This window comes from Pseudomonas sp. GW821-FHT09C09, from assembly GCF_059418105.1.
The window spans coordinates 225,975-283,382 of sequence record NZ_JBWKPF010000003.1 but is presented as its reverse complement, the minus strand read 5'-3'; the positions used below and the strand labels follow the sequence as shown (position 1 = coordinate 283,382).

Annotated in this window: 52 protein-coding genes (2 of these 52 running past the window's edge); 17 read left to right on the top strand and 35 right to left on the bottom strand. The window is 60.9% G+C overall.

All coding sequences use genetic code 11. The features are described 5' to 3' along the window. The 18 genes from icmH to tssA all read right to left on the bottom strand — a co-directional run. Positions 1-209 carry the 5' portion of a type IVB secretion system protein IcmH/DotU gene (gene icmH / locus AC07NR_RS10975; RefSeq protein ID WP_085708839.1) on the bottom strand. Its footprint begins 667 nt before the window's first position, so the window shows 209 of its 876 coding nt (coding positions 1-209); the start codon lies at positions 207-209; the stop codon falls past the left edge of the window. 5 nt (positions 210-214) lie between these two features. Beyond that, entirely contained in the window at positions 215-1,546 is a 1,332-nt protein-coding gene (gene tssK / locus AC07NR_RS10970; RefSeq protein WP_085708838.1) for a type VI secretion system baseplate subunit TssK, read from the bottom strand. 2 nt (positions 1,547-1,548) lie between these two features. After that, complete coding sequence (tssJ, locus tag AC07NR_RS10965; protein WP_423204555.1) at positions 1,549-2,049, bottom strand: type VI secretion system lipoprotein TssJ; 501 nt, start codon at positions 2,047-2,049, stop codon at positions 1,549-1,551. A gap of 5 nt (positions 2,050-2,054) precedes the next feature. Beyond that, positions 2,055-3,248 (bottom strand): type VI secretion system-associated FHA domain protein TagH, encoded by a 1,194-nt coding sequence (tagH, locus tag AC07NR_RS10960; RefSeq protein WP_085708836.1) that lies wholly within the window; start codon positions 3,246-3,248, stop codon positions 2,055-2,057. An 18-nt stretch (positions 3,249-3,266) separates the two neighbouring features. Beyond that, positions 3,267-3,407 carry a hypothetical protein gene (locus AC07NR_RS10955; protein WP_003229566.1) on the bottom strand — a complete coding sequence of 47 codons (141 nt, stop codon included), beginning with the start codon at positions 3,405-3,407 and terminating at the stop codon, positions 3,267-3,269. 93 nt (positions 3,408-3,500) lie between these two features. Beyond that, entirely contained in the window at positions 3,501-5,021 is a 1,521-nt protein-coding gene (locus AC07NR_RS10950) for a sigma-54 interaction domain-containing protein (RefSeq protein WP_495078557.1), read from the bottom strand. A 10-nt stretch (positions 5,022-5,031) separates the two neighbouring features. Next, entirely contained in the window at positions 5,032-7,689 is a 2,658-nt protein-coding gene (gene tssH / locus AC07NR_RS10945) for a type VI secretion system ATPase TssH (RefSeq protein ID WP_495078556.1), read from the bottom strand. A gap of 11 nt (positions 7,690-7,700) precedes the next feature. After that, positions 7,701-8,708, bottom strand: a complete 1,008-nt coding sequence (gene tssG / locus AC07NR_RS10940; protein WP_085708833.1) for a type VI secretion system baseplate subunit TssG — start codon at positions 8,706-8,708, stop codon at positions 7,701-7,703. After that, complete coding sequence (gene tssF / locus AC07NR_RS10935; RefSeq protein ID WP_007954380.1) at positions 8,672-10,459, bottom strand: type VI secretion system baseplate subunit TssF; 1,788 nt, start codon at positions 10,457-10,459, stop codon at positions 8,672-8,674. Before tssF ends, tssG begins: the two co-directional genes overlap by 37 nt. Positions 10,460-10,587: 128 nt before the next feature. Next, a complete protein-coding gene (locus tag AC07NR_RS10930) occupies positions 10,588-11,013 on the bottom strand; it encodes a hypothetical protein (protein WP_248740384.1) in 426 nt (141 codons plus the stop codon). Further along, positions 11,010-11,225 (bottom strand): hypothetical protein, encoded by a 216-nt coding sequence (locus AC07NR_RS10925; RefSeq protein WP_248740383.1) that lies wholly within the window; start codon positions 11,223-11,225, stop codon positions 11,010-11,012. Before AC07NR_RS10925 ends, AC07NR_RS10930 begins: the two co-directional genes overlap by 4 nt. Positions 11,226-11,281: 56 nt before the next feature. Beyond that, a complete protein-coding gene (locus AC07NR_RS10920) occupies positions 11,282-11,695 on the bottom strand; it encodes a hypothetical protein (RefSeq protein WP_248740382.1) in 414 nt (137 codons plus the stop codon). Next, positions 11,692-12,660 (bottom strand): DUF6402 family protein, encoded by a 969-nt coding sequence (locus AC07NR_RS10915; RefSeq protein ID WP_495078555.1) that lies wholly within the window; start codon positions 12,658-12,660, stop codon positions 11,692-11,694. The genes AC07NR_RS10920 and AC07NR_RS10915 overlap by 4 nt, the downstream gene beginning before the upstream one ends. 57 nt (positions 12,661-12,717) lie before the next feature. Beyond that, positions 12,718-13,242 carry a PAAR domain-containing protein gene (locus AC07NR_RS10910; RefSeq protein ID WP_495078554.1) on the bottom strand — a complete coding sequence of 175 codons (525 nt, stop codon included), beginning with the start codon at positions 13,240-13,242 and terminating at the stop codon, positions 12,718-12,720. 11 nt (positions 13,243-13,253) lie between these two features. Next, entirely contained in the window at positions 13,254-13,661 is a 408-nt protein-coding gene (tssE, locus tag AC07NR_RS10905; RefSeq protein WP_102688426.1) for a type VI secretion system baseplate subunit TssE, read from the bottom strand. A gap of 9 nt (positions 13,662-13,670) precedes the next feature. Next, a complete protein-coding gene (gene tssC / locus AC07NR_RS10900) occupies positions 13,671-15,146 on the bottom strand; it encodes a type VI secretion system contractile sheath large subunit (RefSeq protein ID WP_085708829.1) in 1,476 nt (491 codons plus the stop codon). Between the two features lie 28 nt (positions 15,147-15,174). Beyond that, positions 15,175-15,678, bottom strand: a complete 504-nt coding sequence (gene tssB / locus AC07NR_RS10895; RefSeq protein ID WP_003229587.1) for a type VI secretion system contractile sheath small subunit — start codon at positions 15,676-15,678, stop codon at positions 15,175-15,177. 32 nt (positions 15,679-15,710) lie between these two features. After that, positions 15,711-17,273, bottom strand: coding sequence for a type VI secretion system protein TssA (gene tssA, locus AC07NR_RS10890; RefSeq protein WP_248740379.1), 1,563 nt, complete (start codon positions 17,271-17,273; stop codon positions 15,711-15,713). A gap of 717 nt (positions 17,274-17,990) precedes the next feature. Between tssA and tssI the strand changes: the two genes are divergently transcribed. From tssI to AC07NR_RS10875, 3 genes are all read left to right on the top strand, one after another. Further along, entirely contained in the window at positions 17,991-21,332 is a 3,342-nt protein-coding gene (gene tssI / locus AC07NR_RS10885; RefSeq protein WP_495078553.1) for a type VI secretion system tip protein TssI/VgrG, read from the top strand. Then, positions 21,325-22,014, top strand: a complete 690-nt coding sequence (locus AC07NR_RS10880; protein WP_495078552.1) for a DUF2931 family protein — start codon at positions 21,325-21,327, stop codon at positions 22,012-22,014. The genes tssI and AC07NR_RS10880 overlap by 8 nt, the downstream gene beginning before the upstream one ends. Before the next feature lie 230 nt (positions 22,015-22,244). After that, on the top strand, positions 22,245-22,493 hold the full coding sequence (locus AC07NR_RS10875; protein WP_495078551.1) for a hypothetical protein: 249 nt from the start codon (positions 22,245-22,247) through the stop codon (positions 22,491-22,493). A 130-nt stretch (positions 22,494-22,623) separates the two neighbouring features. Here AC07NR_RS10875 and AC07NR_RS10870 read toward each other — a convergent pair whose 3' ends face one another. The 3 genes from AC07NR_RS10870 to AC07NR_RS10860 form a co-directional block, all read right to left on the bottom strand. Then, positions 22,624-22,899: an HU family DNA-binding protein gene (locus AC07NR_RS10870; protein ID WP_003213368.1), complete on the bottom strand. Its 276-nt coding sequence runs from the start codon at positions 22,897-22,899 to the stop codon at positions 22,624-22,626. 192 nt (positions 22,900-23,091) lie between these two features. Continuing rightward, on the bottom strand, positions 23,092-24,240 hold the full coding sequence (locus AC07NR_RS10865) for an NAD(P)/FAD-dependent oxidoreductase (protein WP_495078550.1): 1,149 nt from the start codon (positions 24,238-24,240) through the stop codon (positions 23,092-23,094). Positions 24,241-24,261: 21 nt separating this feature from the next. After that, entirely contained in the window at positions 24,262-24,429 is a 168-nt protein-coding gene (locus tag AC07NR_RS10860) for a rubredoxin (RefSeq protein ID WP_007954349.1), read from the bottom strand. Between the two features lie 199 nt (positions 24,430-24,628). Here AC07NR_RS10860 and AC07NR_RS10855 point away from each other — a divergent pair, with 199 nt between their 5' ends. Next, a complete protein-coding gene (locus tag AC07NR_RS10855) occupies positions 24,629-25,180 on the top strand; it encodes a chorismate--pyruvate lyase family protein (RefSeq protein ID WP_495078549.1) in 552 nt (183 codons plus the stop codon). Beyond that, positions 25,180-26,070, top strand: a complete 891-nt coding sequence (gene ubiA, locus AC07NR_RS10850; protein ID WP_495078548.1) for a 4-hydroxybenzoate octaprenyltransferase — start codon at positions 25,180-25,182, stop codon at positions 26,068-26,070. The genes AC07NR_RS10855 and ubiA overlap by 1 nt, the downstream gene beginning before the upstream one ends. A 63-nt stretch (positions 26,071-26,133) precedes the next feature. Here the strand turns inward: ubiA and AC07NR_RS10845 are convergent, their stop codons facing one another. Next, positions 26,134-26,517: a COG4315 family predicted lipoprotein gene (locus tag AC07NR_RS10845; protein WP_085708820.1), complete on the bottom strand. Its 384-nt coding sequence runs from the start codon at positions 26,515-26,517 to the stop codon at positions 26,134-26,136. A 151-nt stretch (positions 26,518-26,668) separates the two neighbouring features. Here AC07NR_RS10845 and phoB point away from each other — a divergent pair, with 151 nt between their 5' ends. The 3 genes from phoB to AC07NR_RS10830 all read left to right on the top strand — a co-directional run bounded on the left by phoB (position 26,669) and on the right by AC07NR_RS10830 (position 30,171). Continuing rightward, positions 26,669-27,358 carry a phosphate regulon transcriptional regulator PhoB gene (gene phoB, locus AC07NR_RS10840; RefSeq protein ID WP_003229608.1) on the top strand — a complete coding sequence of 230 codons (690 nt, stop codon included), beginning with the start codon at positions 26,669-26,671 and terminating at the stop codon, positions 27,356-27,358. Positions 27,359-27,396: 38 nt separating this feature from the next. After that, positions 27,397-28,719, top strand: a complete 1,323-nt coding sequence (gene phoR, locus AC07NR_RS10835; protein WP_114886403.1) for a phosphate regulon sensor histidine kinase PhoR — start codon at positions 27,397-27,399, stop codon at positions 28,717-28,719. Positions 28,720-28,830: 111 nt separating this feature from the next. Then, positions 28,831-30,171 carry a hemolysin family protein gene (locus AC07NR_RS10830; protein WP_007954342.1) on the top strand — a complete coding sequence of 447 codons (1,341 nt, stop codon included), beginning with the start codon at positions 28,831-28,833 and terminating at the stop codon, positions 30,169-30,171. Between the two features lie 6 nt (positions 30,172-30,177). Here the strand turns inward: AC07NR_RS10830 and AC07NR_RS10825 are convergent, their stop codons facing one another. The 8 genes from AC07NR_RS10825 to AC07NR_RS10790 all read right to left on the bottom strand — a co-directional run bounded on the left by AC07NR_RS10825 (position 30,178) and on the right by AC07NR_RS10790 (position 40,694). Continuing rightward, positions 30,178-31,074: a peptidoglycan DD-metalloendopeptidase family protein gene (locus AC07NR_RS10825; protein WP_085708818.1), complete on the bottom strand. Its 897-nt coding sequence runs from the start codon at positions 31,072-31,074 to the stop codon at positions 30,178-30,180. A gap of 144 nt (positions 31,075-31,218) precedes the next feature. After that, positions 31,219-32,175, bottom strand: coding sequence for a response regulator (locus tag AC07NR_RS10820; protein WP_114886407.1), 957 nt, complete (start codon positions 32,173-32,175; stop codon positions 31,219-31,221). A gap of 177 nt (positions 32,176-32,352) precedes the next feature. Next, complete coding sequence (gene phoU / locus AC07NR_RS10815) at positions 32,353-33,114, bottom strand: phosphate signaling complex protein PhoU (RefSeq protein WP_016985766.1); 762 nt, start codon at positions 33,112-33,114, stop codon at positions 32,353-32,355. Between the two features lie 65 nt (positions 33,115-33,179). Beyond that, positions 33,180-34,013, bottom strand: coding sequence for a phosphate ABC transporter ATP-binding protein PstB (gene pstB / locus AC07NR_RS10810; RefSeq protein ID WP_065258233.1), 834 nt, complete (start codon positions 34,011-34,013; stop codon positions 33,180-33,182). 82 nt (positions 34,014-34,095) lie between these two features. Beyond that, complete coding sequence (pstA, locus tag AC07NR_RS10805; RefSeq protein ID WP_114886409.1) at positions 34,096-35,766, bottom strand: phosphate ABC transporter permease PstA; 1,671 nt, start codon at positions 35,764-35,766, stop codon at positions 34,096-34,098. A gap of 15 nt (positions 35,767-35,781) precedes the next feature. After that, positions 35,782-37,815 (bottom strand): ABC transporter permease subunit, encoded by a 2,034-nt coding sequence (locus tag AC07NR_RS10800; protein ID WP_170931577.1) that lies wholly within the window; start codon positions 37,813-37,815, stop codon positions 35,782-35,784. A 424-nt stretch (positions 37,816-38,239) separates the two neighbouring features. After that, positions 38,240-39,241, bottom strand: coding sequence for a phosphate ABC transporter substrate-binding protein PstS (locus tag AC07NR_RS10795; RefSeq protein ID WP_085708814.1), 1,002 nt, complete (start codon positions 39,239-39,241; stop codon positions 38,240-38,242). A gap of 154 nt (positions 39,242-39,395) precedes the next feature. After that, on the bottom strand, positions 39,396-40,694 hold the full coding sequence (locus tag AC07NR_RS10790) for an MFS transporter (RefSeq protein ID WP_423204564.1): 1,299 nt from the start codon (positions 40,692-40,694) through the stop codon (positions 39,396-39,398). Between the two features lie 379 nt (positions 40,695-41,073). On the opposite strand from AC07NR_RS10790, the gene AC07NR_RS10785 reads away from it, so the two are divergent. Together AC07NR_RS10785 and AC07NR_RS10780 are read left to right on the top strand one after the other, a co-directional pair. Further along, positions 41,074-41,478, top strand: coding sequence for an acyl-CoA thioesterase (locus AC07NR_RS10785; protein ID WP_003229628.1), 405 nt, complete (start codon positions 41,074-41,076; stop codon positions 41,476-41,478). Between the two features lie 59 nt (positions 41,479-41,537). After that, positions 41,538-42,437: a D-hexose-6-phosphate mutarotase gene (locus AC07NR_RS10780; RefSeq protein WP_495078547.1), complete on the top strand. Its 900-nt coding sequence runs from the start codon at positions 41,538-41,540 to the stop codon at positions 42,435-42,437. Positions 42,438-42,485: 48 nt separating this feature from the next. Here AC07NR_RS10780 and AC07NR_RS10775 read toward each other — a convergent pair whose 3' ends face one another. The 5 genes from AC07NR_RS10775 to AC07NR_RS10755 all read right to left on the bottom strand — a co-directional run bounded on the left by AC07NR_RS10775 (position 42,486) and on the right by AC07NR_RS10755 (position 46,175). Next, the gene (locus AC07NR_RS10775; RefSeq protein WP_085708811.1) at positions 42,486-43,022 is read right to left on the bottom strand and encodes a DUF3299 domain-containing protein; all 537 of its coding nucleotides are present in this window, start codon (positions 43,020-43,022) and stop codon (positions 42,486-42,488) included. Positions 43,023-43,112: 90 nt separating this feature from the next. Then, positions 43,113-43,358 carry a GlsB/YeaQ/YmgE family stress response membrane protein gene (locus tag AC07NR_RS10770; protein WP_114886415.1) on the bottom strand — a complete coding sequence of 82 codons (246 nt, stop codon included), beginning with the start codon at positions 43,356-43,358 and terminating at the stop codon, positions 43,113-43,115. Positions 43,359-43,469: 111 nt separating this feature from the next. Then, complete coding sequence (locus tag AC07NR_RS10765; protein WP_085708810.1) at positions 43,470-44,552, bottom strand: 5-(carboxyamino)imidazole ribonucleotide synthase; 1,083 nt, start codon at positions 44,550-44,552, stop codon at positions 43,470-43,472. Between the two features lie 10 nt (positions 44,553-44,562). Then, positions 44,563-45,054: a 5-(carboxyamino)imidazole ribonucleotide mutase gene (gene purE / locus AC07NR_RS10760; protein ID WP_007954291.1), complete on the bottom strand. Its 492-nt coding sequence runs from the start codon at positions 45,052-45,054 to the stop codon at positions 44,563-44,565. 212 nt (positions 45,055-45,266) lie between these two features. Further along, positions 45,267-46,175, bottom strand: a complete 909-nt coding sequence (locus AC07NR_RS10755; protein WP_248740371.1) for a LysR substrate-binding domain-containing protein — start codon at positions 46,173-46,175, stop codon at positions 45,267-45,269. A gap of 180 nt (positions 46,176-46,355) precedes the next feature. Between AC07NR_RS10755 and aspA the strand changes: the two genes are divergently transcribed. The 7 genes from aspA to AC07NR_RS10720 form a co-directional block, all read left to right on the top strand. Beyond that, on the top strand, positions 46,356-47,780 hold the full coding sequence (gene aspA / locus AC07NR_RS10750) for an aspartate ammonia-lyase (protein ID WP_085708808.1): 1,425 nt from the start codon (positions 46,356-46,358) through the stop codon (positions 47,778-47,780). 430 nt (positions 47,781-48,210) lie between these two features. Next, positions 48,211-49,656: an alanine/glycine:cation symporter family protein gene (locus AC07NR_RS10745; protein WP_085708807.1), complete on the top strand. Its 1,446-nt coding sequence runs from the start codon at positions 48,211-48,213 to the stop codon at positions 49,654-49,656. 99 nt (positions 49,657-49,755) lie between these two features. Continuing rightward, complete coding sequence (locus tag AC07NR_RS10740) at positions 49,756-50,760, top strand: asparaginase (RefSeq protein ID WP_495078546.1); 1,005 nt, start codon at positions 49,756-49,758, stop codon at positions 50,758-50,760. An 87-nt stretch (positions 50,761-50,847) separates the two neighbouring features. After that, a complete protein-coding gene (locus AC07NR_RS10735; RefSeq protein WP_495078545.1) occupies positions 50,848-51,846 on the top strand; it encodes an AraC family transcriptional regulator in 999 nt (332 codons plus the stop codon). Between the two features lie 132 nt (positions 51,847-51,978). Next, the gene (locus AC07NR_RS10730; protein WP_495078544.1) at positions 51,979-53,004 is read left to right on the top strand and encodes a histone deacetylase family protein; all 1,026 of its coding nucleotides are present in this window, start codon (positions 51,979-51,981) and stop codon (positions 53,002-53,004) included. Next, complete coding sequence (locus AC07NR_RS10725; protein WP_248740368.1) at positions 53,001-54,101, top strand: polyamine ABC transporter substrate-binding protein; 1,101 nt, start codon at positions 53,001-53,003, stop codon at positions 54,099-54,101. The genes AC07NR_RS10730 and AC07NR_RS10725 overlap by 4 nt, the downstream gene beginning before the upstream one ends. Before the next feature lie 141 nt (positions 54,102-54,242). Further along, a protein-coding gene (locus AC07NR_RS10720; RefSeq protein ID WP_495078543.1) for a dermonecrotic toxin domain-containing protein crosses the window boundary here: on the top strand, positions 54,243-57,408 show its 5' portion. 1,373 nt of this gene lie beyond the right edge of the window; 3,166 of the gene's 4,539 nt are visible here — the first part of the coding sequence; the start codon lies at positions 54,243-54,245; the stop codon falls past the right edge of the window.

Here is a 57,408-nt window from a genome sequence, read left to right as displayed (position 1 = left end):
AGGTCGGACGACGCCGCCACCAGCGAATTGAGACTGATGTTGAAGGCTTCCGCCGGGCGCAGGCGCGCGGCGTAGATCATCCGTTCTTCCAGTTGTTCGAAGCGCGGCGGCGCGGCGAAGTCGGTCAGCGGACTCGCCGCCGGGCCATGGCCCTGACGGTCGAGCAGGACGGTTTTGTCGTCCTGGTTGTGTTCCATGTCCTTGATCATGTCGGTCAGTTCCTGATGGCCCAGAATTTCAGTTCAAGCTCGGCGAATTCGCCGGACACGTGGAACGCGAAGCCGCCGGAGCGCTCGAGTTGCGCCAGGTCTTCGGAACTGAGTTCGAGGATGAAATAGGTTTTGTTGGAGTGGAACGCGATCTGCCGCGGGGCCACCGGCAACGGTTTGACCTTGATCCCCGGCAAGTGCAGGTTGACCAGTTGGCGGATGCGCTCCACCGGGCCGACCTTGAGGTGCGCAGGCAAGCGGTTGCGCAGTTCTTCGGAGTCGCAGTTGGCACTGGCTGCCAGCACGAACGACGCCGAGCCCAGCAGTTTGTGGTCGTGCAGCGGCGACACGATGATCCCGTACTGACGCGCCTGCAGGATCAGTTCGATGGCGTGTTGTTCCAGCACCATCGACAGCACCTGACGGATCGACTCCATCAGTTTGCGGAAACTCGCACCCTGGTCGGCGTGGGAGTAACGGCTGTCCAGACGCGGGCGTTTGCTGTCGCTGGAGAAAGTCGCCAGATCGCCGAGCATGGTCAGCAGCGTGCGGTACAACTCTTCCGGGTGAACCTGCTCCAGGCCCAGGTAGTGGCGCAGCAGCAGTTCGGTGCGGTTGATCAGTTGCAGCATCATGAAGTCGCCGATTTCCGCGCCGCCGACCTTGCCGTTCGAACGAATCCGCTCGGCAATGGTGTCGCCCCGGTGACCGAGCATGCTGATCACTTCTTTCAGGCACGACAGCAGGTAGCTGGAGGCGTGGGCCTGAATGTAGGTCGGCACGAAGTCCGGGTCGAGGCTGATCACGCCGTCCGGCGTGGTATCGAGCACGTCGCAGATCTTCAGCTTCACGTAGGCCTGGTCGCTCTGTTGCTCGCCTAGCAACAGCTTGAAGTCCGGGCGACCGCATTTGACCTGGCTCGCCGAATCGTCGCCGGCGTTGGAGTCGGCCACTTCGGTTTCATAGGCGGTGTAGCGCGCCAGCACGTCGGACTGCTCCGGACGACGGGCCTCGATGTGGTTGCCGGTGACCAGCGGCAGCGCCAGGTAAATCGGCGTATTGCCGGTGTTCGGCGGAATGTCCAGGGCCAGCGGTTCGGTGTTGCCGCCGAGTTCGAACAGGCTGCCGTCCGGCAGGATCCCCGAGGCTTCACTGATTACCAGTTTGCCCATGTTGAGGAACTGCAAGTCGATCTCGAGATTCAGGAAACCCCAGGTGTAACCACCCAGCAACTGGGTGCGGGTCTTCATCTGGTGATCGTAGTAGCGGTCGTTGTGCTGGAAGTGCTGCGGACGCAGCAGCATGCCTTCCTGCCAGATGACTTTATGGGTATTCATGATCAGTCATCCGCCTTGGCGAGCACTTCGTTGGTCTTGCGGATACCGGCCTGATCCAGGGTCAGATCGGCTTCGGTGACTTCCAGTGGCGTGATCGGGAACGTGTGGCGCCATTTGGTTTCCGGCAGGTCGCGATACGCGGCGAGGATGCCGATGTAGCGGCTGCCCTCCTCCACGCTGAGTTTCAGTTCCACGGTTTCACCCGGGCGCAGTTCGAGTTCTTCGCTGGCCACCAGATCCGGGTTGAGGGATTCCTTGGCGCGCTCGTAGAGGCTGAAGAAATCGGCGTTCTCGAAGGTCACCGGGTGCTTGAGTTCGAACAGGCGCACCACGATCGGCGACGGACGACCGTTGAGGTCCGGGTTCAGCTGATCGCTGCCGGTCAGCTTCAGGTTGATCTTGGTCACTTTCGAATACGGCGACAGCGACGAACAACCGGCAAGCAGCACCATCAGGGTGAGCGCGGTCAGCGTCTGGAAAAAAGCGGTCGAGCGGCGAGACATGCGCATCATCCTTGGTGGTCGGTGTGGAGGGTGGAGATCAGGCGGATCTGTTCTTCGTAGGCCTGGGCGAAGTCGCGAGCCAGCAGGCGCTCGCTCCAGTCGTCGTCCTGACGCAGCGCATGGTGGTAGCGGTTGAACGCTCTCCAGCGGCCACCGGAAGTGGCGAGCAACGGCTTGTTGTCGCGCTCGAAACGCAGGGTCAACTGCTCCGGCGAGAAGTGTTCCAGGGTGCCGCGCACCGCCGCACGGCTGGCGGTCAGCAGCGCCACCTGATGCGCCTGCAAGTCGCGGAACGCACGGGAGATCGCCTGCTCTGCCGGCAAGTGCCCCGGCTTGTGCGGCTGCAACAGGATGTCCAGCGCTTCGCTCGGATCGACGGCGAATTTCAGCGGGTTTTTGTTGGTGCCTTGCACGGTGGTCTGGGCCAGACGCAGCTCGTTCTTAAGCTCCGAACGGGTACGCAGGCTCTGTTGCAGGCCGCCGATGCTCTGGCGCAGCAGACGTGCCGCATTGACCGCCAGCGCCTCGCGTTCGTCATGGCTCAGGCCTTTCAGATCGACACCCAGTGCCGCACCGAAGTGATCCCAGAAACCCTGTGGCTGACGCTCGACTTCTTTCGGAGCCGGCGCAGGTTCCGGCTTGGGCTCGACGATCAGCTCCGGCACCATCAGGCTTTCCATGTCGATGCGCGCGTAGTCGGCGCGCTGACGGGAGTCTTCCGGGTCGGTGGTCGGCGCGAGCATTTCCTCGAATTCCGAGTACACGCGCTCTTGCTGCTCCAGCGATTTCAGCGGGTCGAGGTCGAGGAACGCGTCATCCGGAATGATGGTGCCGGCGGCCCGCGGCAGACCTGCTTCACCGTCAAAGGTCGCCGGGTCGCGCACCAGTCGCGCACGAATCTCGAAGTCGCCCAGCACGTAGGTGCTGCCGTGTTCGATGCGCACCGGTTCGCCCTTGTGCAGACGTGCGCCGCTGTCGCCGTCCTGGACACCGTTGCTGCTGGTGTCGGTCAGGAAGAACGTGCCCTCGCGATAACTCACGATGGCGTGGTGGTTGGACAAGTGACGCTTGCGGTCAGGGATGATCCAGTCGCAGTCCTCGCCCCGCCCGATCACGCCGCCGGCCTGTTTGAAGGTCCGCTGGCACAGCTCGGTGGGCACGAACTGCTTGGTGTTCAGCATTTCGAAAACCAATTCCATGTTTGATGCTCCTTGCGGTCACTTGCCGCGATTGACCGCCTGCGGATCACCCAATGGGCGGTAATCGTTATCGTTGAATTTGTAATTGCCGCTACAGCCGCCGAGGCCGCATAGAACGACGAGGGTCAGCAGGACAGCGTGCCAGTGACGAACAGACATCAGAGGGTCTCCAGGTGTAGACAAAGCACAAAGCGCCGACCCTTTCGGGCGGCGCTGATAGAAGCGGACGAGGTGAAACCGACGGACTTTTGCCTACCCATCGAAGTCACCCAGATTGATGTTCAAACGACCGAGCCGATACAGCAGCGTGCGCCGGGGCAGGCCCAGTTCGCGGGCGGCGAGGGTCTGATTGCCGTCGTTCTTGCGCAGGCAATCGAGCAGCAATGTGCGCTCGACTTTCTCCAGGCGTTCGCGCAGGTTCAGGCTGCTGTCGTCCTCGAGCATCGGCTCCATGCGCAGGGAAAAATGCTCGGCCAGCAGCTCGCCGCCTTCGCACAGCAGTACGGCACGCTCGACCAGCGCCTTGAGTTCACGGACGTTGCCGGGGAAGGTGTAACCGGACAGGTGCTCGAGCGCCGAATCGGACCAGCGCACCGGGTCCCGCTGCAAGTAGGCACAGGCCTTCTCGGCGAAATGCTTCGCCAGATCGAGGATGTCGCCTTCGCGTTGACGCAAGGCCGGCAGGACAATCGGGAATTGCGCGAGGCGGTAATACAGGTCCTCGCGGAATTTGCCTTCGCTGACCAGCACCGACAGATCGCGGTGCGTCGCGGCGATGATGCGCACGTCGATCTTGTGGGTATCGTTGGAACCCAGCGGGCGGATCTCGCCTTCCTGCAACACGCGCAGCAGTTTCGATTGCAGCGACAGCGGCATGTCGCCGATTTCATCGAGCAACAGCGTGCCGCCATTGGCTGCGTCGAACAGCCCGGCGCGGTCGCGGTCGGCGCCGGTGAACGCACCTTTGCGATAGCCGAACAGCTCGCTTTCCAGCAGGTTTTCCGGGAACGCCGCGCAGTTCTGCACGATGAACGCCTGGGACCGACGCGGCCCACAATCGTGAATCGCCCGCGCCACGACTTCCTTGCCGGTGCCGGTTTCGCCGCGCAGCAACACGGTGTACGGGCTGTGCAGGACCTTGCTGATCAGCGAATAGGTCTGGCGCATGGCCGCACTTTTACCGATCAGGCCGTAACCGCTGATGCTCGGCACGCTGCGAACCGCCGGCGCAACGGTGTCCACCGGTTGACGCAGGCGTTGCAGCAGATGCAACTGACCGAGCACGAACGAGCCGAGTTGACCGAGGGAATCGGCGAAGCCTTGCAGATCGGTATGACGACGGCTGGCGCACAGCAACAGACCCTCGACGGCCTTCTGCTGATTGACCAGTGGCACACACAACAGCGACTGCCACGGCTTGGCCGACGCCGGCAGGAAACTGGTTTCGTGCAGGCTGCCGCCCAGGTCGTCGAGGCACACCACGCGGTTCTGGCACAGGGCGAATTGCAGCAATTGCTCGCCGTTGTAGTCCGCCGGCAGGCTCGCCGCACCACGCGGTTGCAGCAGGCCGTCGAGGCACTCGGCGTTCATCCCCAGGCACGTGTGGGTGGCATCGAGCAGATACAGCTGCGCCAATTCGCAGCCACTCAACCCGGCCACGCCGCGCACGAAGTCACCCAGCAGCGCAGCACCGTCCGCCGAACGCGACAGGCTGGCGAACTGCGCCAGCAACGCTTCGGCATAGAGCAGTGGCTGCGGCACTTGAGTGAACATCACACTCACCTCAGGCGAACTCGCAGGTCACGCTGGCTTCACCATCGAGCGTCGCATGCACGCGCTTGAGGCTTTCACCGGTGGCCATGGCGTCGAGCAGGCGGTCGGCCACCAGCGGCAGCACGTGCTGGTCGAGCAAGTGGTCGATCAGACGCGCACCGCTTTCGCTCTGGGTGCAGCGCTCGGACAGGTGATCGACGAGGTTCTGGCACCAGCTGAAGTCCAGCTGACGGCGGTTCAGGCGCTCGCCCAGACGACCGAGTTTGATCTCGATCAGTTCGCGCAGCACCGGGCCACCGACCGGGTAGTACGGCACCACTTTCATCCGCGCCAGCAGCGCCGGTTTGAAGTGTTTGCTGAGCACCGGGCGAATGGTTTCTTCCAGCACTTCGGCAGTCGGACGCGCGCCGTCTTCGCAGAGGTCGCTGATCTTGTCGCTGCCCAGGTTCGAGGTCATCAGGATCAGCGTGTTGCGGAAATCGATCTCGCGCCCTTCGCCGTCGTTGGCCACGCCTTTGTCGAAGATTTGGTAGAACAGGTTGAGCACGTCCGGATCAGCCTTTTCGACTTCATCGAGCAGCACCACCGAGTACGGCTTCTGGCGCACCGCTTCGGTGAGCATGCCGCCCTCGCCGTAACCGACGTAGCCTGGCGGTGCACCGATCAGGCGGGAAACGGTGTGCTTCTCCTGGAACTCGGACATGTTGATGGTGGTGATGAAGCGGTCGCCGCCGTACAGCAGGTCGGCGAGTGCCAGGGCGGTTTCGGTCTTGCCGACACCGCTCGGGCCCACCAGCAGGAACACGCCGACCGGTGCGTCAGGCTTGTTCAGGCCCGCAGCGGTGGCGCGCATCGAGCGATCCAGTGCGTGTACGGCTTGTTCCTGACCGCGGATGCGGGTGCGCAGGTCGGTGGCGAAGCTGGCGACCTTGGCGTTGTGCTCGCGGGCCAGTTGCGCCAGCGGCACGCCGGTCCAGGCGCTGATCACTTCGGCCACCAGACGCGGGCAGACTTCGAAGCTGACCAGACGCTCCTTGACCTGAGCGGCGGTCAGGGCGCTGTGGGTTTCGTTGAGTTGCGCTTCCAGCGCTTCAACGCTTTGGCTTTCTTCAACTTCAGCGACCACGGTTTCGATCACCGTGCCTTCGGCGTCTTCTTCAACAGTCACTGTCGGCTCGACCGCCGCCGCTTCACGGGCCTTGGCCAGTTGCTGACGCAGTTCCAGCAGGCGCTCGGCCAGTTGTTTCTGCTCGGTCCACAGGGTTTCCAGTGCGACCATTTCGGTTTCGGCTTCGTCCAGACGCGCTTCCAGTGCCTCCAGCGCTTCGTGGTCGATCAGCAGACCGGCTTCGGCATCGCGGCGCAGGGCCTGAAGCTGACGGCCACCTTCAGCCAGTTCACCACGCAGGCGCTCCAGGCTTTCCGGGGCGGCGGCGAGGCTGATGCGCACGCGGGCGCAGGCGGTGTCGAGCACATCGACGGCCTTGTCCGGCAGTTGGCGACCGGCCAGGTAACGGGCGGACAGCTCGGCTGCCGACACCACTGCGTCATCGCGCAGGTAGATGCCGTGGCTCTTCTCGTAGACCTGAGCCAGGCCGCGCAGGATGGTCACCGCCTCGCTCACGGTCGGTTCGTGCAACTGAACCGGCTGGAAACGACGGGCCAGCGCCGGGTCTTTCTCGAAGTATTTCTTGTACTCGGCCCAGGTGGTGGCGGCGATGGTGCGCAATTCGCCACGGGCCAGCGCCGGTTTCAGCAGGTTGGCCGCATCGGAACCGCCGGCATTGCCACCCGCGCCGATCAGGGTGTGGGCTTCGTCGATGAACAGGATGATCGGCTTCGGCGAGGCTTTGACCTCGTCGATCACGCCTTTCAGACGACGCTCGAATTCACCTTTGACGCTAGCGCCGGCCTGCAACAGGCCCATGTCCAGCGACAGCAGTTCAACACCTTTCAAGACCTGCGGCACTTCACCGGCGGCGATGCGCGAGGCCAGGCCTTCGACGATGGCGGTTTTACCGACACCGGCTTCACCGACCACGATCGGGTTGTTCTTGCGACGACGGGCGAGGATGTCGACCATCTGGCGGATCGCGCCATCGCGGCACAGCACCGGGTCGAGTTTGCCGTCGCGGGCCTGTTGGGTCAGGTTGTGGGTGAAGCGCTCCAGCAGCGATTCGCCCTGGGCGGCCGGTTTGCCATTGGCCGCTGCTTGAGGCTGCTGCGACAAAGCAAATTCTTTCAGGCGATCAATGTTCAGTTTGGCAAGCAACGGCTGGTAGCGGCTGCCGGCGTAACGCATCGGGTTGCGCAGCAGCGCGAGGATCAGCGCCGCGTCTTCGACCGAGGTCTGGCCCAGTTCAAGGTTGGCCACCAGCAGCGCGTCCTGCAGCCATTGCACCAGCTCCGGGGCGAACACCGGGTTGCGCGAAGCGCTGTGCTCGACCCGCGATTGCAGCGCGGCGCTCAGTTCGCCGGCATCAACGTCGGCATCCTGCAGCGCACGGGAGAGCAGACCGTTCGGGCGCTCCAGCAAGCCCAGCATCAGGTCCTCGACCAGAATCTTGCTGCCGCCACGGGCGACGCAGCGCTCGGCCGAACGCTCCAGATCGCGACGGGTTTCGGCGTCCAGCGCCTGGATGAGTTGTTGCAGGTCTACGTTGATCATGGCTCACGTCCTTAATGAATTTTGCTGCCCAGGGTCACCACGCCGTCTGCTTTCTCGCAGCCCAGCCAACTGGTCCAACCCAGGCGACAGTCGTTCTTCTCGCCAATGCGCAGTTCGCGGATTTCTTCCGGGCGCAGCACCAGGCGAATGTCGTAATCGAGCGGGTCACGCAAGGTGAACCGCACCAGCGCGCAGAGCGGCTGGTAACCGAAACCGATGGGCAGGAATTCGTGGAAGCGCTCCCAGTCGAGTTCGGTGATGTGAATGCGGAACTTGCCGCTGCGGTCGCGCACGTGTTCGCCCAGCACCAGGTCTTCACCCAGCACGCTGTTGGCGAAGCCGAGGCGGTTGCGCTGTTCTTCGAGGATTTCCACACGGCGCTCGATGCACTGCTCGATGACCAGGTCTTCGTGCTTGAAGTAGTAACGCAGCACCGCTTCGATCAGTGCCGCCGAGTGCGCCCGCAGGCTGAGCAGGCCGAGGTACGGCAGCAGGCGTTTCCAGTTCAGCTCCTTGGCCCGACGAATCTCGTCGCCACCGAGGCCGATCAGCGCAAACAGCTGCGACGAAAACGGGTCGACCGCGCCGCTCTGGAAGCTCGCGCGATAGCGGTATTTGCGCCAGATCGGCAGCATCAGCCGTTGCAGGCGATGGTGGAACAGATCGAGGAAATTGCGCGTCGGGTTGCCGTCTTCGCTGTCGCCCAGGGCTTGTTCGCCGTAGAACGCCGGCAGCGGCGAACCGGAACCGACCAGGCCGATCAGGTTGAAGCGCAGGCGCGCGCGCATCTGCCCGTGCTCTTCGAAAAACTCCACGCGGTCGACATCGCTGCGCGGAAATCCGAGGCTCGGGTTGGCCTGGAACTCCACCTGGTCGTACAGATCCTCTTCGCTCAGGTACGGGTGCGCCTCGCGCAGCCGGTCGATCACCAGCAGCACGGCCTGAAACAGCGAGTACTCGCGTATTACCTTCGTCAGCCCGCTTAAAGCAGGGGCTGCAGGCCCATACGTGGTGTCCATTGGTACACCTCTCCCTGTGTGCTTTTTACCCGCAGCTCGTGGAATGAATTGAGACTGGCGTAAAGCGCGAAAAACTCGTTGAGAACCGAGGCGAAGACGAACAGGTCGCCCTCACCGATATACCCTTCCGGGTCGATGGTCAGTTCGGTGCGCAGACCGCGCACCGGCAGGCCACGGTGCAACCGGTCGACGTGGTGATGCTTGATCAGTTTCAGACCGCCGAGCAGGCGCTTGCTGACCTTCTCCGCGTGCTGGTCGTAGTAGCGCGGCAGGTCGTAGGTTTCGAGAATCACCTTCAACGCATTGACGTCGGCCAGCGACAGATAGTTGAGCGACATGTTGCTGATCAGCTTCCACAGGAAGTCACGGTTCAGCGGCGGCGCGAAACTCGAAGTGGCCGGGGTGATGTTGCGGAAACTCAGGAACTCCGGGGTCTCTTCGCAGGCCATGCAGATCTGCCCGAGCTTGAGCTTGCGCGGCAGGTTCTGGTTGGTGCAGACCAGTTCGATCGACAGGGTTTCGTGGGCTTCGGTGTGGCGGATGCCGAAGCTCAGGTAGGTGTCGAGACCGTCGTGCAGCAGCGACGAACGCTGGCGGATGCTGTAATGCGGACGGCTGTTGGGCACGTCGAAACTCGGGTCGTGCTCAAAGGATTCGAACGGCACGTACTCCTGATAACCGAGGCCGCCGGGCTTCCAGCCGGTCACGGTTTCCACCGAGAACACACCGCAGTTTTCCAGATCGAATTCCGCCGGCAGCAGCAGGTATTCGTCCTGCTTGCCGTCGAGGCGGATCGGCAGTGCATCGTGCTTGAACAGGTTGACGATCGGCGTGCAGAACAGCTTCACGTTATCCGTCGTCGGACGCATGCGCATGATGCCGCTCTTGCGGATGTCGAAGCGCAATTCCAGGCCGCGCATCTGCTTGAGGGTGTCTTCCGGCAGCGCCTTGAGGATGTCCAGGCCGTGGACATCGACGAACAGGAACTTGTCCTGGAAGGCGAAGTATTCCTGCAGGTAGCGGTAGCCCCGGAAGGTGTTCAGCGGATACGGGATCAACGCCTCTTCTTCGGCAAAGCCCACCGGCTTGACGCGGTCACCCGGAATCTTGAACGCCATCGGCTTGCCGCTCACGCCATCGATCGGCTTGCCGGCACCGTCGAGCGGGATCAGTTCGATGCCGTCGAGGTTGCGCAGCAAGCTCAGGTAGAGCATCTGGCTGATGTAACGCTCGCCGGCAAAGTGCAGGCGCAGCTTGCTCAGCTCCAGCTCGCCGAGGTGGCCGTCGGCACTCATCTCCAGGCGCAGGCTGAGCAACGAGCCGTCGCCCTTCACCGAGTAGTTCAGCGCGGCCAGATCCAGCGCCATGACTTCGGTCGGGTAGCAGGTGCGGAAGCGGCAGCGCACGTCTTCGATCGGCACGCTTTCAATCGGCGTATCACGCTCGACCTTCAGCGCCGGCCCCGAACGCTTGAGCGGATCGAACTGCAGAATGCTGAACGCCGGCAGCGGCCGCATGTAGTTCGGCCACAGCAACTGCATCAGCGAATGACTGAGCTCCGGCAACTCGTCATCGAGCTTCTGGCGCAGCCGCCCGGTCAGAAACGCAAAGCCTTCCAGCAACCGCTCCACATCCGGATCCCGCCCGGCCTGCCCCAGGAACGGCGCCAACGCCGGACTACGCTCGGCGAAACGGCGGCCCAGTTGGCGCAGTGCGGTGAGTTCGCTTTGGTAGTAGTGGTTAAAGGACACGGGTTACCTGCCTGGTAGTGGAACTCATCAAAAAAATATCCTGTAGAGCGCGACCGTCAGGCCTGACACGAGGTAGCCCACAAACAGCCATAGGGCCGTAAGTAGCGCCAGACGGCGACCTGAACTGATCATGCGGCCACCTCTTGCGTAGCACTTACAGTCGATGTCTGGCGCATTAACGCGCGCTTTTCCAGGCGCAGTTCAATGACCTGCGTGGCCAGGATCGCCAGCAACGTGACGCCACCTTGGGCCACGGTGTAGAACAGCGCCCGCAGCGGGTTGGCGGGTACCATCATGAATAGAATCCAGGCGACCATCAGCACGAGCAAAACGAGTTTTGCCCATAGGTTCGGGAAAAGTGCGGCCAGTGCGTTCACCGCAAAAAAAATATAAATGAACATGTAATGAGCGATGCCGATGCCCACACCACGGGTGGTAAAGCCGCCATTGAATGCTTTGTAGGCAACGACCACTGCGTCGTTCAGGAAAACGTATGCAATGCATCCAACAGCATGGAGAGCCAGGTTCATGGCAACGCGGGCGTAGATGTTCATGCTGGCTTCACATTCCCGAACCAAGTGCCTGCACCATGAATTGCGACGACAGATGCCAGGACGAAGTAGGTCAGAAAACGATGCCAGCTCGACTGGCGGGCACGCCGACTCAATGCTGTTAAGCACAGAATCAGGCTCAGGAATGCCAGACAGCCGAACAAATCGCTGTCAGCCACTCCGGCCAGATACCCCTGCATGCCCATCGCACTCATGATTACCGCTCGCTCACGTTTTCAGCTGACATCGCCATACTGTTAAAAACCAACCTTCAATTTTCCAAAACCTTGTAAGGGGTATTGCTAATGAAGAAATCCATCCAGTGTTTTCGTGGATTGGACAATGCCAGCGTGAACTGCTTACTTCTCTTGCTGAACGCAATGAAGATAACGCCCACAGTTTCTTCATCCTCATCCGCACTCATATCCAACGAAACATCTGAAAACAGAGGAGTACGATAAACACGACCAGGGTCATTCAAGTCTGTGAAACGCAAATAAACTGAATCTCTCGGAGTTAAAATCGAACCCGCAGGAACAGACTCTATAAGGTACTGTCCGGACGGACTTTTTTTCGAGACATCAGATGCACGACTCAAAACACCATTTACAACAAAGGCAACAGCAATTGCCAAACTGGCAAAAAGCGCTGCAAAAATTATAAAAGCCTTACGCCATGAATTCATTTTAAAAGGACCTCAATAGGCGCGACTGATACACTTTCGTACAAGATGTCCGAATAAACGCGAAAGTCTCCGCCTTTTTTATTTTGATCCCGATAATCACGAAAATCACTATTTTGAACAAGCATGTAATGCTTGCCTTCCAGTTTTCTATAACGACGTATGGCTTCTTCTTTTTGCTGAGGGGACTGCTGCCCCGTGACCTGCTTGTACGTGGACTCGGCCACCACAGAATTCATTTCGGCAGCCAGCTTGGCGTTTGTTTTAAAACCGACGGCGGGATCAGTAATCAATTTATCAAAGTTCCAGTAGCCTAGAACCTGACTAAAAAGAGCAATGCCATCATTAAAGTCGTAAGCATCTTCAATATAGAAACCAATTTTTGATGGCGTAAATACAATGCTCTTGCCCGTCACGACTACTGAGCCTTCGGCAATGACACGCAAATTGAAGTTAGCGAGTGCTGCTCGAAGCTCGTTTACGTCATCAGCCCCGGTCTGCTCGAACTCGACAACTTTATTGTTGGAGTAACCAAATTTTTCAGCAGCACTGGCCACCCCATTAAAAGCCAGTGGATAACAGCCGGGAGCACTATTGGAAAAAGCCTTGCGCAATCTCTTCTTTATCAGATCGGTCCCAAGGGGACTATTCCAATTTGCCTTGAGTTGTTTGAATGCGGCATTTGCACGCTCAAACCCAAGGACCCAACTCATTTTCACTATGGACTCTTCGATGTATTCTGCCGGTGCAAAAGTTTCATGCCTTTTGACAGCATCATCCATCCCACCACTTTCGTTTGGCCATGGTTTGCCATTGAACCAATGGACCATCAGATCCGCTGCAACAGGCCATTTGAGTTTTCTCATCGTGTTCGGAATATCAGTAATATTGAACTGACGTGCAGTAGCAGTCTGGCCGGACTTGTTACTCGCCGGAGTCATTGTCGTTGCTACTGTCGTTGCAGCCATATTCATATCCCTCTGATATCACTTCACGCAATCCTCGCCAGCTTTAAAGCTCAACAACTAAGCGAGAATAATCCTACTCTGTGGCTGTATGATCAATTCAACTGCTTCTGCGGTAACGGAAAACACTTTTTGAGTTTTCCCGTCGGCACCTGTCACACCGTTTATGATTTTCCCCGAAGCTGTTTTAAGTGTGTATTCCACCCCGGCTAACGGCTTGCCTGTCTCTTCGCAATTGATCACGAAGTGCTCGTTAAATGGCCATTTGAGTTCAACCGGCAACGGCGGCACAAACGGCGCCGGCGAATGCGAATTGCCGATAATCACCGTCCCGGATCCAGCCGTGACTTTATTGCCGTGAGAACCAACCGAACCAACGGTGGCAGCCGGCTTGCCATTGATCAGAACCGTCGTCGCCAGATCGCCGACCAACGCACCACCACACGCGGAGGCATCGCCTTCGCGGGCGGCCGCGAGGCCGTCGAAGAACACGTCGCCGGAACCGGCGGCAATCGGGTTGGTGCCGTGGCCGGGAAGCGGGCAAGCAGTGGGGTCGGATACGCGTGCTGCAGGTTTGCCAGACATCGGGGTTCTCCTTAGGTGACCTTCACTTGACCGCTGCCATCCAGGCGCGCGGCGAAACTGACCTGACGCTTGAAGCCCTCGACTTCCAGCAGGCCTTCGATGCTGAAGGCCAGGCGGAGCTGGTCGTGGTCACGCGGCAGGGAAATGACACGCACGTTGCTCAGGCGCGGTTCGTAGGCTTCGATGAAGCTTTCGATGGCCAGGCGGGCCTGACTCAGGGAGTCGTGCAGGCTCAGGCGCATGTCATTGAGATCGGGCAACCCGTAGTCGGACAGCGTTTGCACGCTGCCGGCCCGGGTGCTGAGCATTTTGGCCAGATGGGCAGCCACCGACGCCATGGCAGAAGCCTCGAGGCTCTTGCCCTTGCGTAGTTCCGCGTCGCCGTTGAGGCGTTCGAAAAGGCTGCCGTATCCGTCCATGAGTCGCTCTTACTCTTTGTCCAGCTTGCCAACCAGCGACAGGGTGAAATCGGCACCCATGTACTTGAAGTGCGGACGCACGTTCAGGCTGACGCGGTACCAGCCCGGCTCGCCTTCAACGTCGCTGACGATCACTTGCGCAGCGCGCAGCGGACGACGGCCACGTACTTCGGCGCTCGGGTTTTCCTGGTCGGCCACGTACTGGCGGATCCACTTGTTCAGTTCCAGCTCGAGGTCGGTACGCTCTTTCCACGAACCGAGTTGCTCGCGCTGCAGCACTTTCAGGTAGTGAGCCAGGCGGTTGACGATCATCATGTACGGCAGTTGGGTGCCGAGCTTGTAGTTCAGCTCTGCAGCCTTGCCTTCTGCGCTGATGCCGAAGAACTTCGGCTTCTGCACGGAGCTTGCGGAGAAGAACGCCGCGTTGTCGGAGCCTTTACGCATGGTCAGGGAGATGAAGCCTTCCTCGGCCAGTTCGTATTCACGACGGTCGGAAACCAGAACCTCGGTAGGAATCTTGGTTTCGATTTCGCCCATGCTTTCGAAGTGGTGCAGTGGCAGGTCTTCAACGGCGCCGCCGCTCTGTGGGCCGATGATGTTCGGGCACCAGCGGAACTTGGCGAAGCTGTCGGTCAGCTTGGTGCCGAACGCGTAAGCGGTGTTGCCCCACAGGTAGTGCTCGTGGCTGTTGGCAACGTTTTCCTTGTACACGAACGATTTGACCGGGTTCTCTTCCGGATCGTACGGGTTACGCAGCAGGAAACGCGGAACGGTCAGACCAACGTAGCGGGAGTCTTCCGAGGTACGGAAGCTCTGCCATTTGGTGAATTGCGGGCCTTCGAAGTGATCTTTCAGATCCTTCAGGTCCGGCAGGCCGGTGAAGCTTTCCAGACCGAAGAATTTCGGGCCGGCAGCGGCGATGAACGGCGCGTGGGACATGCAGGATACGCTGGCCACGTACTGCATCAGTTTCACGTCCGGCGAGCTTGGGGACAGGTAGTAGTTGGCGATGATCGCGCCAACCGGCTGACCACCGAACTGGCCGTATTCAGCGGTGTAGATGTGCTTGTACAGGCCCGACTGCATCACTTCCGGCGAATCTTCGAAGTCGTCCAGCAGGTCGTCCTTGGAGACGTTGAGGATTTCGATCTTGATGTTTTCGCGGAAGTTGGTGCGGTCGACCAGCAGTTGCAGGCCACGCCACGACGATTCCAGCGCCTGGAAGTCCGGGTGGTGCAGGATTTCGTCCATCTGACGGCTGAGCTTGGCATCGATCTCGGCGATCATGCGGTCAACCATGGCTTTCTTGACCGGCTCACCGTTGTTCTGCGGCTTGAGCAGCTCTTCGATGAACGCCGACACACCGCGCTTGGCGATGTCGTAGGCTTCGTCGTCCGGCGTCAGGCGGGTTTCGGCGATGATGCTGTCGAGAATGCTGTATTCGCCGTTTTCGGCGGCGTTCTGTTGTGCTGCGCTAGTGCTCATTGTGTTGGCTTCCTTGGCTGCTGTGGGCTCAGGCGTCCGGGGCTGCGGCGTTCAGGCCCAGCTCACCGAGTACGCGACCGCGGGATTCGTCGTCGGCGAGCACGCCTTCGATGGCTTTACGGAACGCAGGTGCGTTACCCAGCGGGCCTTTGAGGGCCACCAGCGCATCGCGCAGTTCCATCAGTTTTTTCAGCTCAGGCACTTGCTCGACCAGGCTGGCCGGGTTGAAGTCCTTCATGGAGTTGACGCGCAGTTGCACGGCCAGCTCGTCGGCCTCGCCATCTTCCTGCAGACGGTTCGGCACGCTCAGCGTCAGACCCAGCTCTTGCTTGGCCAGCACTTCGTCGAAGGTCATCTTGTCGATGCTGATCGGCTTGCGATCCTCGATCTTGCGATCGTCCTTGCGGTGGGTGTAGTCACCGATTGCCAGCAGCTTCAGCGGCAGTTCAATCTCTTCCTGAGCACCGCCGGTGGCGGGTTTGAAGGTGACGTTGATGCGTTCCTTGGGGGCTACCGAGCCTTCTTTGGCCATGGCTTTTCTCCTTGCGGTTGTGGCCCTGGGGCCTATTCGAGTACCACTTCGAGGTCGAGGTGGCACAGCCTGCGATAAATCTCTTCCTTGCGTTCACGTACGGCATGGTTCTGCGGCAGCAACTCGCAGCAACTGTGCAGCAGGTGCAGCACTTCCAATGCAAGATCGGGCTCCCAGGCGTGCAGGCCTGAGTCCTGTAATGTCTGATCGAGGGTTTCGAGCTGGTTCTTGGCGAGTTCGTATTTCTTGGCCAGGAAGCACAACCGCGCGAGGGCGAACTGCCAGAAGAAGCGTTCGCGGCCGCCATGGGCGGACTGCAATCCTTGCTTGAGGATCTGCACCGCTGGCTTGAGGCCTTCCTTGCGCAGGATCGGCTGGACTTCTTCCAGGGCCTTTTCCCAGGCCGGCTGGGTTTCGGCGTTCTCGGTTTCGGCCTTGCGCGGCGCGCTGGCGCTTTGCAGGTGCGGCATCACGTTGCCGGCGATCCACGCGCGGGTGGACGGATCGGCAAACGGCGCGCCGTCATGGAAACGCAGCTCAATGATGCCGGGCAGGCGCTGAATCAAAAGCGCGAAGTGGATTTCCACTTCGCGCATGGCCAGCTCGGCGTTGAGGTTCTGGAGGCATTCCCAGACCATCCTCTGGCCATCGAACCAGAACGGCGCCTTCGCCAGGCTCGCCTCCAGTTCCACCAGCAGGTCGGCGTATTTGCCCTGATCGAAACGGTCCTGATACTGCTTGAGTTTGTCGACCGGAAGCCCGCGCAGCACGGTGATCTGCTCGGCGTTTCGCTCGGGCACTGCGTCGATGGTCATCCACAGCAAAGTGCGGTTGAGGCGCAGGGCGCGCAGGTCGGTGGCCTTCTGCTTGAGCCACCAGGCGCACAACGGGCGGGCGCTCTCCTGCTGGGCGCGGAGGGCCTTGTGGGCTTCTTTCTCGTTATCGATCGGCGCGCCCGGCGCCAACAGCTGACTGGCGGCCTGTTTGACCTGTGCCACCGCCGCCCCCACGACGCCGGGGGCCGGCTGGTTGTCGGCGGCGCGCTGGATCATGGTTTTCAGGCGGCGGGAGAGCGGCAGCAGCAGCGGCGCATCGTCCCCCAGATGCTCGGTGCAGGCCGCGTCGAGACCGGACAGGTGCTCGGACAACTGCCGGAACATCGGCAGCTGTTCCTTGATCGCGATGTTCTCGGTGATCACCTGCTCCAGACGCGGCACCAGCCAGCCGATGGCGGCGGCCCGGGTACGGGGCTTGAGCGGGTGAACGTCGGCCCAGTTATTTTCCGACAAGTGGTGCAGCAAACCGAGGCCGGCGAGCAGCCCGGGGAAGGATTCACGCTGGTACAGAGACCAGGTCAGCCAGGCGCCGACACGTAGATCCTTGGATTGGGTGCGCAGCAGGTTTTCGCTGTTTTCGCGGATTTTCAGCCAGTCGACCTGCCCGCTTTCGTGCATCGACGAGGCTTTGGCCAGCTCGCTTTCCAACGCCTCGAATTCGCTCGAGAAACGAACGTCTTCGCCCGCAAAATTCTCTTTGGAAACAGAGACTTTAGCGAGTTCGAGGTAATGGGCGGAAAGTTTGCTTGAGTAGGACATCCATGGCCTTTATTTGGATTACGGTCGTGCGCCTATTGGAGTTGCAGCGGCGCGGGGACAGTATCGAAGAGCATTGGGGAGACTCATCCAATTGAGTGTGTGCTCTTTCAAGTGCGCGCATCGTAATCACAATGATGGCCACTAGCAAGCATCCGATTAAACAACAAGACGAACTGTTCATTGGGGTGTGTAGGAGATCGCCCTATATGTCGCAGGGGTTTCCCTGATATCGGTTTATATTTCACATTTTCGGCCTGCTGCCCCGTAAGCATTGATCTAGAGCGCCCAGTGAAAGCCAGCAACAGTGATGGCACGGCCGTTCCATAAATACGGATGAAAGCATGACAAAAACGGAAAAAATTTGAAGTAGGACGCTTCCGAAAATACACGCTCATCTATTAACAAATGACTGGCGACAACTGCAAACAATAAAAGTGCCATCAAATTGATGGCAATTCATATGTTGGATATTGTTGAAATACCTGCACAGACAGGACTATCGCAGGGTTTCCTTATCGCCTTGAATCACTTTCCCACAGGCATTTCCCACAACCCTGGCGCTGTTTTACAACGCGGAATGTTCCGACTTAAACCAGGGACTCTTCTTACATAAATTTGTTTCACGCCTTGTTAGCGTGCCGGGCAATGTTCGCGTGCGCTGACCAGGGAGGGTTTCGACATCACGCCAAATTTCCCTCTCTGCTTAAGGACAAGCGTATGTCTGGAGCTGTCAGTTCTGCGCGCCTTACGCTGCAGATTCCCGTCGTTCGCAACGACTTCAAGGTGTTGGCTTTCGAGGGTTCCGAGGCCGTCAGCACGCTTTATGCCGTCAAGGTAGAACTGGTCTGCGAGGTTCCTGATTTCGACATGGAACCTTTGCTTGGTCAGCCGGCGTTCCTGCGCTTCGGACTGGATGGCGAAGGTATTCACGGGTGCATCGAGGATGTACAGGCAGGTGAGTCGGGAAAGCGCCTGTCGCACTATGGCCTGACACTGGTTCCAGTCCTCCACTATTTGCAGTTCAGTCGCGATCAACAGATTTTCCAGAACCAGACTGTCCCGCAAATCATCACCCAAGTGCTCAAACGTCACGGCATCCTTGCCGATGCATTCAGGTTCCATGTCCAGACCTTGCCACCACGCGCGTACTGCACCCAGTACGGTGAAAGCGATTTCGAGTTCATCCAGCGCCTGTGCGCCGAAGACGGCATCGCATGGCATCACCAGCACTCGGTGGAGAGGCACTTGCTGGTGTTCACCGATGACACGGTGTTCCTGCCGACATTGCACGCAACAACCTACCGGCACGACAGCACGATGGTGGCGGAGCACCCGGTGGTCCACCGGTTTTCCTGGCACGCCCGAACACGTACCAGCCGCGTCACCCGTCGGGACTACGACCTGAAGCGCCCGCACCTGTTGCTTGAAAGCCGATTTGTCGCCGATTTCACACCCGGACTTGAGGACTATCGCTATCCGCTGGCGATGGAGAACGAAAAACGCGGCAAACAACTTGCCCGTCAGGCCCTGGAACGCCATCGCGCCGATTATGAAACGGCCGAGGGTCAGAGCAACCAGCCAACCCTGCGCTGTGGCCACCTGTTCGAACTGACCGAACATCCCCGCAAGCAATGCAACGGGCTGTGGCAATTACTCGAAGTCACGCACACCGGGCGACAACTTCAAGTTCTGGAGGAGCACGCTACAAACGAATCCACTACTGCAGACGGTTTTACCCAGGGATATCGCAACAGCTTCCGCGCCATACCTGCCGAAGTGGTTTTCCGCCCTCAACTGCCTGCGCGCCGGCCACCGTTGGTGAGCCAGACGGCTCGGGTAACCGGGCCAAAAGGTGAAGAGATCTACTGCGATGAGTTCGGTCGCGTGAAGATCGAATTCCACTGGGACCGGGCCGAGCTGAACAGCGAACGCAGCAGTTGCTGGGTACGAGTGTCGTCGACCTGGGCCGGAAACGGTTTTGGCGCAATGGCCCTTCCCCGCATCGGAATGGAAGTCGTGGTGACCTTTCTGGAGGGCGACCCCGATCAACCACTGATTACCGGTTGCGTGATCAACAAACTCACGCCCGCGCCTTACAGATTGCCCGAGCACAAGACCCGCACCGTGCTGCGCAGTCGCAGCTCACCCGACACCGGCGGCTACAACGAACTGACGCTAGAAGACCGTGCCGGCCAGGAACTGGTTTACCTGCGCGCCCAACGCGACATGGAGCGGCAGATCCTCCATGACAGTCGACTGGAAGTCGGACGCGATCGACGGGAAAGCATCCAGGGCAGCAGCCAGACATCTGTCGGCAAGGTCATTGCCGCCGAGGCGGGACAGCACGTGCAGATCAAGGCCGGTGCCAATGTGGTGCTGGATGCGGGCGCCAGCATCACGCTGAAAGCAGGCGGTCATCACATCGTGATCGACGAGGGCGGGATCTTCAGCAGTACCGAGATTGTGACGGGCGGCGAGGTATCCAGGGATGAATCTGCCAAGCGTTTTGTGTCGCAGGCCACGGGTAATCCGGCAGCGAGACAGACGAACGCCTCGCAATCCTCCCCAGAGGAAAGCGAGCTCGAAGAAGAGGAAGAAGAAGTCGAGCTGGAGGATGAAACGCCTGCCGGGATTACGTTGCGGATTGGCGTGTTTTTCGATGGGACGGCGAACAACCTGTTTAACAGCGAACACGTAAAGGGCTGTCATGCACGAGATGTAAATCTGGAAAAAGAAGCTGAGGACATTCAAAAGTTCTGCCAAATGAACGGATATGACGCGAAGGGCAATGCGCCGGATAACAGCTATGGGAATGACACCAGCAATGTGGCGAAATTGTTTGGGTTGTATAGAGATGACCAAGTTCGGCAACTGAGTGAGGACGAAACTATCGGGTACATCCCGATCTACCTTGATGGCATCGGCACCAGCAGGCATGAAGGTGACTCGACCCTTTCGCAAATAACCGGCACAGGTGCACAAGGAATAGTGGCGAAAGTTCAACAAAGCCCGGCTCGTATCCTAGATGGGATTCGCCTTTTCGAGTTGGCGAACCCGACCCGCAAGATTAAGGCAGTTCAATTCGACATCTTCGGCTTCAGCCGCGGCGCCGCAGCGGCGAGGCACTTTGCAAATGAAGTGTTAAAAGGCGAGCAAAGCCCATTGGCCCGTCTCATCCCGGCAGACTCTCCGCTATTTCTTGAGGGTTTCTCCTGGCGCGCCAACAGCGATTCCAGCATCAACTTTATCGGCATCTTCGACACGGTTGCCGCCGTAAGCAGTATGGCTGACGGCGATTTCAGCGCTCATGACGCCAACAACCCCGGCATCAACCTGTATCTGGCGCCCGGCATGGCGAAGAAAATCGTGCATCTGGTTGCCCAGGACGAGCGTCGCCACAACTTTTCGCTCAACAGCGCCGGCAATGCCGACATTGTGTTGCCAGGCGTTCACGCTGACCTGGGAGGCGGATATCTGCCGGGTTTCGTCGAACGGGTACTGCTTGGCAAGCCGCGCTGCAGCCGCGATGTGGATTTTAATACCCCTTCGTCGGCAACCAATGCTTATCGATTGGCTGAACAGGAACTCCGTCGGCTTCAGGACCAATTGCGGCTTTATGGGCTACCCCTTCAAGTGAAAACCTGGGCAGTGGAAACGGTCAGTAACGTCAAGGGCGACAGGCGAAAATCAAAAAATGTGTATGCGGCAGTCTATTGCGAACGCATCGTGCGCAATGATCTGTCCCTGATTTACCTGCGAATCATGCGGGAGTTGGCGACCCGGAACGGTGTCGAGTTCGAAACGATTAACGAAGAAACTCAGAGTTACGCGTTACCAGAAGAGCTCATGGGTATTGCCCAAAAATTGATGGCTTATGCACTGGGCGAAACCCGCAATACCGGCCTTGGCCTGAACGAGCATGCGGTACTCGCTCAACGCTACATCCATCTGTCATCCAACTGGAATGCTGCGAAGGGTTTGAACGAAACCGAATTGAGCATCCTGTTTATCAATCGTCCTGCCGAAAAGTCTGTTCGCGTGGTGCACCCCAATGCGTGAGAACTCATACATGCTCAAAACTGGCGTCACATGGATACTGGTTGCTTTGCTGGGCGGCTGCGCATCCCGTAGCACAAGTTCACTGCCTTATGACGGCTGGATGCTCAGGTTTTTCACACCCGACTACATGGAGGCCTGGATCGAAACTGCCGATGTCGTGGACGTAAACAAACGCGTCTTTCTGAACGCAGCCTGGGGAGTTCCAGCGTTTGTCTATCCTCGACCGCACAGTAAAGGCGTACCCACCACTTTTCGTGGGCAGGCACCAGGATGGCCAGAACATCCGGTAGGCAAAGGTCGACGTGTCACGGGGGCCGCGCTGCCCTATCTGGTTTACGTCCGCTGGCAGTCCATGGCCGAACCACAAACTTACAGAGCCTTCATAAAAATCCCGGATTCAGTGCGCCAGACAATGCTCAAGGGTGAGAGAGCTTTCTGCAGGGCGGACGGCAAGTGGATCACGGATTACCGAAATATGATGGTCATCGGCCTCGCGCCAGGCGGCATCACCAAGGTCTGGCTTGGCGGCCAGTGTCTTTTGTCGACCGAGGTCATGCGGGTCCAGGGCAAGGTCTATCCCAAAGACCCCTACGATGGCAAATCCAACGGAAGGCACAGGGAGCTCTATGAAGAATCCAAGGCCTACATCGAAAAATACGGTATCCCGTACGAAAGCTGGTAAGGCATCCCTCCTCCAGTCACTCGCCGTTTGCAATCGCTGCACAAAGGGATCCGCAAGTAATAAAAGGGAGCGTTAAAAGCATCATGAGCGGTAGACACAATAAACAATCAATATCGGGGATTGGATGCGTACTGGTTGTCATGCTGACGCTCACAACCAGCACCTCTGTTCGAGCTGAAGGCTGCGTTGGTATTGGATGCCTGATGAACGGTGGTCCCCTGGAGTTCTCAATGCTGACGGGTATCGGCTTGCTTTTCACAGTGGCGGGACCGTTCATTTCAACTTCGGAAGCCAGTGCAAACAAATCCTCGAAGCATTACACCCAAGCCCTGATAGACGATGCAGCTACGCATCTGGCGACGGAGGGCGAATACGAAAGCCCCATACTCGAGTCCGAATGGCATAAATACCTGAAATCCTATGGGCACCAGCCAAGCAAGAACGAGTTCGCCAGAATGGTGCTGGCCACCTACGGGTAACCGGCCAAGACAAATGCCATTACGATCTGCCAAGTCCGGTTCGGCTGGTCAACAGCCAACAAAAATGGGCATCCGACCGCAATCGAGATGCCCATTTTTTATTCCGCTCCCCCGCTATGCGGGCGGTGGATTACGGATTGACGCTGTCTTTCAACGACTTGCCCGGCTTGAACGCAACAGTGTTGCTGGCCTTGATTTTGACGGGTTCACCGGTTTGCGGGTTTTTACCGGTGCGGGCACCGCGATGGCGTTGCAGGAAGGTGCCGAAGCCGACGAGCGTGACGCTGTCCTTGCGGTGCAGGGCGCCGGTGATTTCTTCGAGGACGGCATTGAGAACGCGGTTGGCCTGCTCTTTGGTCAGATCCGCTTTTTCAGCGATTGCAGCGGCGAGTTCTGGTTTACGCATTAGTGAAGCCCCTTTGAGTCGGTTTTTTGTTGTTATGTCCGTGCTGCTCTCGTTGGAACAGCGCCCAAGGCGCCGCAGGCTCTACTCTGCGGCAGACGGGAGTGAGAATGGCACGCGGATAAGGGCGGCGCCAGTCTCCCCGCGACCTTTGTGGGGGCAAAAGCGGGGTGATTCCGACAGAACGACCGGTATTTACGCCAGCAAGGCCGGAAGCTGTTTGTTCAGCGCGAGTTTTTCCATCACCGCCGCGCCGGTCAGGGCGTAACCGAGCAATTGCCCTTGCGCGTCGTGACACAGCGCCTTGACATCGGCGCCCTGCGCTTCGACGGTCCAGACGCCTTCGCGGCCCCGTGGCGGCGGCGAAACCACCAGCGGGCAGACCGGGGTTTTCACGGTAATCGGCATCGGTCCGTAGCTCACCACGGTCGGGTTGCCGGCCAGGGTCTGTGCCAGCGCTCGCGCACAACTCATGAGGGGCATGACGTACAGAAGATTCAGCCCGTCGACCTCGGCGCAGTCGCCCAGGGCGTAAATATTGGCGTGAGAGGTTTGCAGATGGCGGTCGACCATCACACCGCGATTGGTCTGAATGCCGGCGGCGGCCGCCAGATCGATTCGCGGGCGCAGACCAATGGCTGACACCACTACATCGCACGGGATGACCTGACCGTCCGAGAGGTGTGCTTCCAGCCCATCGGCGACTTTCTGCAAACGGGTCAGCACCGGGCCGAGGTGAAAACGCGCGCCCAGGCTTTCCAGCCCGGCCTGCACCGCCGCCGCAGCGGACGGGTGCAACAGGGTCGGCATCACCTGCTCGCACGGCGCAACCAGTTGCACTTCGTAGCCGCCGAGGATCAGGTCGTTGGCGAACTCACAGCCGATCAGACCGGCTCCGAGCAGCAACACCCGACGCTTGCCTGCCGCCGCCGCGCGAAAACGTGCGTAGTCTTCGAGATCGTTGATCGGGAACACCAGATCCCCGCCATCGCCCTCGATCGGCACACGCACGGTTTCCGCGCCCCAGGCGAGGATCAGGTCGCGATAATTCACCGCTTCCTCACCGATCCACAGGCGCTTGTGGCCCGGGTCGATGCCGCTGATGCGGGTGTGGGTGCGGACCTCGGCCTTCAACTGCTCGGCCATGGCGCCCGGTTCGGCCATGCTCAGGCCGTCGGCGTCCTTGTTCTTGCCGAAACCGGTGGACAGCATCGGCTTGGAGTAGGAACGACCGTCATCGGCGGTAATCAGCAGCAGCGGGGTTTCGCCATCGAGTTTGCGAAACTCGCGGGCCAGGTTGTAACCCGCAAGCCCAGTGCCAACGATTACGACAGGTGCGCTCATGCCCTACTCCTCAGTGTTTTCTCAGTTGATTTCGATCATTTCGAAGTCCATCTTGCCGACGCCGCAGTCCGGGCACAGCCAGTCTTCCGGCACGTCCTGCCACAGGGTGCCCGGCGCAATGCCGTCATCCGGCCAGCCGTCGGCTTCGTTATAGATCAGGCCGCAGACCACACATTGCCACTTTTTCATTCAGGTACTTCCTCAGGATTCAGGCTTTAGCCGGCGCGGACGGTCGATGGTGCAGCGCTGCCATCCGGCTCAGGGCGTTTTGTACTGATGGTACCGGCCAGATGCAAGCCTGTTCGGCGCAATGGCGGCCCGGATCAATCAAATTCGCGGTGCGCCATGGTAAGCTCGCCGCCTCATTTGCTGCCAATAATGACTCATTGTGCAACTCAAAAACGCCCCGTTGTGGCGCCCGCAAAGCCACCTGACACCCCTCCCCGACACGTCCACGCTCGACTGGCTGTTCGACGAAGGCTCCCTGACCCGCCGCCTGACCCGCCTGTCCGATGACGGTTTCAGCGTCACGCCGCTGTTCGAAGGCTGGCAGACCCTGCGCGACGACGAATGCGCGGCGCTGGACCTGGCCGAAGGCAGCGAAGGCTGGGTGCGCGAGGTGTACTTGCGCGGTCATGGTGAGGCCTGGGTGTTCGCTCGCAGCGTGGCGTCGCGCAGCGCCTTGCAGGGCGACGGCTTGCATATGGATGAACTGGGCAGCCGCTCGCTGGGCGAACTGCTGTTCTGCGACCACGCGTTTCAGCGCCGCGCCATTGAAGTCTGCCATTACCCGGAACATTGGCTGCCCGAGGATTCTCGGGCCAACGGTCTGTGGGGCCGCCGTTCGCGTTTCGACCGTGGTGCCTTGAGCGTACTGGTGGCGGAGATTTTCCTGCCTACGCTGTGGGAAGCCGCCCGCGCCCGTCCGGAGAACTGCTGATGTATCAAAGCCTGCTCAAATCCCTGAATCGCCTGAACCCGCGCGCCTGGGACTTCATCCAGCTGACCCGCATGGACAAGCCGATCGGCATTTACCTGCTGCTGTGGCCGACGCTCTGGGCGCTGTGGATTGCCGGCAAAGGTTCGCCGTCGCTGGCCAACGTCGTGATTTTCGTCCTCGGCGTGGTGCTGACCCGTGCCGGCGGCTGCGTCATCAACGACTGGGCCGACCGCAAGGTCGACGGCCATGTGAAGCGCACCGCCGAACGCCCGCTGGCTGCCGGGCGGATCAGCTCGAAAGAGGCGCTGGTGTTCTTCGCCCTGCTGATGGGCGTGAGTTTCCTGCTGGTGCTGTGCACCAATGCCGCGACGATCTGGCTGTCACTGGGCGGTCTGGCGCTGGCGTTCACCTATCCGTTCATGAAGCGCTACACCTATTACCCGCAAGTGGTGCTGGGGGCGGCGTTTTCCTGGGGCATGCCGATGGCGTTCACCGCCGAAACCGGTGAACTGCCGGCGACGGCCTGGCTGCTGTGGATCGCCAATCTGCTGTGGACCGTGGGCTACGACACTTATTACGCGATGACCGACCGCGACGATGACCTGAAGATCGGCGTGAAATCCACGGCGATCCTGTTCGGCGAAGCGGACCGGGTGATCATCCTGACCTTGCAGGCGCTGTCACTGGGCTGCCTGTTGCTGGCCGGGTCGAAGTTCGAGTTGGGGACGTGGTTCCACCTCGGCCTGCTGGTGGCTGCCGGGTGCTATACGTGGGAGTTCTGGTACACCCGCGACCGGGACCGGATGCGCTGCTTCAAGGCGTTCCTGCACAACCATTGGGCCGGTCTGGCGATTTTCGTCGGGATCGTGCTGGATTACGCGTTGCGCTGACCTCAAAGCATCGCGGCCCGAGGCAATGCCGGCGGGCCGCGATGCTGTTTCACTGCCGATGGCTTACTTGTGCTCGTGAACCACGTGCCATGCGTCCATCTTGCCGTCGCCCATCATGTCACCCGGCTTGGCGTCCATTTTGAAGGTATACAGCGGCTTGCCGTCGTAGGCGTACTGCATCTTGCCGTCGTCGCGCTTGATCACCGTCCACTTGCCTTCCGCCTTCGCACCGGCCGGCGCCATCATCGGAGGCCAGTTGTCGGCGCACTTGTCATTGCACATCGACTTGCCGCCAGCGTCCTTGTCGAACGTATAAACGGTCATGCCTTTGTGATCGACCATCATGCCGTCTTTCATCATTGCCGGTTCAGCGGCCATCGCAAGGCCGGGCAGCGTCACGGCAGCAGCCATCAGCAGAGCTTTAAAGGAAGCAGTCATTTGAGTCATGGAAACCTTCTTTTGTGGTTGTCAGGATTCGGACTTAGAGCTTAGTTCAGGATTTGCACAATCGCCGCTGGACTAAAATACTGTCACACGACTGCAATAATTCCGTTATCTAATGCGGCGCAAGACAGTTAAATGACAAGAGGATTAAGGCATGGTTGGCAGGAGCATTCTGATCGTCGACGACGAAGCGCCCATTCGCGAAATGATCGCCGTTGCGTTGGAAATGGCCGGCTATGACTGCCTCGAGGCAGAGAACTCGCAGCAGGCGCACGCCATTATCGTCGACCGCAAGCCGGACCTGATCCTGCTCGACTGGATGCTGCCCGGCACCTCCGGCATCGAGCTGGCCCGTCGCCTCAAGCGTGACGAGCTGACCGGGGACATCCCGATCATCATGCTCACGGCCAAGGGCGAAGAGGACAACAAGATCCAGGGCCTGGAAGTCGGCGCCGACGACTACATCACCAAACCGTTTTCCCCACGCGAACTGGTGGCACGCCTGAAGGCTGTGCTGCGCCGCGCCGGCCCGACCGATGGCGAAGCGCCGATCGAAGTCGGCGGCCTGCTGCTCGACCCGATCAGCCACCGCGTGACCATCGATGGCCGTCCGGCCGAGATGGGCCCGACCGAATACCGTCTGCTGCAATTCTTCATGACCCACCAGGAACGCGCCTACACCCGTGGCCAGTTGCTGGATCAGGTCTGGGGCGGCAACGTCTATGTTGAAGAGCGCACGGTCGACGTGCACATCCGGCGCCTGCGCAAGGCCCTCGGCGACGCCTACGAAAATCTGGTACAAACCGTGCGCGGCACCGGCTATCGGTTCTCCACCAAGGCCTGAGCCGACCGCCAGACTCGCTGACAAGGACCGTATTTCCCGTGAATCAAAACTGGCATGGCACCCTGATTCGCCACATGCTGTTGCTGGTCACCGGCTGCCTGGTGATCGGCCTGATCACCGGCTACTACGGCTGGAGCCTCGCGGCGGGGCTGGGCCTGTACCTGGCCTGGACGCTCAAGCAACTGCTGCGCCTGCACGAATGGCTGCGCCTGCACCAGCCCGATGAAGCACCGCCCGACGGCTACGGACTTTGGGGTGAGGTGTTCGACAGCATCTACCACCTGCAACGCCGCGACCAACGGGTACGCGGACGCCTGCAGGCAGTGATCGACCGCGTTCAGGAGTCCACCGCCGCGCTGAAAGACGCGGTGATCATGCTCGACAGCGACGGCAACCTGGAATGGTGGAACCGCGCCGCCGAAACCCTGCTCGGCCTCAAGACCCCACAAGACAGCGGCCAGCCCGTGACCAACCTGGTCCGCCATCCGCGCTTCAAGGAATACTTCGAGCAGGAAAACTACGCCGAGCCGCTGGAAATCCCCTCGCCGACCAACGACCGCGTGCGCATCCAGATGTACCTCACGCGCTACGGCAACAACGAACACTTGATGCTGGTGCGCGACGTCACGCGCATCCATCAACTGGAACAGATGCGCAAGGACTTCATCGCCAACGTCTCCCATGAGCTGCGCACCCCGCTGACGGTGATCTGCGGCTACCTGGAAACCCTGCTCGACAACGTCGAGGAAGTGAACCCGCGCTGGAGCCGCGCCCTGCAGCAGATGCAGCAACAGGGCGGACGCATGCAGACCCTGCTCAACGACTTGCTGCTGCTGGCCAAACTGGAAGCCACCGATTACCCGTCGGACAACCAGCCGGTGCACATCGACACCCTGTTGCAGTCGATCAAGAGCGATGCACAGCAGCTGTCGGGGTCGAAGAATCAGAAAATCACCCTGGAAGCCGACGCCAGCATCCTGCTCAAGGGCAGCGAGGCGGAACTGCGCAGTGCGTTTTCCAACCTGGTGTTCAACGCCGTCAAATACACCCCGGCCGAAGGCAATATCCGCATCCGCTGGTGGGGCGACGATCAGGGCGCACACCTGAGCGTGCAGGACTCCGGGATCGGCATCGACAGCAAACACCTGCCGCGCCTGACCGAACGCTTCTACCGTGTCGACTCCAGCCGCAACTCCAACACCGGCGGCACGGGCCTGGGCCTGGCCATCGTCAAACACGTGTTGCTGCGCCACCGCGCGCGGATGGAGATCAGTAGCGTGCCCGGCCACGGCAGCACGTTCACCTGCCATTTCGCCCCGGCGCAGGTCGCCCAGGCACGGCTCATCAGCGCCGCTGAGTAATGCCGGACTAGGCAATCGCCAGGTCAGCCGCTACATTGGCTGACTTGCGCCTGCCTTTCAGGCGCGATTTCTTCTCTCTTACGAATCACACGGAACCCGCAAAACTCCATCATGGACCCTTCCCCTGGCTTGTCCCTCGCAACAATATTCGCCGATTTCGGCATGATTCTTTTCGCTCTGATCCTGGTTCTGCTCAACGGCTTCTTCGTTGCGGCGGAATTCGCCATGGTCAAACTGCGCTCGACCCGGGTCGAAGCCATCGCTGAACAGCACGGCTGGCGCGGGCACATCCTGCGCACCGTGCACAGTCAGCTCGATGCGTATCTCTCGGCGTGCCAGCTCGGTATCACCCTCGCCTCCCTCGGCCTGGGCTGGGTCGGCGAGCCGGCGTTCGCGCACATTCTCGAGCCGCTGCTGAGCGCGGTCGGCGTGCAGTCGGCCGAAGTCGTCAAAGGCATCTCGTTCTTCACCGCGTTCTTCATCATTTCCTATCTGCACATCGTGGTCGGCGAACTCGCACCCAAATCCTGGGCGATCCGCAAACCCGAGCTGCTGTCGCTGTGGACCGCGGTGCCGCTGTACCTGTTCTACTGGGCCATGTACCCGGCGATCTACCTGCTCAACGCCAGCGCCAACACCATCCTGCGCATTGCTGGCCAGGGCGAACCCGGCCCGCATCACGAGCACCATTACAGCCGTGAAGAACTGAAACTGATCCTGCACTCCAGCCGTGGCCAGGACCCGAGCGACCAGGGCATGCGCGTGCTGGCCTCGGCGGTGGAAATGGGCGAACTGGAAGTGGTCGACTGGGCCAACTCCCGGGAAGACCTGATCACCCTCGAGTTCAACGCACCGCTGAAAGAAATCCTGGCGATGTTCCGTCGCCACAAGTTCAGCCGTTATCCGGTGTACGACAGCGAGCGCAAGGAATTCGTCGGCCTGCTGCACATCAAGGACCTGCTGCTGGAACTGGCGGCGCTGGACCACATTCCCGAGTCGTTCAACCTTGCCGAACTGACCCGCCCGCTGGAGCGCGTGTCGCGGCACATGCCGCTGTCGCAGCTGCTTGAGCAGTTCCGCAAGGGCGGCTCGCACTTCGCCGTGGTCGAAGAAGCCGACGGCAACATCATCGGCTACCTGACCATGGAAGACGTGCTGGAAGTGCTGGTCGGCGATATCCAGGACGAACACCGCAAGGCCGAGCGCGGCATCCTCGCCTACCAGCCGGGCAAATTGCTGGTGCGGGGCGATACGCCGCTGTTCAAGGTCGAGCGCCTGCTGGGTATCGACCTGGATCACATCGAAGCCGAAACCCTCGCCGGGCTGATCTACGAAACCCTGAAACGGGTACCGGAAGAGGAAGAAGTGCTGGAAGTCGAAGGGCTGCGGATCATCATCAAGAAGATGAAAGGCCCGAAGATCATTCTGGCCAAGGTGCTGATGCTCGACTGACGGGGATTACCGCTTGCCCAACGCAAAGTTGGGCAACGCCCCCAGCGGCTGGTTGAACTGATACGGAATCGATACCAGCCCCCCTCCGGTATTGCGCTGTACCACGAAGTGCAGGTGCGGGCCGCTGCTGTTGCCGGTGTTGCCGGACAGCGCCAGCGGACTGCCCACCGCCACTCGCTGCCCTTCCCGCACACTCACCGACCCTTGCTTGAGATGCAGGTACACACCCATCGTGCCGTCGTCGTGCAGCACCCGCACGAAATTGCCGGAAGGATCGGTGCCGCGCCCGTTCTGCGAGTTCTCGATCTTCACCACCACCCCGGCCCGCGCCGCGATGATCGGAGTGCCCACCGGCATGGCTATGTCCATCGCGTATTTGTTCTTCGGCCCGTAGTGGCTGTAGTCGCCGTTGGCGCCCTGACTCAGGCGGAAGGGACCCCCACGCCAGGGAAACGGATAGCGATAGCTCTGGGCGGCGCCAGCGGGGTCGCCGAGGGAATACTGGAACTGCGGCGTATACACCAGCGGTTTGCCGCCGGACACCGCCGTCAGTAGCGCCAGCCGCGTGTTGCTGCGCGCCGGCAGCACCCGGCGGATCGTTTCCGTCGGTGCACCACGCACATTGCTCATCCCGGTGAACGCCAGTGCGACCTCCACCGGCGCATACAGGTCGTTGCGCACGAACACCACGTCGGTGCCCTTCTGTTTCTTGATGTCGAGATAGACCTGACGCTCGAGCCTCTCGACCATCCGGTCCTGAAACACGAACACCTGGGAGCCTTTGCTCGGACGGTCGCTGTACGAAACCACTCCGTTGGCATCGGTGGATTTGTAGATCGTCATGGCCACAGTCGAGGTGGAGGCCATGAACAGACCACAGAAAAACAGCAGGCGCAGGGGCATGGGCAAAGCTCTGTCGAGTAAGGCCTGGGAATGAGCCTAGCAGCTGAAGCAGACCAGGCTAGTCGACAGATGTTTCAATTTTGGCACAGCATGAAAAAAGACCGCAGCCTGTGTCAGGCGGCGGTCTTCTTTTGCCCGCGACGCTTATGCGCCCGGAACGAAGTGCTTCTGCGCCGTGCCGCGGGCGATCAGGCGGGAGATGTAGTCGAGCTTCTGCGCGTCCTGGTCGACGAAGCGGAAGGTCAGTTGCAACCAGTCGCTGTCGGGTTTCGGCTCGTGGGCGACCACGGCGTGCAGGTAGCCGTTGAGGCGAGCGATTTCGGCGTTGTCGCCCTGCTCCAGATCGAGCACGGCGCTGTCGAGGATCTGCGGCAGGGTGTCGGTGCGCTTCACTACCAGCAGCGCTTCCTTGATGCTCAGGGCCTTGATCACGCATTGCTGGGTGCCGCTTGGCAGGCGCAACTGGCCCTGGCCACGGCCGCTGGCCGGAGCAGCAGAGGCTGCCGGGGCTTTCACCGGCGGGCTGTTGAGCAGGCCACGCTGTGGCGCAGCAGCAGGTGCCGGGGCGGCAGCGGCAGGCTTGGCAAACGGGTTGGCCGCAGGCGCAGCCGGCGCAGAACCGACCACTGCAGCCTTGCCGCCGGTCAGTGCGCTCAGGGAGTCATTGCCGAACGCCGAGTTCATCTTGGTCGGGGCGCTGTTCATCAGGGCATCGAGCTTGCCGATCTTGTTCAGGGCCTGCTTGACCTTGGTCAGCAACTGCTCGTTGGTGAAGGGCTTGCTGACGTAGCCGGAAACGCCGGCCTGAATCGCCTGCACCACGTTTTCCTTGTCGCCACGGCTGGTGACCATGATGAACGGCATGGTCTTGAGGTTGTCCTGCTCACGGCACCAGGTCAGCAGTTCGAGACCGGACATTTCCGGCATTTCCCAGTCGCACAGCACCAGGTCGAAAGCCTCCTTGGCCAGCATGGCCTGGGCTTTTTTACCGTTGACGGCGTCCTCGGTGCGGATCCCCGGGAAGTAATTACGCAGGCACTTTTTCACCAGGTCACGAATGAACGATGCATCGTCCACGACCAACACACTGATCTTGCTCATCCAACACCCCTATTAAAATCCCGGCAAGCATAACGCTGGCTGATGGCACATTGCCAAAACTCTTCAGTCACGCCGGGACTTTTCGTTCGCGGGTGCTGCTTTTTAATTCGCTTCTGCCTATGAAAAGCAGAAACAAAAACGCCCGGCCAAAGGGCCGGGCGCTTTTCTCAGGCAATCTTACTTATCGTCAGCATTGCCCGGAACATTAGCGGTTTCGCCGCTTGTCCCTTCAACTTCTTCCTTCATGCGCTTGAGGCCCATGTGACGCACGTCGGTGCCGCGCACCAGGTAAATCACCAGCTCCGAGATGTTGCGCGCGTGGTCGCCGATCCGCTCCAGCGAACGCAGTACCCAGATGATGCTCAAGACCCGCGAGATAGAGCGCGGGTCTTCCATCATGTAGGTCGCCAGCTCGCGCAGGGCGGTCTTGTATTCGCGGTCGATGATCTTGTCGTACTGCGCCACCGACAGCGCCAGATCGGCGTCGAAGCGGGCAAACGCGTCCAGCGCATCGCGGACCATGTTGCGCACCTGGTCGCCGATGTGACGCACTTCGACGTAACCGCGCGGCGCTTCACCTTCCTCGCACAGCTGAATTGCACGACGGGCGATCTTGGTCGCTTCGTCGCCGATGCGCTCCAGGTCGATCACCGACTTGGAGATGCTGATGATCAGACGCAGGTCGGACGCCGCCGGCTGACGACGGGCCAGAATGCGCAGGCATTCTTCGTCGATGTTGCGTTCCATCTGGTTGATCTGGTCGTCGATCTCGCGCACCTGCTGGGCCAGGCCCGAGTCGGCCTCGATCAGCGCGGTGACCGCGTCGTTGACTTGCTTCTCGACCAGCCCGCCCATGGCCAGCAGGTGGCTGCGCACTTCTTCCAGTTCGGCGTTGAACTGCGCGGAAATGTGATGGGTAAGGCCTTCTTTACTAATCATGTTGGCGTCCTTGGAGCGTCCGGTAAGGTGCGAGCGTCAATTCAGTGAGCGACAACCAGCGTCTGCTAGCCGTAACGACCGGTGATGTAGTCTTCGGTCTGCTTCTTGGCCGGATTGGTGAACAGGGTATCGGTGTCGCCGAATTCCACCAGTTTGCCCATGTACATGAACGCCGTGTAGTCGGACACCCGCGCCGCCTGCTGCATGTTGTGGGTCACGATGACGATGGTGAACTTGGATTTGAGCTCGTAGATCAGCTCTTCGACTTTCAGGGTCGAGATCGGGTCGAGGGCCGAGCACGGTTCGTCGAGCAGCAGCACTTCCGGCTCCACGGCGATGGTACGGGCGATCACCAGACGCTGCTGCTGACCACCGGACAGGCCGAGGGCCGAGTCATGCAGACGGTCTTTCACTTCGTCCCACAGGGCCGCGCCCTTCAGTGCCCACTCGACGGCTTCGTCGAGGATGCGCTTCTTGTTGATGCCCTGGATGCGCAGGCCGTAGACCACGTTTTCGTAGATGGTCTTCGGGAACGGGTTAGGCTTCTGGAACACCATGCCGACCCGGCGACGCAGCTCGGCCACGTCCTCGCCCTTGCGGTAGATGTTGTTGCCGTACAGGTTGATCGCGCCTTCGACGCGGCAGCCGTCCACCAGGTCGTTCATGCGGTTGAAGGTACGCAGCAGCGTGGACTTGCCGCAGCCGGACGGGCCGATGAAGGCTGTCACGCGCTGTTTCGGAATGTTCATGCTGACGTCGTACAGCGCTTGTTTCTCGCCGTAGAACAGGCTCAGGCCCGGCACTTCGATGGCCACGGTTTCCTGTTCGAGGTTCAGGCTCTGCTTGTCGCGGCCCAGGGCAGACATGTTGATGCCGTGGGTATGTGTTTCGTGCTGCATGGGAGATCCCCTGTGCTAACAAATTCGGTTCGGTTGGCTGCCGGGAATCAGGCCGGCAGCCCTTCAATTCTTGTGACGGCGATCAGCTGTCCAGCGCCTTGTACTTCTCGCGCAGGTGGTTACGAATCCACACTGCCGACAGGTTGAGCACGGCAATCACCAGCACCAGCAGCAACGCGGTGGCGTACACCAGCGGTCGTGCGGCTTCAACGTTCGGGCTCTGGAAGCCGACGTCGTAGATGTGGAAGCCCAGGTGCATGATCTTCTGGTCCAGGTGCAGGTACGGGTAGTTGCCATCCACCGGCAGCGACGGCGCCAGTTTCACCACACCCACCAGCATCAGCGGCGCCACTTCACCGGCGGCACGGGCCACCGCGAGGATCATGCCGGTCATCATCGCCGGGCTGGCCATCGGCAGAACGATCTTCCACAGGGTTTCAGCCTTGGTCGCGCCGAGGGCCAGCGAGCCTTCACGCACGGTACGCGGGATACGCGCCAGACCTTCTTCGGTGGCCACGATCACCACCGGCACCGCCAGCAGCGCCAGGGTCAACGAAGCCCAGAGCAGACCCGGCGTACCGAAGGTCGGTGCCGGCAGCGCTTCCGGGAAGAACAGACGGTCGAGCGAGCCACCCAGCACGTAAACGAAGAAGCCCAGACCGAACACGCCGTAAACAATGGCCGGAACACCCGCCAGGTTGTTCACCGCGATCCGGATCACCCGGGTCAGGGTGTTCTGCTTGGCGTATTCACGCAGGTACACCGCCGCCAGCACGCCGAACGGGGTCACGATCATCGCCATGATCAGGGTCATCATCACGGTGCCGAAGATCGCCGGGAAAATCCCGCCTTCGGTGTTCGCTTCACGCGGGTCGTCGGACAGGAACTCCCAGACCTTGCTGAAGTAGAAGCCGACCTTGGTGAAAGTACCCATGGCGTTCGGCTGGTAGGCGTGAACCACTTTGCCCAGGCCGATTTCGATTTCCTTGCCGTTGGCATCGCGAGCGGTCAGGGCATCGCGGTTGAACTGCGCGTGCAGATCGGCCAGACGGGCTTCGACGTCCTGATAGCGGGCGTTCAGCTCGGCACGTTCGGCGTCCATGTCCGCTTGCGCGGTGGCGTCGAGCTTGCCTTCCAGTTCCAGTTTGCGACCGTGCAGACGGATGCGCTCGAGACCGGCGTTGATCGCGCCGATGTCGGTTTTTTCCAGGGTCTTGAGTTGCGCGGCGAGGCCGTTCACACGGTTGATCCGCGCCTGCAGCTCGGGCCAGGCCGCTTCGCCTTCGGCGATGACCTTGCCGTCCTGTTTGACGTTGACCAGGTAGCCGTAGAAGTTGCCCCACTCACGACGTTCCAGCGCCATCAGCTCCGGCGGGTTCTTCTGATCGGTCAGCCACTCGCCGACGATCCAGGTGAAGTCGTTGCCGTTCAGGTCGCGGTTGCCGACCTTGATCAGCTCGCGGGTCATGAATTCCGGGCCCTGGTCAGGCACCGGCAAGCCGGCGCTCTTCAGGCGTGCGCGGGGCACTTCTTCCTTCTGCACCACTTCGCCGATGACCAGGTGATTGCCCTGGCCCGGGACGTTGTAGCTGGCGTGGATCAGGTCCGCCGGCCAGAAGTGACCCAGACCGCGCACGGCAATCACCGCCAGCAGGCCAATGGTCATGATGACCGCGATGGACACCGCGCCACCGCTGATCCAGACGCCCGGGGCGCCGCTCTTGAACCATCCATTCAGGGAGTTCTGTTTCACAGACTTCTACCTTTCTTAAAGCGACGAGTATTTCTTGCGCAGACGCTGACGAATCAGTTCCGCGAGGGTGTTCATGACGAAGGTGAACAACAGCAGCACCAGCGCCGAGAGGAACAGCACGCGGTAGTGGCTGCCGCCGACTTCCGACTCCGGCATTTCCACCGCGACGTTGGCCGCCAGGGTGCGCAGGCCTTCGAACAGGTTCATTTCCATGACCGGGGTGTTGCCGGTGGCCATCAGCACGATCATGGTCTCGCCGACTGCACGGCCCATGCCGATCATCAGGGCCGAGAAGATGCCCGGGCTGGCGGTCAGGATCACTACGCGAGTCATGGTCTGCCACGGCGTGGCACCGAGGGCCAGCGAGCCCAGGGTCAGGCCGCGCGGCACGCTGAACACGGCGTCTTCGGCGATCGAGTAGATGTTCGGGATCACCGCGAAGCCCATGGCCAGACCGACCACCAGAGCGTTGCGCTGGTCGTAGGTGATGCCCAGGTCGTGGGAGATCCACATGCGCATGTCACCGCCGAAGAACCAGTTCTCCATGAACGGGCTCATGTACAGCGACAGCCAGCCCACGAACAGGATCACCGGGATCAGCAGCGCACTTTCCCAACCGTCCGGGACTTTCAGGCGGATCGATTCAGGCAGGCGGCTGAAGGTGAAACCGGCCACCAGGATGCCGATCGGCAGCAGCATCAGCAGGCTGAAGATGCCCGGCAGATGACCTTCCACATACGGCGCGAGGAACAGGCCGGCGAAGAAGCCGAGGATCACCGTCGGCATCGCTTCCATCAGTTCGATCACCGGTTTGACCTTGCGGCGCATGCCCGGGGCCATGAAGTACGCGGTGTAGATCGCCGCGGCAACCGCCAGTGGCGCCGCCAGCAGCATCGCGTAGAACGCGGCTTTCAGGGTGCCGAAGGTCAGTGGCGACAGGCTCAGTTTCGGTTCGAAATCGGTGTTGGCCGCAGTCGATTGCCAGACGTATTTAGGCTCGTCGTAGTTCTCGTACCAGACCTTGCTCCACAGCGCGCTCCACGACACTTCCGGGTGCGGGTTGTCGAGCAGCAGCGGTTGCAGCTTGCCGCCGGCTTCGACGATCACACGGTTGGCCCGTGGCGACAGACCGAACAGGCCCTGGCCTTCGACCACCTGATCGACCAGCAAGGTGCGGTGCGCGGTGCTGTGGAACACGCCGAGCTTGCCGGAGGCATCCAGGGCAACGAAGCCTTTGCGGCGCTCTTCGGCGGTGATTTCAACGATCGGCGTCTTGCCCATCTGGAAGGTGCGGATCTGCTTCAGACGCAGCTCGCCATCGGTGTCGCGGGCCATGAACCACTGGGCCAGGCCACCGGTGGAATCACCAACGATCAGCGAGATACCGCCTACCAGTTGAGTGGCGGCAGTGACTTGCGCGTCGGCGTTTTCCAGCAGCTTGTAGCGACCGTTGAGGCTTTTGTCGCGCAGGCTGAACACGTCAGCCTGAGCACGTCCGTTGACCACATACAGCCATTGCTGGCGCGGGTCGACGAAGATGTTTTTCACAGGCTCGGTCATCTGCGGCAGATCGATACGCTTCTGCTCGTTGGTGACTTCGCCGGTCATCATGTTTTCTTCGCTGGTCAGCGACAGCACATTGAGTTGCGAACCGGTGGAGCCGACCAGCATCAGGGTCGAGTCGGTGGCGTTGAGGCTGACGTGCTCCAGCGCACCGCCGCTCTCGTTCAGCGCAATCGGCGCCTCGCCGTACGGGAACTCGATCGCCGGGGTGATGGTTTTCTTGCCTTCCGGGTAGCTGACTTTATAGGTGTGACGGAACACCAGCGCCTGACCGTTGGACAGGCCCACGGCCACCAGCGGATGGCCCGGCTGGTCTTCACCGATGGAGGTCACACTGGCGCCTGCCGGCAACGGCAGATCGACGCGCTTCAATTCAGCGCCACTGTCGATATCGAAGAACAGCGCCTGGCCCTTGTCGGAAACGCGCATGGCCACCTGATTCTGCTCTTCGAGCGAAATCATCAGTGGCTTGCCGGCGTCCTGCATCCAGGCCGGGGTGATGGCGTCTTTCGCAGTCAGTTCGGCACCCTTGAACAGGGGCGCGACGACGTAGGCGAGGAAGAAGAAGATCAGGGTGATGGCTGCCAGTACCGCCAGACCGCCGACGAGGACGTACCAACGGGTGAAGCGATCCTTGAGCGCGCGAATGCGGCGCTTGCGTTGCAACTCAGGCGTATTGAAATCAATGCGCTTGGGAGGGTTCGTAGTCATTTTGGAATTGGCCAGATCATTCATGCGCACACCCTAGCGATCCTGTATGACAGAAAGATGACAATGCAGTGACGCACCAAATCCGCCGCCAGCAGGGCACTGGCAGTGGATAAAAGAATTCGGGGAGTGTGGGGGCCGGGCCGCTTGCGGGCCGGGCCCCACACGGGAGTCAGGCGGGGTTCACCCCTGACTCAGTTTGTTACTTTTTTGCGACTTCAGCGCCGCCTTCCTGCAGACCCAGGTCAGCCAGTGCTTTTGCAGCAACCTTGGCCGGCAGTGGGATGTAGCCGTCTTTCACTACCACTTCCTGGCCCTGTTTCGACAGAACCAGTTTCACGAACTCGGCTTCCAGCGGGGCCAGAGGCTTGTTCGGGGCCTTGTTCACGTACACGTACAGGAAGCGGGACAGTGGGTACTTGCCGTTCAGGGCGTTTTCTTCGCTGTCTTCGATGAACTCGGTGCTGCCTTTCTTCGACAGAGCAACGGTTTTCACGCTGGCGGTCTTGTAGCCGATGCCCGAGTAACCGATGCCGTTCAGGGAGGAGCTGATCGACTGCACGACCGAAGCCGAGCCTGGTTGTTCGTTGACGTTAGGCTTGTAGTCGCCTTTGCACAGGGCTTCTTCCTTGAAGTAGCCGTAGGTGCCGGATACCGAGTTACGGCCGAACAGTTGAACCGGCTTGTTGGCCAGGTCGCCGGTCACGCCCAGGTCGCCCCAGGTTTTGACGTCGGCTTTGGCGCCGCACAGACGGGTGGACGAGAAGATCGCGTCAACCTGTTCCATGGTCAGGTGCTGGATCGGGTTGTCCTTGTGTACGAATACAGCCAGGGCGTCCACGGCAACCGGGATAGCGGTTGGCTTGTAGCCGTATTTCTGTTCGAAGGCCGCCAGTTCGGTGTCCTTCATCTTGCGGCTCATCGGGCCCAGGTTGGAGGTGCCTTCGGTCAGCGCAGGTGGCGCGGTGGCGGAGCCAGCGGCCTGAATCTGGATGTTTACGTTCGGGTATTCTTTCTTGTAGTTCTCGGCCCACAAGGTCATGAGGTTGGCCAGGGTATCGGAGCCGACGCTGGACAGGTTGCCCGACACACCAGTGGTCTTGGTGTAGCTCGGGATCGACGGGTCAACAGCGGCGAACGCGTTGGCGGTCGCAACGCCAGCAGCGACAAAAGTCATTGCCGCCATCAAACGCTTCAGTTTCATGCCTTACTCCTAGCAGATAGGGGGTGTTAAGTCGGGGCCAAGTATCAGCAGGCCGTGTGAACACTCTATGGCTGAAATATGACAATTGGATGAAAGGCCAGCATCCCCTGTCGGAAGGCTGGCCTTTCAGTTGTAACCGAACGTGTGGGATGAATTACCGCCCCTTGCTCCACAGCCAGGCGCCGACCAGGATCCCCATCCCGCACAGCACCGCCACGTAATAGGCCGGCCCCATCGCACTTTCTTTCAGCAGCAGGCTGACCACCATCGGGGTCAGGCCGCCGAAGATCGCGTAGGCGACGTTATAAGAGAAGGACAGACCGCTGAAGCGCACCACCGGCGGGAACGCCTTGACCATCACGTACGGCACCGCGCCGATGGTGCCGACCAGGAAACCGGTCAGTGCATACAGCGGGAACAGCCAGCCCGGGTGATCGGCGAGGCTGTGATAGAACGTCCAGGAGCTGGCCAGCAAGCCCAGGCAGCCGAACACGAACACGCGACCGGCGCCGAAGCGATCCGCCAGCGCGCCGGAAATGATGCAACCCAGACTCAGGAAGACGATGGCCAGGCTGTTGGATTGCAGCGCCATCGTCGGCGAGAAGTGATAGACCGTCTGCAGCACGGTCGGGGTCATCAAGATCACCACGACGATGCCGGCGGACAGCAGCCAGGTCAGCAGCATCGAGACCGCGATGGCCCCGCGATGGTCACGCAGCACCGCGCGCAGCGGCACTTCTTCGGCCAGGGCCTTGCGCTGTTGCAGTTCAGCGAACACCGGGGTTTCGTGCAGCCAGCGGCGCAGGTAGACCGAGAACAGGCCGAACACGCCGCCGAGCAGGAACGGAATCCGCCAGGCGTAATCCGAAACTTCCACCGGCGTATAAATGCTGTTGATCGCGGTGGCGACCAGCGAGCCGAGCAGGATGCCCGCCGTCAGGCCGCTGGTCAGGGTCCCGCAGGCATAGCCGACATGCTTTCCGGGTACGTGTTCGGAAACGAAGACCCACGCCCCCGGCACTTCACCGCCAATCGCCGCGCCCTGAATGACGCGCATCAACAGCAGCAGGATCGGCGCCCACATGCCGATCTGCGCGTAGGTCGGCAGCAGGCCCATGATCAGGGTCGGCACGGCCATCATGAAGATGCTCAGGGTGAACATCTTCTTGCGCCCCAGCAGGTCGCCGAAGTGCGCCATCACGATCCCGCCCAGCGGCCGCGCAAGGTAACCGGCAGCGAAGATGCCGAAGGTCTGCATCAGGCGCAGCCACTCGGGCATGTCGGCCGGGAAGAACAATTTGCCGACCACGGTGGCAAAGAACACGAAAATGATGAAATCGTAGAACTCCAGCGCACCGCCCAGGGCCGATAGCGACAGAGTCTTGTAGTCATTGCGGGTCAAGGGTCGTGCGGGTTGGTCCGGCTGCGCGATGCTCGAGGGCGCTGTGGTCATGGCAAGGTCTTCTCTTATAGTCGGATCTGCCGCCACAACAACGCTGGCTGTGGCTCGGGCAGGTTCGGCACCATAGCAAATTGTTCGAAAAAGCACATAGAGGCGCGTATTTGACGGTCGAAATGAGAACCGGATGGTCGTCGCGGAGTCTACCGACCGATATACTCGCAATCCTGCTCCCGCTTGTAGGGGGTTGCTGTGCGAAAACGTCGTTGGTCGCCTTGGCGCGTGGATCCAGCCGGTTTCGCAGAGTTTCCCCTTTAGGCGCCTTATGGAAAACGTGACGAACGTAGTATGTTCGGTGCTGAATCGTTTTTCCTGAAGACGGCTACCACCAGCAATACCCAACGAAGAGTCACGGGTCAGAGGCACCCCCGGCATGATAGAGCTCGAACAAGAAGATCCGATCCCGCAAGGCGACCTGGCCCTGCAAATCACCGCGCTTCCTCGCGAAACCAACGGCTTCGGCGATATTTTCGGCGGCTGGCTGGTGGCGCAGATGGACCTGGCCGGCACTGCAATGGCCAGCCGCGTCGCCGGTGGCCGTGTCGCGACCGTTGCCATTGACCGCATGGCGTTTCTGGTGCCGGTGGCCGTCGGCGCGCAATTGTCCTTCTATACCCAGACCCTGGAAATCGGCCGCAGCTCGATCCAGATGATGGTCGAGGTGTGGAGCGACGACCCGCTGTCCAGCGAGTGGCGTAAAGTGACCGAAGCGGTGTTCGTGTTCGTGGCCATCGATGGCAGCGGTCGCACCCGTTCGGTTCCGCCACGCGCACGTTAAACCTCGCGGCCGTTTGAAGGTCGATAGTCGTCCCAAGTTGCTGATTCGAGAGTTGTCCCATGAACACGCCCAACGTTGAAGCCGTGAAACTGGATGAACTGAACTGCTGGCGCATCCGCCACGGTCAGGCCGAAGTGCTGGTGGCCCAGCAAGGCGCGCACATCCTCAGTTATCAGGTGGACGGCCAGCCGCCGCTGATCTGGCTGAACGACAAGGCCGTGTTCAAGACCGGCAAGAGCATCCGCGCCGGCGTGCCGGTGTGCTGGCCGTGGTTCGGCGTCTTCGCCCGCAACCCGCAGAGCGTGCAGGCCATGCGCGTCAGCGAAGAGCCGGCGGCCGCCCACGGGTTTGTCCGGGCGATGGACTGGGAGCTGGGCGGTATCGAAACCGAGGGCGAAAGCTTGAAGGTGGAATTCACCCTGCCCTACCCTGAAGGCGGGTTTGCGGACTGGCCGCATCAGGTCGACCTGACCCTGACCCTGCGCCTCGACGATCAGCTGCACATCAGCCTGACCAGCCACAACCGCGGTGCCGACACCGTCAGCATCAGCCAGGCGCTGCACAGCTATTTCGCCGTCAGCGATGTGCGCAACGTACGCGTCGAAGGCGTGGACGGTCTGGAATACATCGAGACCCTGGATGACTGGAAGACGCACACCCAGCAAGACGACCTGCGTTTTGCCGGGGAAACCGACCGCATTTACCTCGACGCTCCGCCGCAATTGAGCATCGTCGATCCGGCCTGGGAGCGGCGCATCGTGCTGACCGCTACCGGCTCACGCACGGCAGTCATCTGGAACCCTTGGATCGACCGCGCCGCCGCGTTCAGCGACATGGATAACGATGGCTGGCAGCGGATGTTGTGCATCGAAACGGCGAATGTGATGGATGACATCGTGACCCTCGCGCCGGATGCCAGCCACACCATGGGTGTCAGCGTCGGCAGCAAGCCGCTCTGAAAACAAAAATCGCAGCCCTTGGGCTGCGATTTTTTTTGCTTCTCGGGATTACAGATCCTTTTCCTGCACCACCCGCACCTTGTCCGCTTCCAGCGCATAGGCTGCATCGGCCAGGTCATTGCTGACCTTTTCGATCTTCAGCGTGCCGGTCACCCACAGCGGCGTGTAGATGTCGTCCAGCTTCAAACCCTTGGGGTAGCGCACCAGCACCAGTTGATTCGGTGGCGGTGGCGGCACGTGGATGCAGGCGCCCGGGTACGGCACGAGGAAAAACAGCGTGCTGCGGCCCTTGGCGTCCGACTCCAGCGGCACCGGATAACCACCGATGCGAATGTGTTTGTCGTTCATCGACGCCACGGTCTTGGTCGAATACATAACCGCCGGCAAACCCTTGGCCTGCTTCATCCCGCCTTTCTGGGTGAAGGTGCCGGTGGCTTCCGGAGAGTTGTGGTCGATTTCAGGCATGGCCTCGAGGGCTTTCTGATCCGACTTGGGCATCAGTTCCAGCCAGTCGGTTTCCGGCAGTTCGCCGGCGTGGGCCAGACCGCTGCCCAGCAAAAGGAGAGTCAACAGAAGACGGCGCATGAAGATGCTCGTAGGAAAAAGGAAACAGTAAATCGCCGAGCATTCTAGCCCTCTCCACCGGTTTGGCAGAGAGGGCTTTATCGCTTTGGATCAGTTCTTTTTGATCAGGCCGTAGATCACCAGCAGGATGATCGCGCCCACCAGCGCACCGAAGAAGCCGGCGCCCTGGCCCGCGTGATAAATGCCCAGAGCCTGGCCGCCGTAGGTGGCTGCCAGCGAACCGCCGATGCCCAGCAGGATGGTCATGATCCAGCCCATGCTGTCGTCGCCCGGCTTGAGGAACCGTGCCAGCAGGCCGACGATCAGGCCGATAAAGATGGTTCCGATAATTCCCATGGCATTTCCCTCTGAATTGGTCGATAGGCCAAAGCCTAGTCAGACTTTGGCATCCTGCCATCAGAGAACGGCGGCCCCTAATGGTTCCGCCGCTGCCAGATGAAACTCTCGTTATTCGGCGATCAGCGCCTCGACCTTGAGGATCTGCTGTTCGAGGGTCGCCTTGTCCTTGCAACGCAGGTTGGCGTGACCGACCTTGCGCCCGGCCTTGAAGGCCTTGCCGTAGTGATGCAGATGGCAATCGTCGATGGCGATGACCTTCTCGACCGGCGGAACCACACCGATGAAGTTGAGCATTGCGCTCTCGCCGACCTTGGCCGTCGAACCCAGCGGCAGACCGGCAACGGCCCGCAGGTGGTTCTCGAATTGGCTGCACTCGGCGCCTTCGGTGGTCCAGTGACCGGAGTTGTGCACGCGCGGGGCGATTTCGTTGGCCTTGAGGCCGCCGTCGACTTCAAAGAACTCGAACGCCATCACGCCGACATAGTCCAGCTGCTTGAGGACGCGGCTGGAGTAGTCTTCAGCCAAAGCCTGCAGCGGGTGACCGGAACTGGCGACCGACAGCTTGAGGATGCCGCTGTCGTGGGTGTTGTGCACCAGCGGATAGAACTTCGTCTCGCCATCACGGGCACGCACGGCGATCAGCGACACTTCACCGGTGAACGGCACGAAGCCTTCCAGCAGGCAAGGCACGCTGCCCAGTTCGGCGAAGGTATCGACCACGTCTTCCGGCTTGCGCAGGACTTTCTGGCCCTTGCCGTCGTAACCCAGGGTGCGGGTTTTCAACACGGCAGGCAGGCCGATCGAAGCGACGGCGGCGTCCAGATCGGCTTGCGACTGGATGTCGGCGAACGCCGGGGTCGGAATCCCCAGGTCCTTGAACATGCTCTTCTCGAACCAGCGGTCACGAGCGATGCGCAGGGCTTCGGCGCTCGGGTAGACCGGCACGAACTGCGAAAGGAAGGCCACGGTTTCAGCCGGGACGCTTTCGAACTCGAAGGTCACCAGATCGACTTCATCGGCCAGCTGACGCAGATGATCCTGATCGCCGTAATCGGCCCGCAGGTGTTCGCCCAGCGCAGCGGCGCAAGCGTCCGGCGCAGGGTCGAGGAAAGCGAAGTTCATGCCCAGCGGGGTGCCCGCCAAGGCCAACATGCGACCCAACTGGCCGCCACCGATTACACCGATCTTCATCTCAACAACCTCAGGCAATACGTGGGTCTGGATTGTCCAGGACGCTGTCCGTCTGCTCGGCACGGAAGGTCTTCAGTACCGCGTGGAATTGTGGATGCTTGGCGCCCAGGATGCTCGCCGACAGCAGCGCGGCGTTGATCGCACCGGCCTTGCCGATGGCCAGGGTGGCAACCGGGATGCCGGCCGGCATCTGCACGATCGACAGCAGCGAGTCGACGCCCGAAAGCATGGCCGACTGCACCGGAACGCCCAGCACCGGCAGGTGGGTCTTGGCCGCACACATGCCTGGCAGGTGGGCCGCACCACCGGCACCGGCGATGATCACCTCAATGCCGCGGCCTTCGGCCTCTTCAGCGTACTGGAACAGCAGATCCGGGGTGCGGTGGGCAGACACCACCTTGACCTCGTACGGGATGCCGAGCTTTTCCAGCATATCGGCGGTGTGGCTAAGGGTGGACCAATCGGACTTGGAGCCCATGATCACGCCAACCAGTGCACTCATCGTCGCGCCTCTTCTCTCTGGGCGCCCGCAGGCGCGTCAAAAACAACAAGCCACGCAGATTGCGTGGCTTGTTGTAGGAAAAATGGCCGGACGAACCGGCCGAAGGCCGCGCAGTATACCGCAAAGAAAGCAATAAACAGCCCCCGTTGCGACCATCTGTCAAATGAGCCAAAGCCCCGGTTTTATTGACTCAAAGGTCAGCGCCAGCGCATTCAGGAAGATTGTGCGGCACCGCCTTCAAGCTTGCGCCACAACAACCGCACATTGGCCTTGCGCACCAGCGCGCAGCGGTACAGGCGAATTTCCAGCGGCACATGCCATTGCGGGCCGCCGCAGACCACCAGTTCGCCCCGGGCCAGTTCGGCCCGCACGCTCAATTGAGGCACCCAGGCAATGCCGAGGCCTTCCAGGGCCATGCTTTTAAGGCTGTCGGCCATGGCGGTTTCATAAATCGTGGTGAAGCGCAGCTGTCGCTGGCGCAGCAAGCCGTTCACTGAACGGCCGAGAAATGCCCCGGCGCTGTAGGCAAGCAACGGCACACTGGCCTCGCCTTCCAGATCGAACAACGGCTTGCCATCCGCGTCCGCTGCGCAAACCGGGAGCATTTCGGTCTGGCCCAGGTGCAGTGACGGGAAGATTTCCGGGTCCATCTGCATCGCTGCGTCCGGGTCGTAGAACGCCAGCATCAGATCGCAGCCACCTTCACGCAGCGCGTGCACCGCGTCGCCGACGTTGGTCGCCACCAGCCGCGTGGCGATGTTCAGGCCTTCGTTGCGCAGTTGCGCGATCCAGCGCGGGAAGAAACCCAGCGCCAGCGAGTGCGCCGCCGCGACCTGGATCACTTCACCCTGCCCGCCTTCCAGGTGATGCAGATGGCGCAGCACTTCACCGAGCTGTTCGACCACGGTGCGCGCGGTCACCAGAAACAGTTGCCCCGCTGCCGTCAGTTCGACCGGCGTGCGCGAGCGGTTGACCAGCGTCAGCCCGAGCGCGGCTTCCAGGCTGCGGATCCGCCGACTGAAGGCCGGCTGGGTCACGAAGCGCCGTTCGGCTGCCTGCGAGAAGCTGCGGGTGGCGGCCAGGGCACTGAAGTCCTCGAGCCATTTGCTTTCCAGATTCATCACGTCCTCCCGGACACGCACCAAAACAGGTCACACGTCTGCCGCGCACGCGGCGTCACACGGGCATTATGCCGAATGTGCATAGGGCAGTGTTTAACAGCATTGGCCCAAAAATTCCCACAAGCCTAGCATTCGCAGCGTTCCGGCACAGACCGGGTCCATATCGAGATGATTTCTATCATGTCCTCCGCTGCATCATTCCGCACAGAAAACGACCTGCTTGGCTCCCTGGAAGTCCCTGCTCAAGCGTATTACGGCATCCAGACCCTGCGAGCGGTGAACAACTTCCGCCTCTCGGGCGTTCCGATTTCGCACTACCCGAAGCTGGTTGTCGGTCTGGCGATGGTCAAACAGGCCGCCGCTGACGCCAACCGTGAGCTGGGCCACCTGAGCGAAGCCAAGCACGCTGCCATCAGCGAAGCCTGTGCCCGTCTGATCCGCGGTGATTTCCACGAAGAGTTCGTGGTCGACATGATTCAAGGTGGCGCCGGTACCTCCACCAACATGAACGCCAACGAAGTGATCGCCAACATCGCGCTGGAAGCGATGGGTCACCAGAAAGGCGAGTACCAGTACCTGCACCCGAACGACGACGTGAACATGGCGCAGTCGACCAACGACGCCTACCCGACCGCGATCCGCCTGGGTCTGCTGCTGGGTCACGACGCGCTGCTGGCCAGCCTCGACAGCCTGATTCAGGCATTCGCGGCCAAGGGTGAAGAATTCAACCACGTCCTGAAGATGGGTCGTACCCAGCTGCAAGACGCCGTGCCGATGACCCTGGGTCAAGAGTTCCGCGCATTCGCCACCACCATGGGCGAAGACCTGGCCCGTCTGAAGACGCTGGCCCCGGAAGTCCTGACCGAAGTGAACCTGGGCGGCACCGCGATCGGTACCGGCATCAACGCCGACCCGCGCTATCAGGCCCTGGCCGTACAGCGTCTGGCCCTGATCAGCGGTCAACCGCTGGTTCCAGCCGCCGACCTGATCGAAGCCACCTCCGACATGGGCGCCTTCGTGCTGTTCTCCGGCATGCTCAAGCGCACCGCGGTCAAGCTGTCGAAGATCTGCAACGACCTGCGCCTGCTGTCCAGCGGCCCACGCACCGGCATCAACGAAATCAACCTGCCGGCACGTCAGCCAGGCAGCTCGATCATGCCAGGCAAGGTCAACCCGGTGATCCCGGAAGCCGTGAACCAGGTTGCGTTCCAGGTCATCGGTAACGATCTGGCGCTGACCATGGCAGCCGAAGGCGGCCAACTGCAACTGAACGTGATGGAGCCGCTGATCGCTTTCAAGATCCTCGACTCGATCCGTCTGCTGCAACGCGCCATGGACATGCTGCGCGAGCACTGCATCGTCGGCATCACCGCCAACGAAGCGCGCTGCCGCGAACTGGTCGAACACTCGATCGGTCTGGTCACCGCACTGAACCCGTACATCGGCTACAAAAACGCCACCCGCATCGCCCGTATCGCCCTTGAAAGCGGCCGCGGCGTGCTGGAACTGGTGCGCGAAGAAGGTCTGCTCGACGACGCCATGCTCGCCGACATCCTGCGCCCGGAAAACATGATTGCTCCGCGTCTGGTGCCTCTGAAGGCCTGATCCGACGCGTTACTTGTAGCACCGCTCACCAGGTCGAGGGACTAGACACCTCTCACCTTTTGAGGGCTTGGGGATCATTCCCCAAGCCCTTTTTTTTAACTATTTGAAAGGACAATCGTCTTCTGTGGGAGTCATCCCGCAAAAGCCCCGACGCCGGTAACGTCGGGTGTTTCAAAGCTTCGTTTCGTCGCTTGCACCACAACCGTGCAGACGGGCGCCGCACTGATCGGTATAGTGCCGCCCCTCTTCGCGTGAGCGGTCGTCGGTAACGAGGCCATAACCCATGCGAAACCCGAACTAATAACAAACCCGCGATATGGATCCGGGACGAAACCCTCGCCTCGCCCGTTGTGCCGCGCGCACACCGGTGTAACGCGATGTTTCCGACCATCCAGCATTTGCTTACACAATAAACAGCGAGGAAAAATCCATGCTCGAAGTCATCAACGACTTCCTCTCAGGGAAAGTACTGATCGTGCTCATTGTCGGGCTCGGTAGCTACTTCACGATTCGCTCGCGTTTCGTTCAATTGCGCCACTTCTTCCACATGTTCGCGGTGTTCCGCGACAGCCTCAAAGGCAGCGCCGGTCAACTCAGCTCGTTCCAGGCCCTGATGCTCAGCCTCGCCGGCCGCGTCGGTGCAGGCAACATCGCCGGTGTCGGCATCGCCGTGACCCTGGGTGGTCCGGGTGCGGTGTTCTGGATGTGGGTGACCGCACTGGTCGGCATGTCCAGCAGCTTCTTCGAATGTACTCTGGCCCAGGTCTACAAGCGTGCCGATGGTGATGGTCTGTACCGTGGCGGTCCGGCCTACTACATCCAGCACGGCCTGAAGCTCAAGGGCATGGCGGTGGTGTTCTCGATCCTGCTGCTGGTCACCTACGGCTTCGCCTTCATCGGCCTGCAGTCCTACACCGTGACCCACTCGCTGCAAAACGCCTTTGCCTTTGACCCGCAACACACCGGTATCGTCCTGGCTGTGCTGTTGGCCATCACCTTCATCGGCGGCATCAAGCGCATCGCCTCGGTGTCCGACCTGCTGGTTCCGGTCAAGACCCTGGCCTATATCGCCGTGACCCTGTACGTGATCGGCACCCAGATCGAACACGTACCGGCCATGCTGGTCACCATCTTCAAGAGCGCCTTCGGTCTCGACCCGGCCTTCGGTGGCCTGCTCGGCAGCGCGATTGTCATGGGCGTGAAGCGTGGCGTGTTCGCCAACGAAGCGGGCCTGGGCAGTGCGCCGAACGTCGCCGCCGTGGCGGCCGTGAAGCACCCTGGCGCTCAGGGCGTGGTTCAGGCGTTCAGCGTGTTCCTCGACACCTTCGTGATCTGCACCTGCACCGCGCTGCTGATCCTGCTTTCGGGCTTCTACACCCCGGGCTTCGAAGGTGACGGCATCGTCCTGACCCAGAACTCGCTGGCCGCCGTGGTCGGTGACTGGGGCCGCATGTTCGTCAGCGTCGCGCTGTCGCTGTTCGTCTTCACCTGCATCCTCTACAACTACTACCTGGGCGAAAACAGCCTGCAGTTCCTCACCCGCAACCGCGTTGCGCTGATGACGTTCCGCGGTCTGGTCCTGGCGCTGGTGGTCTGGGGTTCGATGCAGGACCTGTCGACCGTGTTCGCCTTCGCCGACATCACCATGACCTGCCTGGCCTTCGTCAACCTGGTGGCCCTGGCCCTGCTGTTCAAGGTCGGCATGCGTGTGATGCGCGACTACGACGAACAGCGCCGCGCCGGCGTCGACCAGCCAGTGTTCGACTCCAGCAAGTTCGCCGATCTGGACCTGGACCTGAAGGCCTGGCCAACCAGCCCGTCGGCGGCTGCCAAGGCTGACGCTCAGGCGCAAGGCATCCCTGCAGCGCAACGCTGATCGGGAAAAAACCGGGCGCAGGTCTTGCGCCCGGCGTGACACAAGCGGCGGTCAGCGTCATGCTCGACCGCCTGCTGTCTTCGTTCAGGAGAACTCCCCATGAATTCCTCGACTTACCCTGCCGCCCAGCACGTCATGGTGCTGTACACCGGTGGCACCATCGGCATGCAGGCCAGCGCCAACGGTCTGGCCCCGGCCTCCGGTTTCGAAGCGCGGATGCGCGACTACCTGCACGGCCAGCCTGAACTGGTCGTACCGCAGTGGCGCTTTCGCGAGATGTCGCCGCTGATCGACAGCGCCAACATGACACCGGCCTACTGGCAGCAACTGCGCGAAGCCGTCGTCGACGCCGTCGATGTGCAAGGCTGCGACAGCGTACTGATCCTGCACGGCACCGACACCCTGGCCTACAGCGCCGCCGCCATGAGCTTCCAGTTGCTCAGCCTGCATGCCCGTGTGTGCTTCACCGGCTCGATGCTGCCGGCCGGCGTCACCGACAGCGACGCCTGGGAAAACCTCAGCGGCGCGCTGGTCGCCCTCGGCCACGGCCTGGCGCCGGGCGTGCATCTGTATTTCCACGGCGAGCTGCTCGCCCCGACCCGTTGCGCGAAAGTGCGCAGCTTCGGCCGTCACCCGTTCAAACGCCTGGAGCGTCAAGGCGGCGGCGTGAAAGCCACTTCCCTGCCCGCCGCGCTGAACTACAACCAACCGAAGCAACTGGCAAAAGTTGCCGTGCTGCCGCTGTTCCCGGGCATTGGCGCCGAGATCATCGACGGCCTGCTCGACAGCGGCATTCAGGGTCTGGTGCTGGAGTGCTACGGCAGCGGTACCGGGCCGAGCGACAACCCGGAATTCCTCGCCAGCCTCGGCCGGGCGCGGGACAGCGGCGTGGTCGTAGTTGCAGTCACGCAGTGCCATGAAGGTGGTGTGGAACTGGATATCTACGAAGCGGGCAGCCGCTTGCGTGGCGTCGGTGTGTTGTCCGGTGGCGGCATGACTCGCGAGGCAGCGTTCGGCAAATTGAATGCTTTGCTGGGGGCAGGCCTTGAGACGGCTGAAGTGCGGCGTCTGGTTGAACTCGACCTGTGCGGCGAGCTCAGCTGATCGCAACCGGCCGTGGGAGCTTCGCCGCTCCCTCGGCCCGGCATGCAACTTGCTGCCGTTTCCAGCATCCCAAGGCTGGAAGATCCTATGCTCCACTCCCACCTCACCACGCTCAATGCGGTCTCGCTGATCCTCAACACGTTCAAGACCGAAGGTCTGTCCAGCGAAGCACTGCTCGCCGGCAGCGGCATCAGCGCGGCGGATCTGAGCCGGGCCGACACCCGCATCACCACCAATCAGGAGATGCAGGTCTGTGCCAACGCAGTCGCGCTCAAGCACGACATCGGCCTGGAACTGGGCCGGCGCATGCATGTTTCCTGCTACGGCATCCTCGGTTACGCGCTGCTGACCTGTGCCACCTTCGGTGACGCTTTGCGCCTGGCGATCCGTTATCCGGCGCTGCTGGGAACACTTTTCGAGCTGAGCCTGGAAGACGACGGCGAACGTGTCTGGTTCGCCGCCGCCGACTACCGCGAGAGTCCGTCGATGGCGGTGTTCAATGCCGAGTTCTGTCTGGTATCGCTGAAAGTCATCTGCGACGACCTGCTCGGCCATCCACTGCCACTGCTGGCCGCCCGCTTCGAACACGCCGCGCCGGATTACCGCGACAGCTACGCCGAACACTTCAAGGCGCCTCTGCATTTCGGCGCCAAGGACAACGCCTTCGCCTTCGACCGGCGCTGGCTCGACCAGCCGCTACCGCTGGCCGACATCATCACCCATCAAGCCATGGCCGAGCGCTGCCGCAAACAGAACACCGAGTTCACCGGTCGCCAGGCGTGGCTGGGGCGAATCCGTCAGTTGCTCACTGCGCAACTCAATGCCGCACCGGGGCTGGAAGGTCTGGCGCAGCAGATGAACTGCTCGCCGCGGACGCTGCGCCGCCATCTGAAAGACATGGGTTGCAGCTATCAGGAACTGCTCGACGAACTGCGCTTCGAGCGGGCCAAGCAGATGCTTTGCGAAGATCAACTGCCGATCTACCGCATCGCCGAAACCCTCGGCTTCAGCGAGACCGCAAGCTTCCGCCATGCCTTCGTGCGCTGGAGCGGCGTGGCGCCGAGTCAGTTCCGCCCGCACGGTTAAACCGTCGAGGGGCGATATCAGGTCAGCATTTTTGGCCATATCGATCCCCTTTTGGCCTCTCTGGCCGTTCTCCGTTTCGCCCCGCGCCGCAACACTGGAGCCAACCGAATCAGCCCCTGCGGAGAACAACAAATGCTGACGATCTACTCTGACGATCACCACCTGCACCATGGCCGCTGCGAATTGATCGACGGGCAACTCAAGCCTTGCTTCGAGATGCCGTCCCGCGCCGACCACGTGCTGCAACGGGTAAAAAATCAAAACCTCGGACCGGTCGAGGCACCGAAGGATTTCGGCCTCGGGCCGATCGAGCGCATCCACAGCCGCGACTACCTCGACTTCTTTAAAGGCGCCTGGGCGCGCTGGACCGAGTTCAACACCGACGGCGATTTGCTGCCTTACACCTGGCCCGCGCGCACCCTGCGTCAGGTCAAACCCACCAGCCTGCATGGCCAGCTCGGCTATTACAGCTTCGACGGCGGCGCACCGATCACCGCCGGCACCTGGCAAGCGGCGTACAGCGCAGCGCAAGTGGCGTTGACCGCCCAAGCGGAAATCCAGCGCGGCGCCCGTGGTGCCTTCGCCCTGTGCCGTCCGCCGGGACACCACGCCGCCGGCGATTTGATGGGCGGTTATTGCTACCTCAACAACGCCGCCATCGCAGCGCAAGCGTTCCTTGATCAGGGCCACAAGAAGGTCGCGATCCTCGACGTCGACTATCACCACGGCAACGGCACCCAATCGATTTTCTACGAGCGCAGCGATGTGCTGTTCACCTCGATCCACGGCCACCCGGAAGCGGAATTCCCGTTCTTCCTCGGCTACGAGGACGAGCGCGGTGAAGGGGCCGGCGAAGGCTTCAACTTCAACTATCCGCTGCCGGCCGGTTCCGGTTGGGATGTCTGGAGCGCGGCGCTGGATCAGGCCTGCGCGGAGATCGAAAACTACGGCGCCGACATCATTGTCGTGTCGCTGGGCGTCGACACTTTCAAGGACGACCCGATCTCGCAGTTCAAGCTCGACAGCCCGGACTACCTGGCCATGGGCAAACGCATCGCCGCCCTCGGCAAACCGACGCTGTTCGTCATGGAGGGTGGCTACGCGGTGGAAGAAATCGGCATCAACGCGGTGAACGTGCTCGAAGGTTTCGAACAATGAACAGACTCAAGCACTTCATCGCTCCCGCGCTTTGTGCGGCACTGCTGAGCGGCGCCGCACACGCCGAAGAACGCACCCTGCGCGTCTACAACTGGTTCGACTACATCACCCCCAAGGCCCTGGAAGACTTCAAGGCGCAGAACAGCCAGACCAAACTGGTTTACGACATCTTCGACACCAACGAAGCACTGGAAGCCAAGCTGCTGACCGGCAACTCCGGCTACGACGTGGTGGTGCCGTCCAACGTGTTCCTCGCCAAGCAGATCGAGGCCGGAGTGTTCCAGCCGCTGGATCGCAGCCAGTTGCCGAACTGGAATCACCTCGACCCGAAACTGATGAAGCTGATCGAGGCCAACGATCCGGGCAACAAATTCGCCGTGCCGTACATGTACGGCACCATCCTGATCGGCTTCAATCCGGCCAAGGTCAAGGCGGCATTGGGTGACAACGCACCCGTGGACAGCTGGGACCTGATCTTCAAGGAAGAGAACATCAGCAAGCTCAAGCAATGCGGCGTGGCCCTGCTCGACTCGCCGTCGGAGATCCTGCCGCTGGCCCTGCAACACCTTGGCCTGGATCCCAACAGCAAGAACCCGGCGGACTACACCAGGGCCGAAGCGTTGCTGATGAAGATTCGTCCGTACGTGACCTACTTCCATTCGTCCAAGTACATGGCCGATATCGCCAACGGTGACATCTGCGTCGCGGTCGGTTATTCGGGCAGCTTCTCGCAAGCCGCCAACCGCGCCAAGGAGGCGAAGAACGGCGTGGTGGTCGACATGCGCCTGCCGAAGGAAGGGGCGCCGATCTGGTTCGACATGCTCGCGATCCCGAAAGGCGCGAAGAACCCGCAGGACGCCTACACCTTCATCAATTATCTGCTGCAACCCCAGGTGATCGCGCCGGTCAGCGATTTTGTCGGCTATCCAAACCCGAACAAGGACGCCACCGAACATGTCGATCCGGCGATCCGCAATAACCCGAATCTGTACCCGACCGATGCGGCGATGAATACGCTGTACACCCTGCAACCGCTGCCGCGCGACGCGGAGCGGGCGCGCACCCGGGCGTGGACCAAGATCAAGTCCGGCACCTGACGCCAGCCACTGAAAAGACCCGCCTTCGCGGGTCTTTTTTTGCGGTATCCATGTACCGCACCGTGTCCCCGGCAAGCCTTTAACGTGTCCCGATCCCGGCGTTGCAGGAGAGCGCCGCTACCGACAAACAAGGACACGGACATGCCTGAAACTCACCGCCCCGACATCGCCGATCTGCAAACCCGGCTGCTGTCCGGACCGTCACTCAGGGACGCCGCATCGAATGCCTTGCGCCCGGCGCTGAAGGTCCTGTACCCGGATCTCGACATCGACCCGCAACTGGCAATCGTGGTGACCCCCACCTGGAGCATCGAAGACGATTACGTCGTCGCCGGACCCGAACAGTTTGAATCACTCACCGACGTTCTTGTACGCCTGGGCGTCCATGGCACCACGGTGACATGGCTTGATGGCGAACACTTTCTGACGCGCCAACCGGGGAGCGAACCGATCATTCATCTGCCGGTGAAAATCGAAGCAGTCGGCCGCCTGGTCAACGAGCTCGCAACACTACTGTTCGTGGCGTACCAGGAGCAGCAACTCGCCTACTGGAACACCGCCACCGCAACGGATGAGCCACGCTGGTATCAGCTGTCGGATGCCTTGCGGGAGCAGTGGAACGTCGTCGATTCACAAGGATGGGACGCCGAACGACTGGCCATGGCCAGAACCGTGTACCGGTTTCCCGACAAGCGACAGCGGCTGCACAACGACCCATACAAGACACGTGCGTGTCTGATCGATATCGACCGCAATGACAACACGGAAGACCGTCATCTGACTGTATTGCCAATCGCTGTTCTGACGGGCACTTCGGGTCAGCGCACGATCATCAGCACCTGTTCCGTCACCCAGGGATTTCGCCATTTCGATTCATACGATGCCCTTGGCGATGCACTGACTGCGCTGCTGACCCCCTTGACCCGCGCGAGCCACCTGAAGTGGCGACTGTTCGAACCCGATGGCAACTTCTTCGATCATCAGGCCTGCACGCTGCTGGCACTGGATGCGGACGTCATCGGCTCATTCGGCCAGCCACTGCGCGCAAGCGATACCTCAGCCCTCCCCTTCGGCGAAAGCCTGACAGCAAACACACGGGCAGCCTCTGATTTCGAACAACTGCGGCCGCTACTGCCACACTGGCTGGACAACGCCTCCACTGCCGACCAGACCTGTTTCAGCCGGCACCTGCTGGACCTGGCAATCCTGCAAAACCGCACCCACGGAAAGACCTTTCAACGCGAGATTCCCACGCTCCACGCCTACACCGTGGAGCAGTTGACCGCCCAGATTCGCAAGGATCATCCAGCGACACCCGACATCAAGGTCGAGAACATCGAGATCACCATCACCAGCCTGGTCGTGTGGGGTACGTTCGTCGTACCGGGACAGACAGAAACCCTGACGCTGACGCTCATCGAACTGGCACTGCAGAACCTGACCGGTCTGCCGACGGGCATCAAAACCGTTCGCCATGTGGACGGCTCACCCCTTCCGGGCTGGATGACCCCGTCGTATCTCGAGACCCTGGTGACCACGGTGGACATCGGCAATGTCTACCCCGCCATGCTCAAGCGCCGGCTGATCGAAGATCCGGTCGAGGCGCCTGCCCTGCGCCGGCTGTACACCGATCAGTTGCCGATCGAACTGGCGTTGCTGGCGCTGCAATGCAAGATTCGCGGCGAGAGAGGCCTGGATGAACAAGGTTATCGCTATGTCGTCGCGGCACTCGCCACGGCCCCCGCTGACCGGCTGGTGAATGGTCAAAGGATCGTGGTCCGCCCGCTGGCATTCCAGGCCCATCGGACCAACAGCAGCACCGACACCGTGGCCAACATGTTCATCATTGGTCCCGAGGATGCCGACAAGGGTCCGTGCCTGCTCTATCGACCTTTGCTCGACCCGCCGCTGACCCAGTATCCCGGCCAGACCAACTTGCTGTATGCGATCCAGCACTCCCGAACACTCCGGCAGTCGGTGCTGGCCTGGTTGCCTGACGACGTGCGCTTCAATTATTCCCAGTACGTGTTTCCCGGCACGCTGATGTCGGTATGGACCCTCCCGCAATTGCTGGTCGACCCCACCGTCGCGCTGGACATGACCGGGCCGGTCATACTGGCGCACGACAATGCCATCGAAGCGGATGTAGCGACAGCGCTGTTCAATGCCAATGTTCAGGCCATGATCACCCAGGCCGACCGTCAGTCCGTGTCCAACGCCGAAGCCCGCTGGGCAACGCTCAAGCACGGTGGCTGGATGTTGTTCAACGCAGCCTTGCCATTCCTGGGTCGCAGCATTGGCACTGCCGCGTGGATCTGGCAGATCACGGATGACCTGCAAGCCTTGATCGATGCGCAAAACGAAACACCGGGGACCATCGAGTGGTCGGCCCTGACCGATGTGTTGCTCACGCTGGGCATGATCCTCGCCCACCGGGCAGCGTCCAACCGACAGACACAGCATCGAACGGTCATCGCGCCAGAGGAGAAGCCCTTGCCGCTCAAACCCGAAATCACGCGCCTCGGGGACATTGGGGGAGCGGTTTTTCCATCCGCTCATGAAACGTCACTGGTCACCATGGGTGCCCTGAGCCGGTCAAAGCCGTCACTCGGCATGCTCCTCGACACACTGAAGGTCGAGAAGCCGGCGTCACTCGTCGGGCCCGCGAGCGCGGGACCGCACCAACACCTCTACAGCCACGCAGCGAAGTGGTATGCACCGGTGGGCGAGCGCTGGTTCGAGGTGTCCATCAACGACGATGATCTGATGCAGATCATCGACTCGCGCCAACAGGTCATTCGCACGGGGCCGCTGCTGACCCATGACGCAAAGGGGCAGTGGTTCATCGACCTGCGATTGCGTCTGCGGGGAGGTGGACTGGGCAGTCGACGTAAAAAAATGCAGCAGGAAAACCAGCGGCGGCTGAACCAGAAAAAAATCTCGCTGGCCGCTTTCGAAGCCACTCTGGAGGACAAACAGCAAGAATTGATCAGCGTACGCAAGGCGATGCTTGGCGCCACACCGCAGGCTGCCGCGGCTGCACGCCAGCACTTTCTCGACACCCTGGATACCCAGATCAGGGCATACGCCGCCCACACCCATGATCTCAGGGCCCTGAATGCGCTGGAACCCGTTCCGAACTACCGCTCCGCCATGGTCGAACGCCTGTCGCTGCAACTGTTTTTGATGCAGTCCTGGCTTAACGAGCAATCCGTGGACTTTCGCGATGGCTTGCGCAACACGCTGACGCTGCTGGACGAAGAACAGCCCGTGCGCGGCCCTGAGCGCTCGGCCTCCTTTACCCGCA

Excerpts from the sequence above, each read along its gene's own strand:
- tssK (WP_085708838.1), bottom strand. The coding sequence starts at position 1,546 with ATGAATACCCATAAAGTCATCTGGCAGGAAGGCATGCTGCTGCGTCCG.
- tssJ (WP_423204555.1), bottom strand. The coding sequence starts at position 2,049 with ATGTCTCGCCGCTCGACCGCTTTTTTCCAGACGCTGACCGCGCTCACC.
- tagH (WP_085708836.1), bottom strand. The coding sequence starts at position 3,248 with ATGGAATTGGTTTTCGAAATGCTGAACACCAAGCAGTTCGTGCCCACC.
- AC07NR_RS10955 (WP_003229566.1), bottom strand. The coding sequence starts at position 3,407 with ATGTCTGTTCGTCACTGGCACGCTGTCCTGCTGACCCTCGTCGTTCTA.
- AC07NR_RS10950 (WP_495078557.1), bottom strand. The coding sequence starts at position 5,021 with ATGTTCACTCAAGTGCCGCAGCCACTGCTCTATGCCGAAGCGTTGCTG.
- tssH (WP_495078556.1), bottom strand. The coding sequence starts at position 7,689 with ATGATCAACGTAGACCTGCAACAACTCATCCAGGCGCTGGACGCCGAA.
- tssG (WP_085708833.1), bottom strand. The coding sequence starts at position 8,708 with ATGGACACCACGTATGGGCCTGCAGCCCCTGCTTTAAGCGGGCTGACG.
- AC07NR_RS10930 (WP_248740384.1), bottom strand. The coding sequence starts at position 11,013 with ATGAACATCTACGCCCGCGTTGCCATGAACCTGGCTCTCCATGCTGTT.
- AC07NR_RS10925 (WP_248740383.1), bottom strand. The coding sequence starts at position 11,225 with ATGAGTGCGATGGGCATGCAGGGGTATCTGGCCGGAGTGGCTGACAGC.
- AC07NR_RS10920 (WP_248740382.1), bottom strand. The coding sequence starts at position 11,695 with ATGAATTCATGGCGTAAGGCTTTTATAATTTTTGCAGCGCTTTTTGCC.
- AC07NR_RS10915 (WP_495078555.1), bottom strand. The coding sequence starts at position 12,660 with ATGGCTGCAACGACAGTAGCAACGACAATGACTCCGGCGAGTAACAAG.
- AC07NR_RS10910 (WP_495078554.1), bottom strand. The coding sequence starts at position 13,242 with ATGTCTGGCAAACCTGCAGCACGCGTATCCGACCCCACTGCTTGCCCG.
- tssE (WP_102688426.1), bottom strand. The coding sequence starts at position 13,661 with ATGGACGGATACGGCAGCCTTTTCGAACGCCTCAACGGCGACGCGGAA.
- tssC (WP_085708829.1), bottom strand. The coding sequence starts at position 15,146 with ATGAGCACTAGCGCAGCACAACAGAACGCCGCCGAAAACGGCGAATAC.
- tssB (WP_003229587.1), bottom strand. The coding sequence starts at position 15,678 with ATGGCCAAAGAAGGCTCGGTAGCCCCCAAGGAACGCATCAACGTCACC.
- tssA (WP_248740379.1), bottom strand. The coding sequence starts at position 17,273 with ATGTCCTACTCAAGCAAACTTTCCGCCCATTACCTCGAACTCGCTAAA.
- tssI (WP_495078553.1), top strand. The coding sequence starts at position 17,991 with ATGTCTGGAGCTGTCAGTTCTGCGCGCCTTACGCTGCAGATTCCCGTC.
- AC07NR_RS10880 (WP_495078552.1), top strand. The coding sequence starts at position 21,325 with ATGCGTGAGAACTCATACATGCTCAAAACTGGCGTCACATGGATACTG.
- AC07NR_RS10875 (WP_495078551.1), top strand. The coding sequence starts at position 22,245 with ATGCTGACGGGTATCGGCTTGCTTTTCACAGTGGCGGGACCGTTCATT.
- AC07NR_RS10870 (WP_003213368.1), bottom strand. The coding sequence starts at position 22,899 with ATGCGTAAACCAGAACTCGCCGCTGCAATCGCTGAAAAAGCGGATCTG.
- AC07NR_RS10865 (WP_495078550.1), bottom strand. The coding sequence starts at position 24,240 with ATGAGCGCACCTGTCGTAATCGTTGGCACTGGGCTTGCGGGTTACAAC.
- AC07NR_RS10860 (WP_007954349.1), bottom strand. The coding sequence starts at position 24,429 with ATGAAAAAGTGGCAATGTGTGGTCTGCGGCCTGATCTATAACGAAGCC.
- ubiA (WP_495078548.1), top strand. The coding sequence starts at position 25,180 with ATGTATCAAAGCCTGCTCAAATCCCTGAATCGCCTGAACCCGCGCGCC.
- AC07NR_RS10845 (WP_085708820.1), bottom strand. The coding sequence starts at position 26,517 with ATGACTCAAATGACTGCTTCCTTTAAAGCTCTGCTGATGGCTGCTGCC.
- phoB (WP_003229608.1), top strand. The coding sequence starts at position 26,669 with ATGGTTGGCAGGAGCATTCTGATCGTCGACGACGAAGCGCCCATTCGC.
- AC07NR_RS10830 (WP_007954342.1), top strand. The coding sequence starts at position 28,831 with ATGGACCCTTCCCCTGGCTTGTCCCTCGCAACAATATTCGCCGATTTC.
- AC07NR_RS10825 (WP_085708818.1), bottom strand. The coding sequence starts at position 31,074 with ATGCCCCTGCGCCTGCTGTTTTTCTGTGGTCTGTTCATGGCCTCCACC.
- AC07NR_RS10820 (WP_114886407.1), bottom strand. The coding sequence starts at position 32,175 with ATGAGCAAGATCAGTGTGTTGGTCGTGGACGATGCATCGTTCATTCGT.
- phoU (WP_016985766.1), bottom strand. The coding sequence starts at position 33,114 with ATGATTAGTAAAGAAGGCCTTACCCATCACATTTCCGCGCAGTTCAAC.
- pstB (WP_065258233.1), bottom strand. The coding sequence starts at position 34,013 with ATGCAGCACGAAACACATACCCACGGCATCAACATGTCTGCCCTGGGC.
- AC07NR_RS10800 (WP_170931577.1), bottom strand. The coding sequence starts at position 37,815 with ATGCAGGACGCCGGCAAGCCACTGATGATTTCGCTCGAAGAGCAGAAT.
- AC07NR_RS10795 (WP_085708814.1), bottom strand. The coding sequence starts at position 39,241 with ATGAAACTGAAGCGTTTGATGGCGGCAATGACTTTTGTCGCTGCTGGC.
- AC07NR_RS10790 (WP_423204564.1), bottom strand. The coding sequence starts at position 40,694 with ATGACCACAGCGCCCTCGAGCATCGCGCAGCCGGACCAACCCGCACGA.
- AC07NR_RS10785 (WP_003229628.1), top strand. The coding sequence starts at position 41,074 with ATGATAGAGCTCGAACAAGAAGATCCGATCCCGCAAGGCGACCTGGCC.
- AC07NR_RS10780 (WP_495078547.1), top strand. The coding sequence starts at position 41,538 with ATGAACACGCCCAACGTTGAAGCCGTGAAACTGGATGAACTGAACTGC.
- AC07NR_RS10775 (WP_085708811.1), bottom strand. The coding sequence starts at position 43,022 with ATGCGCCGTCTTCTGTTGACTCTCCTTTTGCTGGGCAGCGGTCTGGCC.
- AC07NR_RS10770 (WP_114886415.1), bottom strand. The coding sequence starts at position 43,358 with ATGGGAATTATCGGAACCATCTTTATCGGCCTGATCGTCGGCCTGCTG.
- AC07NR_RS10765 (WP_085708810.1), bottom strand. The coding sequence starts at position 44,552 with ATGAAGATCGGTGTAATCGGTGGCGGCCAGTTGGGTCGCATGTTGGCC.
- purE (WP_007954291.1), bottom strand. The coding sequence starts at position 45,054 with ATGAGTGCACTGGTTGGCGTGATCATGGGCTCCAAGTCCGATTGGTCC.
- AC07NR_RS10755 (WP_248740371.1), bottom strand. The coding sequence starts at position 46,175 with ATGAATCTGGAAAGCAAATGGCTCGAGGACTTCAGTGCCCTGGCCGCC.
- aspA (WP_085708808.1), top strand. The coding sequence starts at position 46,356 with ATGTCCTCCGCTGCATCATTCCGCACAGAAAACGACCTGCTTGGCTCC.
- AC07NR_RS10745 (WP_085708807.1), top strand. The coding sequence starts at position 48,211 with ATGCTCGAAGTCATCAACGACTTCCTCTCAGGGAAAGTACTGATCGTG.
- AC07NR_RS10740 (WP_495078546.1), top strand. The coding sequence starts at position 49,756 with ATGAATTCCTCGACTTACCCTGCCGCCCAGCACGTCATGGTGCTGTAC.
- AC07NR_RS10735 (WP_495078545.1), top strand. The coding sequence starts at position 50,848 with ATGCTCCACTCCCACCTCACCACGCTCAATGCGGTCTCGCTGATCCTC.
- AC07NR_RS10730 (WP_495078544.1), top strand. The coding sequence starts at position 51,979 with ATGCTGACGATCTACTCTGACGATCACCACCTGCACCATGGCCGCTGC.
- AC07NR_RS10725 (WP_248740368.1), top strand. The coding sequence starts at position 53,001 with ATGAACAGACTCAAGCACTTCATCGCTCCCGCGCTTTGTGCGGCACTG.